Origin of the sequence: Shimia thalassica, assembly GCF_001458215.1 — a bacterium.
GTDB lineage: Bacteria > Pseudomonadota > Alphaproteobacteria > Rhodobacterales > Rhodobacteraceae > Shimia > Shimia thalassica.
Genome location: NZ_CYTW01000007.1, coordinates 1 through 57,671, shown reverse-complemented (window position 1 = coordinate 57,671; position 57,671 = coordinate 1). Strand labels below are relative to the sequence as shown.

The 57,671-nt window shown below is 55.0% G+C and carries 51 protein-coding genes (1 of these 51 running past the window's edge); 15 read left to right on the top strand and 36 right to left on the bottom strand.

Translation table 11 applies throughout. The features are described 5' to 3' along the window. Positions 1 to 129 carry the 5' portion of a YgaP family membrane protein gene (locus PH7735_RS19250; RefSeq protein WP_058313066.1) on the bottom strand. It extends 84 nt beyond the left edge of the window, so 129 of the gene's 213 nt are visible here — the first part of the coding sequence; its start codon is at positions 127 to 129; its stop codon lies beyond the left edge, outside the window. A gap of 265 nt (positions 130 to 394) precedes the next feature. Between PH7735_RS19250 and mutL the strand changes: the two genes are divergently transcribed. The 3 genes from mutL (at position 395) to PH7735_RS19235 (ending at position 3,949) form a co-directional block, all read left to right on the top strand. Beyond that, entirely contained in the window at positions 395 to 2,275 is a 1,881-nt protein-coding gene (mutL, locus tag PH7735_RS19245) for a DNA mismatch repair endonuclease MutL (protein WP_058313065.1), read from the top strand. Positions 2,276 to 2,337: 62 nt separating this feature from the next. Continuing rightward, positions 2,338 to 3,489, top strand: a complete 1,152-nt coding sequence (locus PH7735_RS19240) for a DNA recombination protein RmuC (protein WP_058313197.1) — start codon at positions 2,338 to 2,340, stop codon at positions 3,487 to 3,489. Between the two features lie 133 nt (positions 3,490 to 3,622). After that, entirely contained in the window at positions 3,623 to 3,949 is a 327-nt protein-coding gene (locus PH7735_RS19235; RefSeq protein ID WP_058313064.1) for a DUF3775 domain-containing protein, read from the top strand. A 57-nt stretch (positions 3,950 to 4,006) separates the two neighbouring features. Here the strand turns inward: PH7735_RS19235 and PH7735_RS19230 are convergent, their stop codons facing one another. The 10 genes from PH7735_RS19230 to PH7735_RS19185 form a co-directional block, all read right to left on the bottom strand. Continuing rightward, entirely contained in the window at positions 4,007 to 5,917 is a 1,911-nt protein-coding gene (locus tag PH7735_RS19230) for a DUF3604 domain-containing protein (protein WP_058313063.1), read from the bottom strand. A gap of 138 nt (positions 5,918 to 6,055) precedes the next feature. Continuing rightward, positions 6,056 to 7,198: a saccharopine dehydrogenase family protein gene (locus PH7735_RS19225; RefSeq protein ID WP_058313062.1), complete on the bottom strand. Its 1,143-nt coding sequence runs from the start codon at positions 7,196 to 7,198 to the stop codon at positions 6,056 to 6,058. A gap of 10 nt (positions 7,199 to 7,208) precedes the next feature. Continuing rightward, positions 7,209 to 8,264: a saccharopine dehydrogenase gene (locus PH7735_RS19220; protein ID WP_058313061.1), complete on the bottom strand. Its 1,056-nt coding sequence runs from the start codon at positions 8,262 to 8,264 to the stop codon at positions 7,209 to 7,211. A 102-nt stretch (positions 8,265 to 8,366) separates the two neighbouring features. After that, positions 8,367 to 9,665, bottom strand: a complete 1,299-nt coding sequence (locus PH7735_RS19215; RefSeq protein WP_058313060.1) for a M16 family metallopeptidase — start codon at positions 9,663 to 9,665, stop codon at positions 8,367 to 8,369. Then, complete coding sequence (locus PH7735_RS19210) at positions 9,662 to 11,002, bottom strand: M16 family metallopeptidase (protein ID WP_058313059.1); 1,341 nt, start codon at positions 11,000 to 11,002, stop codon at positions 9,662 to 9,664. Before PH7735_RS19210 ends, PH7735_RS19215 begins: the two co-directional genes overlap by 4 nt. 93 nt (positions 11,003 to 11,095) lie before the next feature. Further along, positions 11,096 to 11,608, bottom strand: a complete 513-nt coding sequence (locus PH7735_RS19205; protein WP_058313058.1) for a DUF3035 domain-containing protein — start codon at positions 11,606 to 11,608, stop codon at positions 11,096 to 11,098. Between the two features lie 52 nt (positions 11,609 to 11,660). Beyond that, positions 11,661 to 12,131 (bottom strand): signal peptidase II, encoded by a 471-nt coding sequence (lspA, locus tag PH7735_RS19200; protein WP_058313057.1) that lies wholly within the window; start codon positions 12,129 to 12,131, stop codon positions 11,661 to 11,663. A gap of 124 nt (positions 12,132 to 12,255) precedes the next feature. Next, positions 12,256 to 13,845 (bottom strand): bifunctional phosphoribosylaminoimidazolecarboxamide formyltransferase/IMP cyclohydrolase, encoded by a 1,590-nt coding sequence (gene purH / locus PH7735_RS19195; protein WP_058313056.1) that lies wholly within the window; start codon positions 13,843 to 13,845, stop codon positions 12,256 to 12,258. A 21-nt stretch (positions 13,846 to 13,866) separates the two neighbouring features. After that, positions 13,867 to 15,615: a heparinase II/III family protein gene (locus PH7735_RS19190; RefSeq protein ID WP_058313055.1), complete on the bottom strand. Its 1,749-nt coding sequence runs from the start codon at positions 15,613 to 15,615 to the stop codon at positions 13,867 to 13,869. Between the two features lie 121 nt (positions 15,616 to 15,736). Then, positions 15,737 to 17,011: an RsmB/NOP family class I SAM-dependent RNA methyltransferase gene (locus PH7735_RS19185; protein ID WP_058313054.1), complete on the bottom strand. Its 1,275-nt coding sequence runs from the start codon at positions 17,009 to 17,011 to the stop codon at positions 15,737 to 15,739. 76 nt (positions 17,012 to 17,087) lie between these two features. On the opposite strand from PH7735_RS19185, the gene PH7735_RS19180 reads away from it, so the two are divergent. Beyond that, positions 17,088 to 17,276, top strand: a complete 189-nt coding sequence (locus PH7735_RS19180; RefSeq protein ID WP_058313053.1) for a DUF1674 domain-containing protein — start codon at positions 17,088 to 17,090, stop codon at positions 17,274 to 17,276. 64 nt (positions 17,277 to 17,340) lie between these two features. Here the strand turns inward: PH7735_RS19180 and PH7735_RS19175 are convergent, their stop codons facing one another. The 4 genes from PH7735_RS19175 to dapB all read right to left on the bottom strand — a co-directional run bounded on the left by PH7735_RS19175 (position 17,341) and on the right by dapB (position 22,434). After that, positions 17,341 to 19,407, bottom strand: a complete 2,067-nt coding sequence (locus PH7735_RS19175) for an ABC transporter permease (protein ID WP_058313052.1) — start codon at positions 19,405 to 19,407, stop codon at positions 17,341 to 17,343. Next, complete coding sequence (locus PH7735_RS19170) at positions 19,404 to 20,456, bottom strand: quaternary amine ABC transporter ATP-binding protein (protein ID WP_058313051.1); 1,053 nt, start codon at positions 20,454 to 20,456, stop codon at positions 19,404 to 19,406. The genes PH7735_RS19175 and PH7735_RS19170 overlap by 4 nt, the downstream gene beginning before the upstream one ends. Before the next feature lie 3 nt (positions 20,457 to 20,459). Continuing rightward, positions 20,460 to 21,425 carry an ABC transporter substrate-binding protein gene (locus PH7735_RS19165; protein ID WP_199535010.1) on the bottom strand — a complete coding sequence of 322 codons (966 nt, stop codon included), beginning with the start codon at positions 21,423 to 21,425 and terminating at the stop codon, positions 20,460 to 20,462. A 199-nt stretch (positions 21,426 to 21,624) separates the two neighbouring features. Continuing rightward, on the bottom strand, positions 21,625 to 22,434 hold the full coding sequence (gene dapB / locus PH7735_RS19160) for a 4-hydroxy-tetrahydrodipicolinate reductase (protein WP_058313050.1): 810 nt from the start codon (positions 22,432 to 22,434) through the stop codon (positions 21,625 to 21,627). Positions 22,435 to 22,566: 132 nt separating this feature from the next. On the opposite strand from dapB, the gene rbfA reads away from it, so the two are divergent. The 3 genes from rbfA to PH7735_RS19145 all read left to right on the top strand — a co-directional run bounded on the left by rbfA (position 22,567) and on the right by PH7735_RS19145 (position 25,672). Next, positions 22,567 to 22,968, top strand: coding sequence for a 30S ribosome-binding factor RbfA (gene rbfA / locus PH7735_RS19155; RefSeq protein ID WP_058313049.1), 402 nt, complete (start codon positions 22,567 to 22,569; stop codon positions 22,966 to 22,968). After that, the gene (locus tag PH7735_RS19150; protein WP_058313048.1) at positions 22,965 to 23,711 is read left to right on the top strand and encodes a phosphodiester glycosidase family protein; all 747 of its coding nucleotides are present in this window, start codon (positions 22,965 to 22,967) and stop codon (positions 23,709 to 23,711) included. Before rbfA ends, PH7735_RS19150 begins: the two co-directional genes overlap by 4 nt. 101 nt (positions 23,712 to 23,812) lie before the next feature. Then, positions 23,813 to 25,672, top strand: a complete 1,860-nt coding sequence (locus PH7735_RS19145) for a calcium-binding protein (protein WP_058313047.1) — start codon at positions 23,813 to 23,815, stop codon at positions 25,670 to 25,672. Between the two features lie 52 nt (positions 25,673 to 25,724). Here PH7735_RS19145 and PH7735_RS19140 read toward each other — a convergent pair whose 3' ends face one another. Further along, the gene (locus PH7735_RS19140) at positions 25,725 to 26,873 is read right to left on the bottom strand and encodes an alpha-hydroxy acid oxidase (protein ID WP_058313046.1); all 1,149 of its coding nucleotides are present in this window, start codon (positions 26,871 to 26,873) and stop codon (positions 25,725 to 25,727) included. Between the two features lie 185 nt (positions 26,874 to 27,058). Continuing rightward, the gene (gene pnp, locus PH7735_RS19135) at positions 27,059 to 29,209 is read right to left on the bottom strand and encodes a polyribonucleotide nucleotidyltransferase (RefSeq protein ID WP_058313045.1); all 2,151 of its coding nucleotides are present in this window, start codon (positions 29,207 to 29,209) and stop codon (positions 27,059 to 27,061) included. A gap of 282 nt (positions 29,210 to 29,491) precedes the next feature. On the opposite strand from pnp, the gene PH7735_RS19130 reads away from it, so the two are divergent. From PH7735_RS19130 to PH7735_RS19120, 3 genes are read left to right on the top strand one after another with little or no spacing between them, the layout of a single operon-like run. Continuing rightward, entirely contained in the window at positions 29,492 to 30,178 is a 687-nt protein-coding gene (locus tag PH7735_RS19130) for an SGNH/GDSL hydrolase family protein (protein WP_058313195.1), read from the top strand. 29 nt (positions 30,179 to 30,207) lie between these two features. Next, complete coding sequence (locus PH7735_RS19125; RefSeq protein WP_058313044.1) at positions 30,208 to 31,203, top strand: glycosyltransferase family 2 protein; 996 nt, start codon at positions 30,208 to 30,210, stop codon at positions 31,201 to 31,203. Beyond that, positions 31,191 to 32,519 (top strand): NDP-hexose 2,3-dehydratase family protein, encoded by a 1,329-nt coding sequence (locus PH7735_RS19120; protein ID WP_058313043.1) that lies wholly within the window; start codon positions 31,191 to 31,193, stop codon positions 32,517 to 32,519. The genes PH7735_RS19125 and PH7735_RS19120 overlap by 13 nt, the downstream gene beginning before the upstream one ends. 78 nt (positions 32,520 to 32,597) lie before the next feature. Here the strand turns inward: PH7735_RS19120 and PH7735_RS19115 are convergent, their stop codons facing one another. The 5 genes from PH7735_RS19115 to truB form a co-directional block, all read right to left on the bottom strand. Continuing rightward, a complete protein-coding gene (locus PH7735_RS19115) occupies positions 32,598 to 32,915 on the bottom strand; it encodes a hypothetical protein (protein ID WP_145865381.1) in 318 nt (105 codons plus the stop codon). Positions 32,916 to 33,083: 168 nt separating this feature from the next. Beyond that, positions 33,084 to 33,353 (bottom strand): 30S ribosomal protein S15, encoded by a 270-nt coding sequence (gene rpsO, locus PH7735_RS19110; RefSeq protein WP_058313041.1) that lies wholly within the window; start codon positions 33,351 to 33,353, stop codon positions 33,084 to 33,086. 145 nt (positions 33,354 to 33,498) lie between these two features. Further along, positions 33,499 to 34,533, bottom strand: coding sequence for a calcium-binding protein (locus PH7735_RS19105; RefSeq protein WP_158503273.1), 1,035 nt, complete (start codon positions 34,531 to 34,533; stop codon positions 33,499 to 33,501). Between the two features lie 95 nt (positions 34,534 to 34,628). Then, entirely contained in the window at positions 34,629 to 35,150 is a 522-nt protein-coding gene (locus PH7735_RS19100; RefSeq protein WP_058313039.1) for a DUF1643 domain-containing protein, read from the bottom strand. A gap of 42 nt (positions 35,151 to 35,192) precedes the next feature. After that, positions 35,193 to 36,104, bottom strand: coding sequence for a tRNA pseudouridine(55) synthase TruB (gene truB, locus PH7735_RS19095; RefSeq protein ID WP_058313194.1), 912 nt, complete (start codon positions 36,102 to 36,104; stop codon positions 35,193 to 35,195). Positions 36,105 to 36,551: 447 nt separating this feature from the next. Between truB and PH7735_RS19090 the strand changes: the two genes are divergently transcribed. From PH7735_RS19090 to PH7735_RS19080, 3 genes are read left to right on the top strand one after another with little or no spacing between them, the layout of a single operon-like run. Next, entirely contained in the window at positions 36,552 to 37,979 is a 1,428-nt protein-coding gene (locus PH7735_RS19090) for a circularly permuted type 2 ATP-grasp protein (RefSeq protein ID WP_058313038.1), read from the top strand. Positions 37,980 to 37,983: 4 nt separating this feature from the next. Beyond that, entirely contained in the window at positions 37,984 to 38,928 is a 945-nt protein-coding gene (locus PH7735_RS19085) for an alpha-E domain-containing protein (RefSeq protein ID WP_306341235.1), read from the top strand. A gap of 4 nt (positions 38,929 to 38,932) precedes the next feature. Next, positions 38,933 to 39,739, top strand: coding sequence for a transglutaminase family protein (locus PH7735_RS19080; RefSeq protein ID WP_058313037.1), 807 nt, complete (start codon positions 38,933 to 38,935; stop codon positions 39,737 to 39,739). A gap of 57 nt (positions 39,740 to 39,796) precedes the next feature. Here the strand turns inward: PH7735_RS19080 and PH7735_RS19075 are convergent, their stop codons facing one another. From PH7735_RS19075 to PH7735_RS19010, 14 genes are all read right to left on the bottom strand, one after another. Further along, the gene (locus PH7735_RS19075) at positions 39,797 to 40,810 is read right to left on the bottom strand and encodes a HupE/UreJ family protein (protein WP_058313036.1); all 1,014 of its coding nucleotides are present in this window, start codon (positions 40,808 to 40,810) and stop codon (positions 39,797 to 39,799) included. Next, positions 40,807 to 41,640 carry a peptidylprolyl isomerase gene (locus PH7735_RS19070; RefSeq protein ID WP_058313035.1) on the bottom strand — a complete coding sequence of 278 codons (834 nt, stop codon included), beginning with the start codon at positions 41,638 to 41,640 and terminating at the stop codon, positions 40,807 to 40,809. The genes PH7735_RS19075 and PH7735_RS19070 overlap by 4 nt, the downstream gene beginning before the upstream one ends. Before the next feature lie 225 nt (positions 41,641 to 41,865). Beyond that, a complete protein-coding gene (locus tag PH7735_RS19065; RefSeq protein ID WP_233488360.1) occupies positions 41,866 to 43,521 on the bottom strand; it encodes a mechanosensitive ion channel family protein in 1,656 nt (551 codons plus the stop codon). 39 nt (positions 43,522 to 43,560) lie between these two features. Then, on the bottom strand, positions 43,561 to 44,043 hold the full coding sequence (locus PH7735_RS19060; protein ID WP_058313034.1) for a hypothetical protein: 483 nt from the start codon (positions 44,041 to 44,043) through the stop codon (positions 43,561 to 43,563). A 54-nt stretch (positions 44,044 to 44,097) separates the two neighbouring features. Beyond that, the gene (locus PH7735_RS19055; RefSeq protein WP_058313033.1) at positions 44,098 to 46,806 is read right to left on the bottom strand and encodes an AsmA family protein; all 2,709 of its coding nucleotides are present in this window, start codon (positions 46,804 to 46,806) and stop codon (positions 44,098 to 44,100) included. 1 nt (position 46,807) lies between these two features. After that, positions 46,808 to 48,205: an efflux transporter outer membrane subunit gene (locus PH7735_RS19050; protein WP_058313032.1), complete on the bottom strand. Its 1,398-nt coding sequence runs from the start codon at positions 48,203 to 48,205 to the stop codon at positions 46,808 to 46,810. Beyond that, a complete protein-coding gene (locus tag PH7735_RS19045; protein WP_058313031.1) occupies positions 48,206 to 49,408 on the bottom strand; it encodes a mechanosensitive ion channel family protein in 1,203 nt (400 codons plus the stop codon). A gap of 101 nt (positions 49,409 to 49,509) precedes the next feature. Beyond that, positions 49,510 to 49,995 carry a hypothetical protein gene (locus PH7735_RS19040; protein ID WP_058313030.1) on the bottom strand — a complete coding sequence of 162 codons (486 nt, stop codon included), beginning with the start codon at positions 49,993 to 49,995 and terminating at the stop codon, positions 49,510 to 49,512. A 22-nt stretch (positions 49,996 to 50,017) separates the two neighbouring features. Next, positions 50,018 to 50,842, bottom strand: coding sequence for a hypothetical protein (locus tag PH7735_RS19035; RefSeq protein ID WP_058313029.1), 825 nt, complete (start codon positions 50,840 to 50,842; stop codon positions 50,018 to 50,020). Between the two features lie 116 nt (positions 50,843 to 50,958). Further along, positions 50,959 to 51,342, bottom strand: coding sequence for a hypothetical protein (locus PH7735_RS19030; RefSeq protein ID WP_058313028.1), 384 nt, complete (start codon positions 51,340 to 51,342; stop codon positions 50,959 to 50,961). Positions 51,343 to 51,420: 78 nt separating this feature from the next. Then, positions 51,421 to 52,671, bottom strand: a complete 1,251-nt coding sequence (locus PH7735_RS19025; protein ID WP_158503271.1) for a carbohydrate porin — start codon at positions 52,669 to 52,671, stop codon at positions 51,421 to 51,423. Between the two features lie 327 nt (positions 52,672 to 52,998). After that, positions 52,999 to 54,048, bottom strand: coding sequence for an amidohydrolase family protein (locus PH7735_RS19020; RefSeq protein ID WP_058313026.1), 1,050 nt, complete (start codon positions 54,046 to 54,048; stop codon positions 52,999 to 53,001). Beyond that, positions 54,018 to 54,389, bottom strand: coding sequence for an amidohydrolase family protein (locus tag PH7735_RS19015; protein ID WP_145865379.1), 372 nt, complete (start codon positions 54,387 to 54,389; stop codon positions 54,018 to 54,020). Before PH7735_RS19015 ends, PH7735_RS19020 begins: the two co-directional genes overlap by 31 nt. Positions 54,390 to 54,458: 69 nt before the next feature. Further along, positions 54,459 to 55,871, bottom strand: coding sequence for an amidohydrolase family protein (locus PH7735_RS19010; protein ID WP_058313024.1), 1,413 nt, complete (start codon positions 55,869 to 55,871; stop codon positions 54,459 to 54,461). A 240-nt stretch (positions 55,872 to 56,111) separates the two neighbouring features. Between PH7735_RS19010 and PH7735_RS19005 the strand changes: the two genes are divergently transcribed. Both PH7735_RS19005 and PH7735_RS19000 read left to right on the top strand, forming a co-directional pair. After that, positions 56,112 to 57,119 (top strand): AraC family transcriptional regulator, encoded by a 1,008-nt coding sequence (locus PH7735_RS19005; protein WP_158503269.1) that lies wholly within the window; start codon positions 56,112 to 56,114, stop codon positions 57,117 to 57,119. Continuing rightward, positions 57,116 to 57,493: a DoxX family protein gene (locus PH7735_RS19000; protein ID WP_058313022.1), complete on the top strand. Its 378-nt coding sequence runs from the start codon at positions 57,116 to 57,118 to the stop codon at positions 57,491 to 57,493. The genes PH7735_RS19005 and PH7735_RS19000 overlap by 4 nt, the downstream gene beginning before the upstream one ends. Positions 57,494 to 57,671 lie beyond the last annotated feature (178 nt).

Genomic DNA, 57,671 nt, shown 5'->3' with positions numbered 1-57,671 from the left:
AACAATTGCACCGTACTTCATCACGGCATTATCCCAAACCGCCGCTTGGGTTACAAATGGAAGAAGAAACAACGCAATTCCAAGGATCAGACGCACAAGGCGATCAAGATTTCCCACATTCGCAGTCATGGCAGGTCTCCGTCTCTTTTAAACAGGGTCAAAATAAGTTGTCGAATTATATTCAAAACAATGAATAAATAGAACCCGCTTCGCATGGGCCATGTTGCCACAGGTTCACCCAAGGGGCGCAATCGCCGCAAAAACACCTACTTTGGGCGTGTCATGGCCCCATGACGCAACGTGCACCCACCGTGGAAACAGCAACGTTTGGTCTTAACTTTTACGCCCAAATGGCGGTGGCAGAATCGGAGCCCTTTGTGCTAGGTTTTGCGGCATGCTGCGACCCGACCCCAACATAGGCGAAAGCCAACCCATCATCCGTCAACTGGATGACGCCGCCATCAACCGTATTGCGGCGGGTGAAGTTGTCGAGCGTCCTGCCTCGGCTGTTAAAGAACTTGTCGAGAATGCGCTGGATGCGGGTGCACGCAGAATTGAGGTCGCGATTGCCAACGGAGGCAAAACCCTCATCCGTGTCACAGACGACGGATGCGGCATCGCGGGCACAGATCTGCCTTTGGCCCTGTCACGCCATGCCACGTCAAAAATTGACGGGTCCGACCTCTTGGACATTCACACCTTTGGTTTCCGCGGAGAAGCCCTGCCCTCCCTCGGCGCGGTTGGACGCCTGAACATCACGTCGCGCGTTGCAGGACAGGATGCAGCGTCGATTTCGGTCGAAGGCGGCAAGATGAGCCCGGTGAAACCGGCCGCCCTGTCTGGGGGCACCATCGTCGAGTTGCGCGATCTGTTTTATGCAACGCCTGCACGGCTCAAGTTCATGCGCTCGGATCGCGCCGAATCCCAAGCCATTGGTGATGTGATCAAACGTCTTGCGATGGCGGAACCTTTTGTCGGCTTCACCCTGCGCGATGTTTCAAATGGTGGCGAAGGCCGCGTTTCTTTTCGCGCGGATGCCGAGACCGGTGACCTTTTTGACGCGCTGCACGGGCGTTTGGCACGGATCATCGGCACCGAATTTGCCGAGAATGCGTTGCGCATCGATACAAGCCGGGAGGGCCTGCACCTCACGGGGTATGCGGCACTTCCCACGTATTCTCGCGGGTCTTCCGTGGCGCAGTACCTGTTCGTGAATGGGCGGCCCGTCAAAGACAAGCTTCTGGTGGGCGCGCTGCGGGCGGCCTATTTCGACTTTCTAAGCAGAGACCGCCACCCCGCCGCCGCCTTGTTTATCGAATGTGATCCACATCTGGTGGATGTGAACGTCCACCCCGCCAAATCAGAAGTGCGGTTTCGCGATCCGGGCATGGCACGTGGTCTGATCGTAAGCGGCCTGAGGCATGCTCTGGCAGAGGCCGGACATCGGGCCTCAAGCACTGTGGCCGGTGCAACCTTGGGCGCGTTTCGCCCCGAATCTCCGGGTGGAACTGCACGGGTCTATCAAATGGATCGCCCGTCATTCGGGGCACGCGCTGCTGCATATGCCGCTCAGGCACCGATGCCGGAACAGGGGTTTTCCGAATTGTCGGATGCCTTCAGTGCGCGGGTCGAACCAACACCGTTCGAAGAGTATCCTTCGGCGGATTCGGCACAGACGGATCAGCCCGCCACCGCCTTGCCTCTTGGCGCCGCAAGGGCGCAGGTGCACGAAAACTATATTGTGGCACAGACAGAAGACGGCATGGTGATCGTCGACCAGCACGCCGCCCACGAGCGGCTGGTCTATGAAAAACTAAAGCGGCAGATGGCGGACAACGGCGTGCCTGCGCAGGCCCTGCTGATTCCGGAGATTGTTGAGCTTTCGGAAAATGACGCCGCCAAAATCCTGTCTGTATCTGACGAATTGTCCCGTTTTGGCCTCACACTTGAAGCCTTTGGTGGGGCCGCAGTGGCGGTTCGCGAAACACCCGCTATTCTGGGAGAAGTCAACGCCCGCAAGATGGTTCTGGATATACTCGACGAGCTGGATGATCAGGGCGAGAGCCTGCTTGTTCAGGCAAGGATTGAAGCAATCTTGAGCCGCGTCGCCTGTCACGGGTCGATCCGTTCGGGGCGCCGTATGCAGGCCGATGAAATGAATGCGTTGCTGCGCGAAATGGAAGCCACCCCCCATTCGGGCCAATGCAACCATGGCCGGCCGACATACGTTGAACTAAAGCTTTCTGATATCGAAAAACTGTTCGGACGAACCTGAGTGTTCCAACCGGACATTATTGAGTTTCACAGCAGGGACCCCCAGCTTTCGGGGGCATGAATATGGTCACGATCGGTGAATATACGTTAGGTCCAGTCGAACTTGGAGCGGGCGCAATCGCGCTGTTTGTCATAATACTGCTCATGATGACAGTACGGGCCGCTGGCCGTTCCGCGCAAATGGCAGAGCCTCTGGCCCATCAGATCGGCGCATTGGGGCAGCGGGTCGAATCGCTGTCCGCAGGCCAGCAACAGCTTGCCGGTGGTCTTACCAACGTGGCCGAAACCCAAGCTGCGGCGCAGGCAAACCTGTTGCAACATATGGAAAAACGTTTGGCCCAGGTCGGTCAACAAATGAACGAAAACCTGCAGGGATCATCACGCCGAACGGCGCATTCACTGGGCGAGCTGCAAGAGCGGCTCAAGACCATCGACAAAGCGCAGGAAAACATCACCAAACTGTCCGGAGACGTCCTGTCTCTTCAAGACATTCTATCGAACAAACAAACCCGCGGCGCGTTCGGTGAAATCCAGCTCAATGATATTGTGGGCAAGGCGCTTCCGAAAGACAGCTATGCGCTTCAACATACGCTCTCAAACGGGAAGCGTGCGGATTGTTTGATCCACCTGCCAAACCCGCCCGGCCCGATTGTAATAGACTCAAAATTCCCGCTTGAGGCCTATGAAGCCCTGCGCAATGCCCAAACCCAGCAACAGTTGAATGATGCGGCACGTATGTTGCGCACCAGTGTGCGCACCCACATCAAGGCAATTTCAGCCAAGTATATCCTTGAGGGCGAGACCGCTGACGGCGCCTTGATGTTTCTGCCCTCAGAGGCCGTTTATGCCGAACTGCACGCCAACTTCCCTGAACTGGTCCGCGAAGGTTTTGCGGCACGGGTCTGGATCGTATCACCCACCACATGCATGGCCACGCTCAACACCATGCGGGCCATCCTCAAGGATGCACGCATGAGAGAGCAAGCCGGTGCAATCCGGCGCGAGCTTGGGTTGCTCTATGCGGATATGGAACGCTTGGGCACACGTGTTGAAAACCTTGACCGCCATTTTGGGCAAGCTGCAAAAGACATCTCGGAAATCAAAATCAGCTCTGAAAAAGCGGGCCGTAGGGCAAGACGCCTTGATAACTTTGACTTCGAGGAACTGGCTCCGGAAACCGACAACACCGTGCCTCTCGTTCGGCCCAAAACCTAGGTCTCGGGCAAAACAGCACAGACTGAGTCGCGTCATCAAGGCACGTTCTGTTTCAAATTAGCTTGAGAGAGATCAAGGACGGTGCGCATAATATCCTGCGTAATGCTTATGTAACGGCGAACGGAGGATCAGCATGCTTGAGATTACCCCATGGAAAGTGGCGCAGGTTGTGCTGATGGCACGAGAGTTGAACCGGGCCGAAGGCGAACTTCGCGCATTCATTGAACGCTTGAACGAAGATGAACAGGCAAGTCTGGTCGCCATTATGTGGATTGGCCGCGAGAGTTTTGCTGCGGAAGAGCTTCAGGAAGCGATCAACACCGCCAAGATTGAAGCGACTGCACCAACAGCAGACTATCTGCTGGGGTCGCCACACATGTCCGACCATTTGGAAAACGGCATGGAAGAGCTCGGGATTTCACTCAGCGGTGAAGAAGACGAGCTGGTGCGCGGCGGCTAAGCCAACAACCTGTTTCACAGGGCTACGATGTCAATCGCAGCCCTGCGTGGTTCCGGTTTATCCGGGCGTGTACCAGATAGGCGACGTATATGCGCGCTCGGTCGTGGTCATGGGCACTTCATCCGACATCTCGACCTGGAAACGATAGGCTTCGTACGCGGTCCAGCGTGGAGTCGGGATTTCGATCACCCGCGCATAGTAGACCGCCTTGAGCGCGGGATCGAATTCCGGATCGGTCCAGACCCCGATCAATTCCGGCGCCCCGATTGTGTTGGTCCATGTTGCGTTTGCAACATCAACGGTGTTGCCGACCGAGGGCACTTTCCCGTCCGCGCCTTTTGCGCGATCCCCACTCCAGGCCACGTCATATACTTTTTCCGAGGTTGTTCCGTCTTCGTTCAACCAGCCTTTGATGATCTGGATCCGGTCAAGGTTTCCGCTGTAGGGATCTTTCAACGCTGCAAACAGAAAGGTCGGTGCCTTGCCGTCAGGCGCGGATTTCAGATCGCCCCCCATGGGCACGCCTTTGGCATATCCGATGTCGGCAGGCAGGCGTGACAGGGCATCGGCCTCCGAGAAATCCCATCCCCCGAAAAGGCGTACCATCATGCGCGATCCCGTAGTCGCATAGACTTCGCGACGCTCAAAGGCATCAAAAATCGCTTCGCGGGTGTTTTCCGTGGCCCAGACACCAGCATAGCCACCGGATGCTTGTTGCCAGCCGTAAATCGAAAACTCTGGATCAGGTGCTTCGATCACAAGGTGTTGCCACCGGTTTGGCTCGGGTTCAACACCGGAATGCTTGCCAAAGAAGTTGTCCTCACCGACCGCAGCCATGCCTGTATGGGCATCGGTTGAGCCAATCTGACCAACCTTGAACGGGTTCACGCCCAGCTCTTTTTCAAGACGCAGACCGATTTTAAAGGCTTCGCGAGAATACTCGAACTCAAGCATATCCTGCGTTTTGGCTTCGGTCCCGTTAAGGTTGGACGCGTCCCACGTGTCAAAATCTGCAAATTCATCGTCCGGACTCAGGAAAGGGTGTGCTTCGCTGTCGCCTTTGATTTGCGTTGTTTCAATGACCGGTTCGAATTCCGCCCGAAGTGCTGCAAGCTCTGCGGTCAGAGGGGTTCCATCGAAATTTTTGTCCGAGAACAACCGGCCGTTAGACAGGTTTCCGTTATGTGGAATGGCCAGAACATCGCCCCCTGTGCGCTTCTCGAAATCCGCCAGATGACGCCACAGGTCTTCGGGATTTTTGCTGTCAAATTGTGAAAACGGCACCACCTGATTTGCATAAGACGCGTTGTCTCGGAAAATGACGTTACGGTGGATGTTGTCGCCCCCTTCCGAGGTCCATTCATATCCGATCAGGGCAGTAAACCGGCCCGGATCATTAAACCGTTCGGCCAGTTCGGTATAATCATGCCACGCTGATTTGATGGCTTTGGGGCTGTCGATCGGGGCTACATCCCCTGACAAAGACGCAACAATTTCCATCGCTGTATTAAAGACAACCGTTTCATCACCACTGGTCAGCGCATCGTACCACCTTCGCCCGATATCTGTGGAAAGAATGCTCGGATCACCGCTCAGCAGTTGGGGCATAAGTCCGTACATTTCGGAATGATCTGCCACGACAAGAAAATCCAAGGGTCGGTCCAGTTTGGCTCGAAGACCATGCGTGGTCGTCACCTCTTCGCCACGTGCGAAACGAAACGCCTGTTCCTGCGTCATCCGCGTCATGGTTCCGGCATCTACCGAAACCATAGTGTGAAGGTGCGTGTCCCCCCAGAGCACCTGTGTCGGAAAACTGCGTCCGGCATAGGGTGAGAAATGGTCGGATTGAAATACGGTGCCAACGTCTTCTTTGCTGGGTAGCACATCTTGTACATTCTGCGATGAACCTGCCGTTGCAGACACCGCCAGCAGGACCAGTGCGGACATTGAGTACTTTGTAATGATCATCGTGTGTCTCCGGTCAGTTGAAAGCCGACACAACCCTAACCCGATTTTCCAAGATCACAAAATCCTGTGCAAAAATGCGCCGCACAACAAAAAAAGGCCGCGCAATCTACACGGCCTTCTTTTTTAGCGGTTCAAAAATCACGCGGTGTGATCAACCACCTCAAGGTGCTGCGCAAGGGTCCCGATTTCATCCAGCCAACGGGTGAACAATTTGGGATCACTTGGCGCGGCATGTACGCCGGCCGCAATTTCCTTATTCATGACGGCTTCTACGGCCAAAGAGACTGGCACGGAAACCAAGCGCGCCATCGCCGTGCCGCGATCATCGCCCCAAGCATCCATGACATAGGTTTTATGCCAGACCTCGGACCCGTCTTTTTCCGCTTTCAGACCAACACACAAAACAACGCGATCCGGCTCACCTTCGTCATAGGCGTTTTCGTCCCAGAACTGGTCAGACATCTCTTTCAGACGCGCATCCCCTTCGGGGCCTGCCAAAGTTTCGATTTCTTTGAAGACGCCGTCCCATGCTTCGGCCCAACCGTTCAAACGCAACGTGCCGCGCACAAACTCTTTCACCGTCCAATTCTCATCGAAGTGATAGTCTTGCATAAAGGGCAATGAATCGCGATTTGGGTAAACTTCAAAGCTTTCAGGTTTGGCCAACGGCGCCTGATAGCTGGAAATCGCATCCCAAGGACGCGCAACATCCAGAGGTGCATGGTCCCGGATCGAACGAGAAGGCGATCTTAATGCCTTGAGAACCCCAAGCGGCGACCAGCTGAACTTGTAACGGAAGGGGTTGGGGATCTTGGGAATGCCGCCGCAATACGAAATAAACGACAACGTGTTGCCCGCATCATATGCATCAGACGCTTTGTAATCTGCGACCAAACGATGGGCCATAAGATGGTCGATGCCCGGATCAAGACCAACCTCATTGACCAAAGCAACGCCTGCGGCGCGTGCTTTGTCGTCAAGCGCGCGCATCTCTGGGGCGATATAAGACGATGAAACAAAGTTCGCGCCTTTTTCGATGCATAGTTCAGCAACAGGAACATGCCAATCACCGGGCAGCATCGAAACAACCACATCCCCTGCAGCGACCTCGGCGCGCAGAGCGTCAATCTCGAATGCCTTGATCTTGTCGGTGATGTCACCGACGGCCTCTTCAGCCTTTTCAATTGTCCGGTTCCAGACAACAACATCCTGGCCAGCCTCAATCAGGCGGCGCAAACCGGGAATGGCCGAAAGGCCAGTGCCACACCAATGGATCGTCATGTTCGCCTCCTTAAAGGTCTTTGCTATGTTCGTTAAAGTCGGCTTCTGCGCGCGTCCAAACGCCGTCTGCCAGATCGCCCAGCTTCATCAGCGTGGGCAAAAGCTGCTCTGCATAATCCTGAGACGACTCGACCGGCAACATTGAAGGCAGGTTATCAATCGCCATCACATCCAGCACGGGTGCGTCATGAACGCGAAGGGCTGGAGCCTCCCATGTGGTCGCTTCGTTGTAGACAGGAACAGGGTTATAATCACTGTCCGGATCACACGCGACATCACCAATCGCTGTCAGATTTCTTTCGGCAGCTTTCGCCTCGGCCGGAACAAAAACGGGCGTTCCGGGACGGGCTAGAATACAGTTCATGAAGATATCATGTTGCAGAATTTCGGGGAACGGTCCGCCACTGCTGGTCTCAGCGATATCCCACTTGGTCACCATGACACCCAGTGTTTCGAGAAGATCCGCCGCACCAGTTCCAACACGTCCCAAGGCGCCAATGACGATGGCTTCGGGTAAATCATCGGTCAGGGTGTCCAGATCCGTGCCCAGATCATCCAGCAAATCGTCCTTGCTGCCATAGACGCCAACCGGGCCACAAATACCGCCCTTCTTCTGGGCGATCCACGTCTTCAGGGTCACCGCTGCGCCTGCGTATCCGGCCCAATAGCCAAACGCCGCGACGCGACGCCCGGTTTCATCAACCAGATACTCGAGGTCATAAAGCGTTCCGCTACCTGCCTTGAACCGTTTGAGCAGTGCCACACCCGAATGCTGCCCTTTGAACGCATGTCCAAACATGATGTGTCGATGAGGCAGGGCGCTGCCATCTTCCGGCAGTTCCTTTAGTCCAAAAATGATCGCGTCGAGCGGTGCTTGCGGCCAGCTGTTTTCTTGCGCAATTTCACATCCGGCTTCACGATAGCCGTCGATTGGTATCGCGCGCACCGAGCTTTCTTCGACGGTCACACGAATGCCGTTGTCAATCAGCGCCTTTGCACCTTCCGGCGTTATCCCGACACGCTCTTCGTTTTGCCGTTGTTCGGCCCGAACCCAAAGATGAGTCATTCCAATTCCCCTCGTTAACGGGGAAAGGTAAATCAGCCCCTTGGCCGAAACACAAGACCGGCGCGCACCACTTTGCAGGCCGCAATGAATGGCGCTGAAAGGTTAAACGCCTTCGGGTTTTCCAACGATCACGAACTGCAATGCGTCAGGCTTCAAAAGCTCGCTCGCGACGCGGTTGATCTCATCCAGAGTAACGGCATTCACCTTGTCATTGCGGGTCTTGATATAATCGATCGGAAGCCCCTGAACCTGCATCCCGACCATAATCTCGGCAATCGCACCATTGCCATCAAACCGCAGGGGGTACGCCCCTGTCAAAAGCGCTTTGGCCTTGTTCAACTCGTCCAGGGTAACACCGTCATTGGCCATGCGTGCCCATTCGTCCTGAATGACCTGCACCGCTTCGCCAATGCGATCATTCGCTGACGCCACACTGCCCATGTACAAGGCCGCGAGGTCTTTGGGCACGAGATAGGAATACACGCCATAGGTCAGCCCGCGTTTTTCGCGCACCTCTTCCATCAGGCGGCTTTCAAAGCCGCCGCCGCCCAAAATCGTGTTCAGAAGATAGGCTGCAAAAAAGTCGTCATCATCGCGTTCGATCCCAAGCTGGCCAAACACGGCGACGGATTGGGGCGTGTCAAACTCGACCACCTCAACCGCGCCCGTCAAATTCGGCGTTGTTTTTGGCGGCAAAGGAGCGCCCTTTTCCGGCAATGCACCCAGCAAGTTATCAAGCATCGGGCCCAATTCTTCGGCTGTGACGTCGCCGACAACCGAAACAACCATACGGTCCTTTGCAAGGGCCGCTTGATGTGCTGCAACGATATCGTCCCGCGTCAGGGAGGATACGCTTTCGAGCGTGCCATTCAGGCCAGACCCGTAAGGGTGATCTCCAAACGCAATAGCCTTGAATGTCTTGCCGGCAATTTTGTTCGGATCGGTCTCTTCAGAACGCACAACGGACAAAACCTGTCCGCGTACCCTTTCGAGAGAGGCTTCGTCAAAACGGGGCTCGATGATGGACAGGCGCAGCAATTCCATTGCTTCATCCCGGTTTTCGGAAAGAAACACAGACGAAATCGCGACCGTGTCATCCGACACATCATATCCGTATCGCGCCGCAAGGCTTTCAGAGGCCTTGGCAAACCCTTGCGAGTCCAGATCGCCCGCGCCCTCTTCGAGCAGCCCCACCATCAGATTGGTTGCGCCGCGCTTGCCTTCTGCGTCAAGGGACGCGCCCCCCTGAAAACGCAACTCCAATGCGACCATCGGTATCGACGGCTCTTCGAGCAGCCAAACGTTGATCCCGCCTGGCGACTTAAATTCCTTGATGTCCACATCTGCCCGCGCTGGCAGAGACACAAAAACCATCAAGACGGCAAACAGAAATCTCTTCATTGGTTCATCTCCGTTTGTTTGGCGCCTTGCAGCCAGCCCGTGACCGACTTTTTGTCGTCAAAGACCATGCGGGCGGCCTCCATGATATCCTCTGATGTCACGGCCTGAAGAACGTCGGGCCATGCCTGTACGTCTTCGACACGCAACCCCGATGTCAACGCGCGCCCGTACCGATTGGCCAAAGAGCCGACATTGTCACGGGCATAAATCTGCGAGGCGCGCAGCTGCATCTTGATCCGTTCAAGATGCTCTTCGTCGACACCAGTTTCAAAAAACGCGGCAATGACAGCATCCATTGCATCTTCGGCTTCCTGAAGGCTTGTGCCGTGAGCCGGAACAACGGTTAGGTCAAAGGTCGTCTTATCCAGAGATGTCCCACTGTAATGCGCGCCCGTATAGACAGCGATCTTGTCCTCGAATTGCAGCTGTTCAGCCAAGACAGATGTCGTGCCGCCCCCCAGAACCTCGGCCAGCATCGTCAAAGCGGCCGCACCTTCTTGCGCGCCGGGGTCACGTTCCGGCGCAAGGTAGGATCGCGTCACATAGGGTTGTGAGACGCGTTTGTCATGAAACACCATGCGACGCGCAGAGGTCTGCGGCGGTTCTATCGTGCGCTCGCGCGGTTTCAAATCGGGGTTTGCAGGCAAAACGCCATAGTATTTCTCGGCCAGCTCCAGCACTTCGTCAGGCTGCACATCGCCTGCGACCACCAGGATTGCGTTGTTCGGGGCGTAAAAGGTTTTGTAGTAGGCCAGCGCATCTTCGAGCGACAGCGTTTCCATCTCATGACGCCACCCGATGATGGGCACACCGTACCTGTGGTTGAGATATTGCGCCGCGTTCAACTGTTCCCGAAACAGGGCGCCGGGGCTGTTTTCCGTGCGCTGGTTGCGCTCTTCGATGATCACGTCGCGCTCGGTCAGAATTTCTTCCTCTCCGAGGCGAAGGTTGACCATGCGATCACTCTCCATCCGCATCATCAGTTCAAGCCGGTCCGCCGCGACACGCTGAAAGTATGCCGTATAGTCATAACTCGTGAAGGCGTTGTCACGCCCGCCATTGGCGGCCACCGTTGCGGAAAACTCACCCGGCTCAAGTGTATCAGTGCCTTTGAACAAAAGATGCTCAAGGAAATGCGCCACGCCCGAAACGCCCGGTGTCTCGTCGGCAGACCCCGAGCGATACCAGACCATATGCATCACAACGGGTGCGCGGTGGTCTTCAACCACCACGACATCCATTCCGTTGTCCAATTGAAAGGTGCTCACCATTTCTTTGGCCTTGGCGGGCAGCGCTGCAATCGCAACCAGTGCAGCAGCCATAAGTACGCGCGGCATGAGGATCTCTCCCTGAAAATCTTTCACAAGTGATAGTTACGCCCGAATGAGGGCGCTTCAAGGGCGGATACCCTCAAGTCACAAAAACGTTTATCAGTAATTTGGAGGAGAAGCCGGTGTTGGAGCACCTGCCTGACGCCAGCGTCCCTGTTCGGAATACTGCCCCAGATGGTGTTTTTCGTAGACTTCGTTGTAGCGGTCCTGCTTGCCAATCTTGATATTCGTGAACCGTCCACGCTTGCGGCGGAATTCCGCGTCTTCTGCGGCAACAGTCTGACGAATATCAGCAGAGCGACCGGTACGACCGGTATAGTTTACCAATGCCGCATCGCTGCTTGAGATGGCAGTGCCGTGCACGGCGCTTCGAGATCCGCCCAACGCCGCAACCGCGTCGCCGATGGGATCAAGGTCTGTGCGGTTCACACCACCGGGTGTCGGTGCAGGCAACGCCGCCAGATCTTTTGGCTGTTCCAATGGTTTAGCAGGGATAATACGAAACTCGTCAGGGCCATCGCCCGGCTTGCTCAAATGGCGCAATCCATCGTTCCCGCTGCACGCAGCGAGTGTCAGGGCCATACCAAAAAGGAACATACGCTTTAGGCGCATTGCTCTACTCCTGCTTCCTCGGGACTGCTTTTACAGTATTGTTGCGGCGCCGTCACGAGGCCTTTTCACTTCCGCCAAAAATCGCGAGACCAATAGCCCCTGCGAAGATCCAGACATCAGCCAGATTGAAGGCAAAGGGGTTGTTGATACCGCAACAGGACATGTTCAAAAAGTCTGCGACAGCTCCGTACAACAAGCGGTCGATGACATTTCCAATCGCACCACCAATCAATACTCCGGCCGAGATCAGCCCGATCCGGCCCGGCGGATCACGACGCACCCAAAACAGCACAAACAGACAAATCACGGCCGCAATGGTGATCAGAATCCACCGCGCCGCATCCGAGTCATGTGCAAACAGGCCAAAATTTACGCCTTCGTTCCACGCCATGCGGAACCGTAAAAAGGGTGGAAAAACATCAATCTGGCCGCGTTCGGCCAAATTCAGGCCATGCACAACGAGGTATTTGCTGGCCTGATCGGTCAGAAATGCCCAGAAAGCTGCCCAGAAAACCAGACGCATAGAGCGCCTCCTTCGACTCGGTTTAAAGTATCGCGCCCCTCCCTTCGGGAAAGGCGCACTAGCTTGTTCCAGCCCACTTGGGTTCAGACCTCAGTGGACCGGAAAACATATTGCCCCGCGCGCCTTAGTGGCGGAAGTGGCGCATTCCTGTAAAGACCATCGCCAGACCGGCTTCATCTGCTGCGGCGATCACTTCATTGTCACGCATCGACCCGCCGGGTTGAATGACGCATTTGCCGCCAGCAGCGGCCGCTTCCAGCAACCCGTCTGCAAACGGGAAGAAGGCGTCGGATGCCACGGCACTGCCTTTTGCAGGGCTTTCATCCATTCCCAGAACATCTGCCATACGCGCTGCTTTTGAGGCCGCAACGTTTGCACTGTCCAGACGGCTCATCTGTCCGGCGCCGACACCAACGGTGGCCCCATCCTTGACATAGACAATGGCGTTCGACTTGACGTGCTTGGCAACTTTCCAAGCAAACAGCAGGTCTGCCATTTCCGCGTCGGACGGCGCTTTCTTGGTGACAACCTTAAGATCTTCCATGCCGACATATCCGACATCTTTGTCTTGTACCAACAGACCACCAGCAACCTGTTTATAGGCCATGATCGGCTTGCGTGGATCAGGAAGCGCATCGGTCAAAAGCAAACGCAGGTTTTTCTTGCCCGCGAAAATCTCTTTCGCCTCATCGGATGCACCGGGCGCGATCACGACTTCGGTGAAAATCTCGACGATCTTTGAGGCAGTTTCCGCATCAAGTGGCTGGTTCAACGCAACGATGCCGCCAAACGCAGAGGTGCGATCGCAATCAAAGGCCTTTTGATAGGCTTCAACCAAAGACCCGCCAACCGCAACACCACAAGGGTTTGCGTGTTTGATAATCGCGCATGCAGGACCATTGGCCGGATCAAACTCGGCCACCAGTTCAAAAGCCGCATCAGTATCATTGATGTTGTTATAGCTCAGCTCTTTACCTTGCAGTTGGGTCGCGGTTGCAACGCCAGGGCGGTTCGACCCATCGGTATAGAAGGCAGCTTTCTGATGGCTGTTTTCGCCATAGCGCAGGGTTTGTTTCAACTCACCTGCAACGGCACGACGCTTGGGTGCTTCAAGGCTCAATGCATCCGCCATCCAGTTTGAAACAGCCGCATCATAGGCACCGGTGCGCGCATATGCTTTCTGTGCCAGAAACTGACGGAAAGCATAAGAAGTCTGGCCGTCATTGTCGCCCAGTTCCTGCAGCAGCGCATCATAGTCCTCGACATCCACAACCACATTGACGAAGCCGTGGTTCTTGGCTGCGGCACGGATCATGGCAGGGCCACCGATATCGATGTTCTCGATACAGGTTTCGTAATCTGCGCCAGCGGCAACAGTTGCTTCAAAAGGGTAAAGGTTCACAACCAGAAGATCGATCCCGCCAATCCCGTGTTCGTCCATGGCCGCGACGTGCGCATCGTTGTCGCGAAGCGCCAAAAGACCGCCGTGCACCTTTGGGTGTAGCGTTTTCACACGACCATCCATCATTTCCGGAAAGCCCGTGATTTCGGACACATCTTTTACGGCCAATCCGGCCTCGCGCATGGCCTTGGCGCTACCGCCGGTCGAAAGCAGTTCAACACCACGCTCGGCAAGTGCGGTGGCCAGCTCGATCAGGCCGGTTTTATCGGAAACGGAAAGCAAGGCGCGGCGGACGGGGTGCAGGTCGGTCATAACGTATGGGGTCCCATAGGGTCAGTTTGTCATATCAGGCTCATCGCGGTTCAGATCTCGGATGGCAACCGCAGAATCCTGCGCTTTGGCCAAAGACCACCGGATGCGCGTCGCATACTCTATTGCGACGCCGGATAGAACGACCTGTTTTGTCGCGCGGGGCTTTAATCGCGTTTTTTCGAGATAAACACTGGGTACTACCGTCATTTCGGCCGGTGAATCATGTCGGAAGACCCAAATCTCTCCGCTTTTGAGCGCGATGGACACGGCAGTGCCACCCATATCCAACGCGACATCTGCATCCGGATGGATGTGAAACCGCACGTCGAAGGGGATTCCCTGAAGGCTGTTGCCATCCATGCGTTTATCGAACTGCCGTTTCGCGGTGTCTTCCAGAGTGACCAGTAAATCTTCGCCGACAAGGCCGCGACCATCAAAAGTCAGTTCAAGCGTGCGCGCGTGCGTGATCCCGTAATCGACAACAAACCCGTCATGCCCTGCCTGAAGTCGCAGCCCATCCGGGGCTTGCCCCATTTCAATCGGGACCTCTTTGGGCGCGTTGACAAGCGGCTCTTCGATTTCACCGAACCTCTCGCGGGAATTTCCCAAACGGGCACTCGACCGCCCATCCAGCGAAAGCGTCGAGTGCGACGGCGTTGCGCGACCTGCACGCCGCCATTCCAATCCGAACGTTTCCCCCGATCCGCAGTTGACGATCAAAGGACGTCGCCCGCTGGTCAGCTCGAACGCCAATGTCGAGGCATGCGCATTAAACGACGCCGCACCTGTTGCGGGCGGGCTCGCATCCACAACAATGCTGGTTCGTCCAGCCGCAAGCCGCGCATATCCCATGGCAAGCCCGTCTGCCTGAAAGGTTTTGACATGGCTTTCGGCCAGCGCGTGATCAAGACGCCCCTCGATCCCCCGTCCGCCGCCGTGAAAGCGTGCCAATCCACCGTCCGAATGGCGCAACGTGCGCAGGGTTGGCGCAATGCGTTCGATTGCAGCAACATGTTCAGGCGACACCGTGCGTTCGGCCTCGGTCAAGGCGGACGCAGCCCACGTCAAAAGAGTGAACACCTCAAGCAACTCTTCGGGATTGCGTGTGGGGATCCCCCCTTGCATATCGACCTGAGTCTTGCATTCTTTTTCAAGCGCTTTGCAGGCCAGCTCGACGTGCTGCGCCATACCTTCAAGGGCCAGCCCCGCATAGATCAACCCTGTCAGCGCTTCGAACCGCGGCAACCCCGGAAGCGCTTTGTGCCATCTGCGCGAGAGAAAAATCGTTTGCTGGCCAAGCGAGCGATAGAAATCTTCAGAAGCGCGGCTGTCACGCCCCCTGAGCAGCAACAACGCATGGTTAATCCACCGGATCAAACGACGCCCTGTAAGGTCAGGTGTCCAACCGGCACCTTGCCCCCGTCCATAAGAATCAATCCATTGCCACACCCAGCGCTGCGCCTTTTCGCGCGAAGGCATGTCGCCCACAGCTGCAAGATCATCAAGCCAGGCAAAACCATGAAGCTCGAACTCAAAGGCCGCATTGCCCTGTCCCACATCCCAGATCGAGGCCTGAGGTTCGGAAATCAGTGTTCCGGCAAACAGGAAATTGCCCGCAACAAGCTGTCGACCTCTTGCAAAGCTGCCAATTGTTCGGGGTTCAGGCGTGGACGTAAAAGCCGTTGCTGGGCGCGCCATAGCGCTCCACCGCGCATGAAGGCGGTGCATCAGGCGCGTATGCCGCGCGGATAATCCGTCGGAAAAGCTCATCAAACCTCTGCCTCTACGCTCTTGCGGCGTTTGTCACATCGTAACGTGTCAAACTGGCAAAGTCACCGGAGAATCCCCGTCACCTCATGTCAAACCGCTTCATTTGCGAAGAGCCGCTGATTCAATGTGAGTTTTTACGCAAGCTCGCCATGTAAAAGCCGTCCATGCCGCCAAGATCGGACCAATAGTCGGGTCGCAAGCGCAGTCCGCCTTCTTCTGTCATCCATTCCTCAGCAAGACCAAGACGCAAAATTGCTTCGCGATCCACAGACAGGTCCGAATGGCGCTCAAGGGCCTCTTCAACCTGACATTCACCTTCGTCCGGCAACAGGCTGCAGGTGCAAAACACCAAGCGCCCGCCGGGCTTCAGCAAAGACACCGCGTGATCGATCATCTGCGCCTGAAGCGAAATCAGCTCGCCAAAATCGCTTCCGTCTTTGGCGTGTGGCAAATCCGGATGGCGGCGAATTGTGCCGGTCGCCGAACACGGCGCATCCAACAGGATGGCATCCCACTGCCCCGACATCTCAAGCACATCCGAAACTCGCGTTTTCGCCTTGAGACCGGTCCGATCCAGATTTTCCTTTAGGCGCTTCATGCGACCTTCGGAATCATCCACAGCGGTCACAGCCGCTCCGGAAGCCGCAATTTGCATTGTTTTTCCGCCCGGTGCAGCACACAGGTCCAGAATTTTCTCGCCCTTTTGGGGCGCCAGAATTTGCACAGGCATCGCTGCGGCCGCATCCTGTACCCACCAATCTCCTGTATCATATCCGGGAAGAGTGGAAACCTGCTGGCCTGCGTTTACACGCACAGATCCAGTGGGCAACAACGTCCCTCCAACGAGTTTCGCCAAAGCCTCGGGATCGCTTTTTGCAGTCAGGTCCAAAGGCGCGCCTGCGAAATGGGCGCGTTCCATCGCACCAACCCCATCAGACCCATATGCCATTGCCAGGGGATCACGCAGCCAACGCGGAAGCCGAGGCGCGCGCAGCGCTTCCCATGCTTCTGGTCCTTTTGCGGCCACCTTGCGCAACACCGCATTCACCAACCCCTTCATGGGCTGCGTGCGTTTGTTCTTGGACACAATCGTCACCGACGCATTCACGACACCGTGCGCAGCGCCACCCTGACACAGCTCAACCGTCGCCAGGCGCAACACATTGTGCACCGACAAGGGGGGCTGTTTCTGCAAGTGCCGTTGAAGAATGCGATCGGCGCGCTCGAGGCCACGCAGTGTTTCCAACGCCAACCGTTGTGCACGCGCCCGATCATCTGGCCCAAGCCGGTCCAACACACCGCCTCCGATCAATTCGGACATCAGACGTCCTTCCCCCAATACCTGATCTAGCAAATAGACGGCACTGCGGCGGGCCTGAACTCCGGTTTCGGACATTGGGTCGCTCCTTCGATGACTTGTCCAGCAGGGACAGGCGCGTATATCAAGGGCTAGACGCGAAAGGAACCCCGGTATGACCGACACCCCAAAAGAAGAAATTCAAGACCTTCCCCCGGCCGCCCAGCGCGCCCTTGCCGAGGCCGAAGAGCGTCGCAAAAAGGACAAAGGGGTCAAACTGCCAACCGAACTTGGCGGGCGTGATGGTCCTGAACCTGTTCGTTTTGGCGATTGGGAAAAGAAAGGCATCGCGATCGACTTCTGATCGCAATGCCTTTTTGTTTTCGAATGCCCGATGTGCATCACAGAGCATCGGGCGTGCCAACTGTTTAAAGACCCAAGGCCTTGCGGCGCTCCTCGGCAAACCCCTGAACCAGCCGATCCGCAACAAGCGCAAGAATGGCCATGGCAGCGCCTGCGGTTAGGCCAAGACCGACATCAGCCTTACCCAATGCCAGGTAGATCGACTGTCCCAGCCCCGTCGTACCGATCAGGGCCGCAATCACCAACATGGCAAAGGCGTAAAGGATGGTTTGGTTCAGCCCCAACAGAATCGTTGGCGCGGCATAGGGGCCGCGAATCTCGAACATTTCCTGCCATTTCCCGGCACCGGACGCCCGCGCGGCCTCTATGATTTCTTCCGGCGCACTCACAAGCCCGTGTCGTGTATACCGGATCATGGGCACCACAGCGTACATGCAGATTGCAAGAAACGCTGAGAATTCACCAATCTGAAAGAACATGAGCACGGGAATAAGAAACACAAACAGCGGGATCGTCTGAAGCAGATCACACATTGGTCTCAGGATTGCCCATGCGGTCCGGCTCACGGCGGCCCACAAGCCAAGTGCGCCACCAACAACGGCACAGGCAAAAACTGCTGCACCTGACAGATAAAGCGACAGCAAGGCGCGCTCCCACAATCCGGTCAGTAAGATGAACACCAAAAGCACAACAGCAAATCGTGCCAGCTTTTGACCGCCAGCAACCCACCCAAGTGCTCCGGCGCCAGCCAATACAAATGGCCACGCCAACTGTGCAATCCCGACTTCGACCATGCCAACAAAGATCAGCGTTGTGAGGCCAGCGGTCGGTTTGCCTCGCCACGTCAAAAGCCCTGCGATTGCAACAGCAACACCATAGAGCATCAACGTATGCGTTAATGTCCACTTAAAGCCCCAGGTAAAGGGCAGGACAGCATCCGACAACCCGATGCGCAATGGCAGCAGACCATAAAACATCGCGTTGTTCTTCAACGCATCAAGCGTCGCGCCATTGCTGGCGGTAAAGGCGCCCACGCCACTGTCGACCGCGTCGGCCACACCATCAAACGCACGGACGTCAGAGCTGTTCCATCCCGTCAGCGAAAAGGCAATCGCGCTTGCGACCGCGATGGCCAGAATGCTCCAGACAACTTTGGGGGAATGTTTCTCGCGAGGTTCGGCGAGTTTGCCGGACATCCGGTCGATGATGATCGCAAAAATCACCACAACAAGCCCCGCCAAGAAGCTTTGACCAAATTGCGCCTTGCGCATGGTCAACAAAACTTCCCAGCCAATATCGTCAAACCCGCCAATTACGGCGGCAATGATCACCATCGACAAGGCCGCCATAAGGCATTGGTTCACGCCCACCATGATTTGCGTTGTCGCGCTCGGGATCTCGACAAGGAACAATTGCTGCCGACGTGTGGCACCTGACATGACTGCGGCTTCGCGTACTTCGTCATCAACCCGCTCAAGCCCTAAAAGCACATTTCGCGCCATCGGGGGGGCAGCATAGATTGCAGAGGCAATCAAACCAACGACAGGGCCGAAACCGAACAACACCAGCAAGGGCGTCAAATAGGCAAACGTCGGCACCGTCTGCATCACGTCCAGCACGACATTGACCGCATTTTTGACTCGCGGTTTTTCATAGGCAAGAACACCAATCGCCAATCCGCTTAACAGCGCCAGCGGAACCGAAACCGCCACCAGCGCCAATGTGTTCATTCCTTCAGCCCAGTATCCACTCAGCAGAACAAACCCAAGCCCCAGAGCGCCAAGCAACGCCATGCGCAGACCGCCGAGGTACCAGCCCAGCGCCGTGACCATGCCAATCACAAGCGGCCATGGCGTTTCACCAAGAACAAAGCTGGCCCAACTCATCGGGAAATTGAGCAGATAGGAAAAGAAACGGGCAATCGGTTTAAAGACATCCAGAACCCAGCCCACGCCAAGGCCCACCCATTCCGTGATGGGCAGAACCAGGGCATCCGGCCAACTAACGAGCCAATCGACAGATGGGCCCAAAAGTCGGCAAATCGCACCGATAACAATGACGAACAGGGCGGCTTTTGTGCCCGCGGTCAGGGCCATGGCCCCTTTTCGGGTGGCCCGTTCTATCACGCTCATACTTCGTCTACCTGCAAAGCAGCGGCTAAGTCAGCAGGGTTCACAGCCCCGACCAGCTTGCCCGCGGCATCATGAACAGGGACCGGTTCATAAAGGGACATACATTTCGCCAAAGCCATGTCCAGCGTCATACCTACGCGCAATCCGGGATCATCGGGCATGTTTTCAGGAATCGCCTCAAGCATGACAGACTCGACACATGCGTGACGCCCCTTGGGTACGTCTTTGGAGAACTCTGCCACATAGTCATTCACTGGACGCAGCACGATCTCTTCGGGCGTTCCGATCTGGACGATTTCTCCGTCTTTCATAATCGCAATACGATCCGCCAGCTTTAGAGCCTCGGCAATATCGTGCGTGATGAAGACAATGGATTTTTTCAATGTCGCCTGAATATGCAGGAACTCGTCCTGCAACTGACGACGGATCAGGGGATCAAGCGCTGAAAAAGGTTCGTCCAGAAACCAGATATCGGGGTTTACGGCCAAAGATCGCGCAATGCCTACGCGTTGGCGCTGTCCGCCGGACAGTTGGCGGGGATAGGCGTCTTCGCGCCCCTCAAGACCCACCATTTCCAGAACTTCAGCCGCGCGGGCCACCCGAACCTTTTTGCTGGCGCCCTGCATTTTCAACGGAAAGGCGACGTTGTCGGTGACTGTCATATGCGGGAACAGCCCAAAGTGCTGGAACACCATGCCCAGCTTGTTGCGTCGCAGATCGATCAGGCGCTTTTCGTCAGCTTGAAGAATATCTTCGCCGTCAATGTGCACCGCACCGGCGGTTGGCTCGAGCAAACGCGATATACAGCGGATCAAAGTCGACTTTCCGGACCCTGACAGGCCCATAATGACGAACAGTTCTCCCTTGCGCACTTCGAAATTGGCATCACGCACTGCAGGGATAAGACCCCGCCCAACAAGCGTTTCTGCAATCGCGGTTTGATCTACGGCGTCAAGCGCTTCGCGCAGTGCCGTTTGCGTATTCTCGCCGAAGACCTGCCAGAGGCCTTCGACGGAGATCGCCGGAGCGGTGCTGTTTTCAGAAGTCATGGCTTACTTGGTCGCCGCGTCCACAACGGGCTTCCATTTGCCTTCGTTCGCAGCCATCCAAGCGGCGACAACTTCTTCCACGCCTTTGCCGTCAACGTCGACTGCGCCCATCATGGGCTGCTGGTCTTCAACAGCAAGCGTGTAGTTCACGAGAATTTCGTGTGCAGCTGGCCATTTGTCTTTCATGCCAGGCCATCCTGCCTTGAAAATGCGGCTGGCGGCAAAGTCGCAATCGTTGATCGCATTGGGGTTTGGTCCCCAAGCAGGATCGCTAAAGCAGGCATCTTCACCGGCGGGCAGATCTACAAATTTGACGTCATAGGCCGACATCGCCCAGTGCGGCTGCCAGAAGGTGATCAGCAATGGAGATTTCTTTTCGGTCGATGCGCGCAGTTCCGCGATCAAAGCACCTTCGGAACCGGCGGGCACTGCCTTGAATGGCAGTTCCAGACCCGTCATGCGATCCGCGCCCGGTGTGCCCCAATCCGCAGGATAGTCAACCAAACGGCCCATTGGCAGCGTTTCCGCAGTCGCAAAGTTCATGGCACAGTCTTTGAGCGCTTCCCAAGCAGGCAAGCCGGGACAAAGATCAGCCACGTGCGCGGGATATGCGATGCCTTCGCGTGCATTCAGACCAAGATCGGAAAGCTCTTCCAGCTTGCCTGCGTCTTTCAGACCCGCATATTGATCTGATACGTTAGAAGACCAGATTTCCAGCGTCGCGTGAATGTCGCCGTCCGCGATAGCCTGAAACTGGTTCAGCATACCTGCGGTGACAAACTCGACCTCATAGCCGGCTTCGCGCAGCATGCCCGCCGCAACATGCGTGGTTACGTGCTGACCGGTCCATTCGTTGATCGCCAGTTTGATGGGCTCGTCTTTTGCACCCATGTCGGCAGCGGCTGCAAATCCTGTCGACATCGCTGCGACTGCAAGTGCGGATACACCTGTTTTGATCAGTGTCTTCATGTTGTTTCTCCCGAGTTGAGCCATTTCTTAAATGGCCATTTAGTTTTTTAATTGGCGCAATAAGAACATAAGAATCTCATTTCGCCAACATAAAATGTCGTTTTCCAAGCATAACGACTTTGCCTCCGACATTCCAAAAGGAACGCCGGTTAGAGTAACATATTGACAGTCTTACTTAATAAGGATGTGACGCCAGTCTCTAGAGACCCAGCACATCCAGCATATCATATTCGCCCGGCTTCTGGTCTTGCCCCCAAAGTGCGGCTTTGAGTGCGCCGCGGGCAAAAACAGACCGGTCTGTCGCGACATGGCGCAAAGTGATGCGCTCGCCCGGTGCGGCAAACAAAACATCATGCTCACCGACGATATCCCCGCCCCGAATAGCGACAAATCCGATGTCCCCTTTCTTGCGGGCGCCGGTAATGCCATCGCGTCCACGATCGGCGACATCCGCCAAATCCACACCGCGCCCCTCGGCGGCGGCTTCGCCCAACATCAGGGCCGTCCCTGATGGCGCATCAACCTTGTGATGGTGGTGGGCTTCGATAACTTCGATATCGAAGTCTTCATCAAGGGCTTCGGCAACTTTTTTCGTCAACTGGGTCAGCAGATTAACACCCAAAGACATGTTACCCGCCCGCACAATGACGGCATGTCGCCCGCACGGCCCCAACTTGGCAATATCGTCGTCGGTCATGCCCGTCGTACCAATGACATGTACGGCGCGTGCTTGCGCAGCGAGTTTGGCAAATTGCAAAGTTGCGGCAGGCGCAGTGAAATCGATCACGGCCTGTGCTTTGGCAAAGGCTTCGAGAGGTTCATCTGTCACTTTGACGCCAAGAGGCTGCCCGCCCATCGCTTCGCCCACGTCCATGCCCACCCAAGGATGACCCGTGCGTTCAACGGCGCCGACCAAACGTGCCTTTTCGCTATCCACCACGGTCTTTATCAGCATCTGACCCATCCGGCCCGAAGCTCCGGTAATGACGATTCCTGGAAGATCTTCCATGGTGTTTATCCTTGTTTTTATCACGTCGTGTCACATCGGCAGTGCCCGGAAGGGCAATTCCATGCGCTTCTTGCCCGTTTACCCAATACAGCAGCGCTTGGCAAAGCCTTGCGAAAGGCATAAGTGAAGAACATGGCAAAGAACAAATTCCACGATGGCCCCGGCCCGTCGCAACGCCAGTTGCGTGTAGGTGAACTTATCCGCCGCACTTTGTCCGAAGTGCTGGCGCGTGGCGACGTGCATGACCCCGACCTGAACCGCATGTCCATTACTGTGGGCGAAGTGCGCACCTCTCCCGATCTCAAGATCGCGACGGCCTATGTCCTGCCTTTGGGCGGCAAAGGGCAAGAGGATGTGCTCAAACTTCTGGCGCGCAACAAAGGCGAGCTTCGCCGCGCTGTCGGCAAAAAAACCGGCTTGAAATACGCGCCGGACTTGCGGTTCCAGCTTGATCAGACATTTGACCAGATGGACGATACCCGCCGGATGCTGAACCAAGACCACGTCCGTCAGGATATTGACACCGACGAATGAAGCGCCTGGCCGCTTTCTGTGCGTTGCTTACGGCAATGGCGGCGACGGCGGCCTTCGCGGTGGAATGTCATGATGTGTCCCATGACGGCAATCGTTATGCGGTGTGCGAGGCAACCGCGCAGGAAGACCTGCGTCTTTTCCTGCGGGATCCAGAAAACCGTATTCTGGGCCATTTCTCTTCCGTGAACAAAAGTTTGCCCGCGAGCGAGGACCTGATCTTTGGCATGAACGCCGGCATGTACCACGCCGACCGAAGCCCTGTAGGCCTTTACATCGAAGAAGACTCTCAAGAAGGCAGGTTGCTCACAAACGCGAGCGCCGGGAACTTTGGCCTTCTGCCCAACGGGGTGTTCTGCATCGGTGAAACCCGCGTTGATGTAATCGAAACATTGCGTTTCAAAGACGCGGAGCCTGTGTGCCGTTTTGCTACGCAATCCGGGCCGATGCTTGTGATTGAAGGGACGCTGCATCCCCGTTTCCTCGTCGACAGCACCTCGCGCTTCATACGCAACGGAGTCGGAACAAGCGCGGATGGTCAGCGTGTTGTCTTTGCGATTTCAAACAATGCCGTGACATTCCACGAATTTGGGCGCCTGTTCAAAGATCATTTGGGCCTACCAAACGCGCTTTATTTTGATGGCAAAGTCTCGCGGCTTTATGCTCCGGAACTTGATCGCAACGACGCTGGTTTCTGGCTGGGACCGATTGTCGGGATCGTGCGCGGCGACGCACAGCAAAAGTAAATTTGCCAGACAACCTCTAGATTTGCTATTATTTTAAGCGAAATGAGAACTTTGCCATTAGCAAAGCTCGGCTTGGGTAAATTTGGAAGTAAGGAATTCAGATGAGTTTTTCCATTGAACCGCTCTATGGCACAGATGACTTTGGACGTGTTTATGCAGATCAAGGTCACTTTCGATCATACCGTGTAGACGATAATGCAGTGGTGGTCGGTGCCGACGGCGGCACGCTGTATATTCGCGCGTTTGATGATGACGGTCCGGTTTTTGACACCCAGCAATTTGCAGATCACGGCAGCGTCGGGTTCGGTGAAGTCATCGTTTATCACATTCATGACAACCGCGACGGGTCCATGAATGTTTACTATCAGGTACGTGACGCTGATCCGCTTCCTGCCCAGCTGACGAACTGGGTTGTGACCCTCGACACGGAAACAGGGCTTGAAACCGGTCCGGCGACAGAGCTGACGACCGGCATCTTTGGCGACAACACCATGTCGATGCTGGACAACGCATGGTCCTTGCCAAATGGCAACATTGCAGCCGCGATCAACGGCACTTTTGTCGTTGCCGATCCGGACGGAAACATTGTGGGGCAAACACAAAGCGCCCTGACCTCTGCCCCCCACGGTGTCAATTGGCTCAATGATCTCGCCGTTACGGGTGATCAATTGGCGGTTGCCTATGCCTCGCACCGGGCGGGCGCGGCCAACGAAGTCTTCCTGCGTTTCTTCAATATGGATGGCAGCGCAAATGGGGACGTCATTACCGTAAGCGAAGCACCGTCGAACAGTTTCGGTGTCTTTGCCACAGCCCAGATCGAAACCCTGACAAATGGCAATCTTGTCGTGACTTGGACCGATGCGGGCACCCAGCCCGAAGACCCGAACGACGGGTCGGTCTGGTTCCGCATCTACAGCCCGACCGGAACCGAGATCGTCGGACCAACGCTGATCAACTCGATCACAACGGGCAGTCAAACCCGCCCCATACCCGTGGCCACCGAAACGGGTTTTATCGTCAGCTATGTTGACTTCGAAATCACCTCCCCCTTCAGAAATCATGGCGTCATTCATGAATACGATCTGAACGGGAACTTTGTCGGATCCGAAGTCGGTGGCACGACCCCCGGTGGCATGTCTGCCGTGCGCGTCGACAACAATACCGCCATGTTCATCGGAAGCAGTGTTTTCGAGGTCAATCTGGATGGCGACGATACATCGCTTGATCCCGTTCTTCCCGACCCAATCCGGTTTCTCACCGGAGCGGAAACCGCAGACTTGCTTGAAGGTGGCAACAACAATGACCGGCTGACGGGTCTAGGCGGGGATGACACGCTGATCGGAAACGATGGCGGCGACACCCTGATTGGCGGGGATGGCAATGACGACCTTCGGGGCGGTGCCACAGAAGACGACATTCGCGATGTCCTTTACGGAGGCGCAGGAGACGACCGGATCGACGGTGGCTATGGCAATGATGAACTGCGCGGGGATGCCGGGAACGACACTCTCTCGGGGGGCTTTGGCGCGGACACGGTCATCGGCGGCAGTGGACATGACACCCTAACCGGCAGTGCCTTTGCGGATCAGGTCTTTGGCGGGGACGGGGACGACTTCATCAACGGCGGGTTCGGCCATGATCTTTTGAATGGCGGGGCCGGCGCGGATCGGTTTTACCACATCGGGATTGCCGATCATGGGTCGGACTGGGTGCAGGACTATGATGCCGCATCTGGCGACCTTCTGGTGTTTGGTAATGGCACCGCCACTTCCAGCCAGTTTCAGGTCAACACCACCCACACCGCAACCGCAGCAGGTGAGAGGTCAGGCGACGACGACGTTGAAGAAGCGTTCATTATCTATCGTCCCACAGGCCAAATCATGTGGGCTTTGGTCGACGGCGCCGGCCAAAGCGAGATCAACCTGCAAATCGCCGGACAGGTTTATGATCTCTTGGCGTAAAACAATGCCCAAGCCCCGAGCAGACTGCTTCGGGGCTTGGGTTTCGCGTAATTTAGCGTAGGCGCAGGTTGTCGCGGTTCAACTGATCCAGGCTCGTGACCCCCATCAATTTCATATCGCGTTCGATTTCAGTGCGCAGGTTGCCCAGCGCACGATCAACACCGGCCTGCCCCGCCGCAGCCAGAGCATACAGATAAAGCCGTCCACCCGAACACGCCTTGGCACCCGCAGACAATGCTTTGAGTACATGTGTTCCGCGCTGGATGCCGCCTTCACAGATCACGTCAATCTGATCTCCGACCGCGTCACAAATTTCGGCAAGCTGGTCAAACGGCGCGCGTGAACCGTCAAGCTGTCGGCCACCGTGGTTCGAAACCATGATCCCTGTACATCCGATATCAACAGCGCGCTTGGCATCTTCGACGCTCATGATCCCCTTGAGGGCAAACTGACCGTTCCATTGCGCACAGAGTTTTTCAGCATCGTTCCAGTTCATCGACTGATCCAGCATGGTCGAGAAGTACTCGCCCACTGAAACCGCAAGGTTTGTGCCAGCAGACACGTGGCCCGACAGGTGCGGCATGTCGAACTTTTCTTTGGTAAAGAAGTTCCACGCCCATGCAGGATGTGTCGCAAAGCTAAGCGCGGATGCGGGGGTGAGTTTGGGCGGGGATGTAAACCCGGTGCGCAAATCACGTTCGCGGTTGCCCCCCGTAATCGTATCCACCGTCAAAGCCATCACGTTAAAGTTTGCGGCCCGCGCCCGTTCCAGCAATGCATCGTTCAATCCACGATCTTTGTGAAAATAGAACTGAAACATCTTCGGCCCCGGAGCCAGCTTTTCAATCTCTTCCACAGTCACCGTCGCCAGTGACGACACGCCAAACATGGTGCCGTGTTTGGTCGCGGCCTTGGCAACCGCACGCTCGCCTTCGTGGTGAAACAGGCGTTGCAACGCTGTTGGCGCGCAATAAATCGGCATGTCGAGCTTTTGCCCCATCACCTCGACGCTCATGTCGACGTTTTCAACACCGGCCAGCACGTTGGGCACCAGATCCACATCGTCGAACGAAGACGTGTTGCGGCGATAAGTGATTTCATCATCCGCAGCACCATCGATGTAATGGAAGATCGGACCGGGCAGCCTCTTTTTGGCAAGGCGGCGGAAATCTTGATAGTTGTGGCAGTCTGTCAATCGCATCGAAATCTCCGCTATCCGTTATTTTGGTAATATCATATTACCAATTTCAGGATTTCCTATAGAGTCCCCCCAAACAGGTCAAGCTCTTTCGCACTTTCGGCAGGCGTTCCGGAAAACGGACTGACCAAAGAAAAACCCCGACGCGAAGGCCGGGGTTTCTCAGATTTCAAACTTTGTGAAAAAGATCAGCCGTCAGACTTGTCTTTTTTCTCGCGTGGTTCCTGTGCGATCTCTTCGCCAGTTTCCTGATCGACGATTTTCATCGACAGGCGAACCTTGCCGCGGTCATCAAAGCCCAACAGCTTGACCTTGACGTCCTGACCTTCTTTCAGAACATCCGAAGGGTGGTTCAAGCGACGGTTTTCGATTTGCGACACGTGCACGAGGCCGTCACGCTTGCCGAAGAAGTTCACGAACGCACCAAAGTCGACGATCTTCACGACTTTACCATTGTAGACTTCACCAACTTCAGGCTCTGCCACGATCGCGTGGATCATATCATAGGCCTTTTGGATGGCTTCACCCACGGACGATGCAATCTTGATGATGCCGTCGTCGTTGATGTCAACTTTAGCACCCGAAGTTTCCACGATTTCGCGGATAACCTTGCCGCCCGAGCCGATCACTTCACGGATCTTGTCGGTTGGAATTTGCATGGTCTCGATGCGTGGTGCGTGAGCCGAGAAGTCCGCAGCGCCGGAAAGCGCTTTGTTCATCTCACCCAGAATGTGCATGCGGCCGTCTTTGGCTTGGGCCAAAGCTTTTTCCATGATTTCCGGTGTGATACCCGCAACCTTGATGTCCATCTGCAGCGACGTGATGCCGTTTTCGGTACCAGCCACTTTGAAGTCCATGTCGCCGAGGTGATCTTCGTCACCCAGGATGTCGGTCAGGATCGCGTAAGACCCATCTTCTTCCAGGATAAGGCCCATGGCCACACCTGCAACTGCCGATTTCAATGGAACGCCTGCGTCCATCATGGACAGCGAACCACCACAAACCGAAGCCATCGACGACGAGCCGTTGGATTCTGTAATTTCCGACACCAGACGCAGAGTGTAAGGGAAATCTGTCGCAGCAGGCAAAACAGCCTGAAGCGCACGCCAAGCCAGTTTACCGTGGCCGATTTCACGACGGCCCGGGCCACCAACGCGACCAACTTCACCAACCGAATAGGGAGGGAAGTTATAGTGCAGCATAAAGTTCGATTTGTATGTGCCGTGCAGCGCGTCGATCATTTGCTCGTCGTCGCCGGTGCCCAGTGTGGTCACAACCAGACCCTGAGTTTCACCACGGGTGAACAGAGCCGAACCGTGGGTCCGTGGCAAAAGGCCAGTTTGGCAAACAATGTCGCGCACTTCGTCAGTGGCACGGCCATCGATACGCTTACCTGTTTTAACAACGTCACCGCGCAGTATGCTGGCTTCGAGCTTCTTGAGAGCCGAACCAAGGTTCGCATCTTCGAGCTGCTCTTCGGTCAGGGCATCTTTGATCGCTGTGCGCGCTTCGGAAACCGCTGTTGTACGCTCTTGCTTGTCAGTCAGAGCAAACGCTGCACGCATTTGTGCCTCGCCAGCCGCTTTCACAGCGTCATACAGTTCAGTGTATTCTGGTGGCTGGAAGTCGAAAGGCTCTTTCGCAGCGTCTTCGGCCAGATCGATGATCAGGTCGATAACCGGCTGGATCGAGTCGTGTGCAAATTTCACCGCACCCAGCATCTCTGCTTCGGTCAGTTCGTAAGCTTCAGATTCAACCATCATCACGGCGTCTTTTGTACCAGCCACAACAAGATCGAGACGCTGCTCGGGGCTGTTACGCAGATCGTGCATGTCGTCGACTGTCGGGTTCAGAACGTATGCGCCATCTTCAAAGCCTACACGTGCTGCAGCAATCGGACCCATGAATGGGGCGCCCGAAATGGTCAGAGCAGCCGAGGCAGCGATCATCGCAACCATGTCGGGATCGTTAACCAGATCGTGTGACAGAACAGTACACATCACCAGAACTTCGTGCTTGAAGCCGGGAACGAACAGCGGGCGGATCGGACGGTCGATCAGGCGCGCGGTCAGTGTTTCTTTCTCGGTGGGGCGAGCCTCACGTTTGAAAAAGCCGCCGGGTACTTTACCCGCAGCATAGTATTTCTCTTGGTAGTGCACAGTCAGAGGGAAAAAGTCCTGACCGGGCTTTGGTGCCTTTGCAAAAGTCACGTTGGCCATGACCGAAGTTTCGCCCAAAGTGGCGATAACCGAGCCATCGGCCTGACGGGCAACCTTGCCCGTTTCCAGTGTCAGCGTCTCTTCGCCCCACTGCATGCTTTTCGTCGTTACATCAAACATCATGTTTTCCTAGTTGGGAGCACTCCCGGCCCTCCGGGTCTCCCGTTTCATATGGCGACCCCATTGCCGCCGACCCCTTTTCATCTTCTTTCACAGTGCCGAGGTCTGGACACTACGTCTCAGATGAACGGCCCATAGCGGAAAATGGACCATTTGGAAACTTAAAAGTGCTGAACAGTCTGTCGGCCTTCAAACGAGATACAAATGCCTTGGGCCCCTCTTGCCAAGGCGACCACAAAGAGGAAGATGGAGCAAAGACAGATTCAATCGAGCATCACAGCCATGAAGTCATTTACATTTGTTATTGCACTCGTCGCGGGACTGGCCACTTCGGCCTTTGCGGAAAGTAACGCGCGCATTCTGGCGATCGGCGACAGCTTGATGGCTTGGCATGGGATGACTGGGCGCTCCATCGCCCATACGGTTGGACGCGAGCTTGACGAGCCTGTGATGAACAACTCGATTGGGGGCGCCAAAATCATCTACAAGCTGCCGTTATCCGGTGCGATGGGAATGAAAATCGGCAACCAGCTCACCAAGGGCGATTGGGATTGGGTCATCATGAATGGCGGGGGGAATGACCTCTGGCTGGGCTGCGGGTGCAATTCTTGCGAAAAGAAAATGCGCAAGATGATCTCACCTGACGGCCGACGCGGTGAAATCCCCCGTCTGGTTGATACGGCGCGTAAATCCGGTGCCAAGGTGGTTTATGTTGGCTATCTGCGCAGCCCCGGTGTGGGATCGGTTATTGACGCTTGCCGCGACGAGGGCGACGCCCTTGAAGACCGAATTTCAAAACTTGCCGAGATTTTGCCAAATGTATACTTCGTTTCTCTTGCAGATCTGGTTCCCCACGGGGACCGCTCCTACCACGGAATTGATATGATCCATCCCTCACTCAAGGCGAGCGACGCAATCGGTCAAAGGGTTGTGAAAGTGATCAGGGAAAACGATCCCGCACGCCAATAACGGCGCTCAAGCATTGGTTAGGGGTATTCATGGCTCGAGTTACTGTCGTTGTCGCCACATACAATCGCGCGACTGTTCTGTCTCGTACTCTTAGAACACTGATCGCCCAATCCCTGCAGGACTGGCAAGCCGTTGTCGTTGGCGACGCCTGTTCGGACAATACGCATGACGTGATTGCGGCACTTGATGACAAGCGCATCCAGTTCGTCAATCTGCCCGAACGGTTTGGGGAACAAGCCGGCCCAAACTCGGTGGGTATGGCGCTGGCCTCAACACCCTATGTCGCCTTCCTGAACCATGATGACTATTGGCTGCCGAACCATCTCGAACTGGCGCTCTCGTCGCTTGAACAGTGCGAGGCCGACATGTACTGGGCGCAGGCTGCGTTCTTTACCAATCGAGGGCAATGGAAAGACCGGGTTCTGTTCTGCGAAGTGTCAAAACCCGACCGAAGTTTTCACGATCTTCTGGCGCACAAGTTTTTCGTGGCGGAACCTCTCAGCTCTTGGGTCTCGACAAAAGAGGCCTTGAACCGGCTTGGGCCAATGCAGCTTGCCAGCGAAACCGTTCTGGCCCCGATCGTCGATTACTGTATGCGGGCGGCTCGGCTCGGTCTGACTGTTGTAAACGGGCAAGAGACCACCGTTCTCAAAGATCTCGTTCTCTATCCATCCCCCGCCTATGAAAATCCGGCTGACTATGCCGAGGAATGGGTGCGGTCGTTTGAAGACGGCAATACAACTGCAGTGCTTGACCAGATGGAAGAGGATTTATGGCTGGCGCGCGCCCTGAACCTCGAACGCGACACCATTCATCCCAGCGAAGTGCGAGAAAATGTATCCAGAGCGGACGTCTTTCGCGAAACAGGGATAAATTTGGCAGAGATGCAAACCGTCGCCCAAAACACGCCGTTTCTTTTGCTCGAACGTACATTGGTGCATCGCACGCAAGAAACGATCCGCACCCAGCCCAGCATTTCGGACATGACCAGTTATGCACGAGACATCGTCACATGGACACCATGATGGACATATCCGAAGTTAATTCGTGGGTCGACGCAACACGGCTTTCAAGCCAGTTGCGACTAAGGCAGGTGCCTTTCGAAGAATGCCGTCAGTGGTACTTTTCAGAAGGCCGTTTTTGCCACGAGACAGGGGCGTTTTTCTCAATCACGGGCGTTCATTTTCCGCAAGCGGCGACCGGAACGGCGCCCACCCCTTCCATCATGATCGACCAGCCAGAAGTCGGCTGGCTTGCCTTTTTCATCCGCTCAAGCAAAACGGACATACAATGGTTGGTTCAAGCCAAAACCGAACCGGGCAATATTCAGGATACCCATTTGGCCCCAACGATCCAAGCCACGCGCAGCAACTATCAAAGGGTTCACGGCGGAAGGCCGACGTTGTTTCTCGAGACACTGAAAAACGCACCCGGCTTTGTTTCGGATGCCCCGCATTCCGAACAGGGAACGCGCTTTGTCTGGAAGTTTAATCGAAACAGCGTTGCGGCGTTTCCAGACACGTTCGACCCCGATCTGTCCCAACATCCGCAATGGCAGTGGGTTTCGTCCGCCACGTTGAGAGAGGCCCTTGGCCAAGACTATTTTACAAACACAGACGCGCGGTCCGTGGTGTCTACGGCGCCATGGGCTCTGCTTGCTTCCAATGCGCCACTCTTCAAGGCACCTGCCCTCGCAAAATCCTATGCGACAAAACACAATCGCAAGCTGCAGATTCTGGACCAACTGCTTCATCCGAAGCCCCGGAAGACAAAGCTGTTCTGGGAAAGGGCCACGCTGGATGCATACCGCGACCGCGATGGGTTCACCCTCAAAGATGCGACCGGAAAAGATGTGGTCGCCTGCTATGAAACCAATGTGAACCACCGCGAAGTGCCCAATTGGTGTCAGCCTTTTCTTCTTGCTCCGCAACAAACGGATCATGCACTTTTGATGCGGGTCCAAGAGTCATCCGCCGAGGTCTTTGTAAGGGTGCTCGATGAACCGGGATTCGGCACACGAAGAGAGTTCGGACCTTCGGTACACTCTTCGTTTGACCTGCCCGATCTCATGCAAAACTGGCTGAGCGAAGGCAACTGCTCGGATCTGGTGTACATACAACAAAGTGATGAAGGTGGGCGCTTTATGCAGGCGAATGCGAGCTATCGCGTTGCATTGGTGAAAAACACGCCTGACCGCGTGCAATATCCCTTTGGGCGATGGGTTTCCCTTGCCACCCTTGAGCAACTTGTGGCGCAACCCGGCAAAACAACGAACGAGCTCAGAACTTTGGTATCACTTGTCCTAAGCGCGGCTTTCGACAGGGCGTGCCAGACCCTTTAGAAACGGGCGCGGACGCAAAAACCGCCCAAACACCAAGGATTGGGCGGCTCGATTTATCCGATCACAAAGAGGCGGATATTATCCGCGCGAAGGGCCATTGGGTTCATACTTTTTCAGAACTTTTTCGATTTGGCCGTCAGTCAACTTGGCGTTTCCCTTTTTGAGGCACGAAGACACCTTGGACATATCAGGACGCTCGGGCGGGCCATTGCCTTGGGCCGCGGGTTTAGGGAAGCAGCTTTTGACCTGATCTTCGCTTAAGCCGAGATCCTTGGCCATTTTACCAAATTCAGGTGCTGGGGGTTTGCCACCACCACCGCCCATATTTGCCTGGGCAACCGTTGCGCACAAAACTGCAGCCACAGCGATTGTCGAAACAACTTTAACCTTTTTCACCATTTCTCTCCGATTGGAATGTAGGCCCTTGTTAAACGGGAGGCTCTGGAATTTCCGTTGCGCGATTGGGCGCTAAAACAGTCTTTTTTCGGCCGCAGGGGTCTCGAACGAAAAAGCCGCCTCCCGAAACGGGAAGCGGCCAGATTCATACCAAAATGTTTGGTATAATTAGCGGCGCAGGCCGAGGCGTTTGATCAGGTCCTGATAACGCGCTTCTTCTTTGCCCTTCAGGTAGTCCAGCAACTTACGGCGCTGAGCAACCATTTTCAGAAGGCCACGGCGACCGTGGTTGTCCTTCTTGTGGGTTTTGAAGTGTTCGGTCAGAGTCGCGATGCGCGACGACAAGATAGCAACCTGTACTTCGGGCGAACCTGTGTCGCCTTCTTTGGTTGCGAATTCAGTCATGACGCGGGCTTTTTCTTCAGCAGTAATCGACATCGGGGTCTCCTATGATTGAAGGTGTTGGGCACAAGCCGGGATGTCGTCCAGCAGGGTCCGTAGAGATGTCTGATCCAAGAGATTCCCGAACCAGATGCGTGCACATATGTCAGATTTCCCTAAAATGAAAGGGGCAATCTCGTGCTCAGGATTGCAAGGCCTGCAACACGGCCTCCCCTTGCTGAGGAATATAGGTGATATCATCGGACGAAATACCATTCACGCTATTGATCAGCGCGACCTGCTCACCTTCGAGGAACAGACCACTTTGGTGCGGGGTTTGCGGATCCGTTCTGATTTCCAATTCCGGATTTTCTGTATCCTCGCCATCCATCATGAAAATCAACTGATCTTCTGATGCGTTAAAATCCATGATCGTGATGCTGTTATCGCTACCCGACTGCCAATCAGAGAGATAAAAACTGTCCTGCCCGTCACCCCCGGTCAGGATATCCGAGTGCCCTGCGAACAGGGCGTCGTCCCCATCCCCGCCATTCAGGTAGTCGGTGCTTTGATTCATACCGTGCAGCAGGTCGTTTCCGTCACCCCCAAACAGGGTATCCTCGTTTCCGCCAGCTTTAAGGAAGTCATCTCCATATCCGCCGTGCAAGGCGTCATCCCCCATGCCTCCGAACAACGTGTCATCACCGAATCCGCCATGAAGCGAGTCCGCCCCCTGTTGGCCACTCATGACGTCATCGCCAAAATGACCAAACATGGTGTCGTCGCCTTCCCCACCGCTCATTTCGTCTTCGCCTTCTTCTCCGTGCATGAGATCATCGCCGTCATCCCCGAACAGGACGTCGTCGCCATCATTTCCATAAAGATGATCCTCTCCCGCGCCCCCCGCCAGGGTATCATCCCCTGCATAGCCGTTGATCTGGTCATCACCTGAATCGCCGTCGATCACTTCATGCTGTGTGTTGCCCGAGAGAATCTGATCCGACACACCTTGGATTGGTGCGTCTTCGGCCGCGGCATCAATCGAAAGGTCTGCGTTGATGTCTTCGCCAACGAGGTCGACAAGGTTCTGGGCCGCGTCTGCGTCCGAAACAGGTTCATCGGCTTCCGGCAGTTCGGCCTCTTCGTCTTCACCTGTTGCAAAGTCATCGTCATCAAAGGTCACGACCGCAGCCGCACCAGCCATCATTAAGCCAACAAGGCTTGCTAGCATCAACATCACACCACTCCACACCATGCCCCAACGGGATTAGGCCACGTCAGTGTGAGTCGGTAAAGTTGTTTCCCAACAGATGGTTAACACCACATTGCATGCTACGCAGTTGCCGACAAATCCCATGGCTGCGGCTGTTCGGCATAAGCAATGTAAAGAGGATGCCGGGGATGGCCGTGTTTGGTGAGACCCAGACAATGGATGGGCTGGCGCGTGTTTGCCAAAACCAATCGCATGGCATGCCCTCTGTTCAAATGGTCCCCGTGGGCGCCCCATGCCGCAATAATCTGGTCGGCCCAATGACATGCATCAGAAATCGCCTGATCGTTTTCTGGGCCTTCGGGTGCCGCATGCTTGCGCAGTTTCGCAGGATCGGTCTCTCGGAGTGCAAAGATATTCACCGCCCGAAACCCGCCAAAGCCCAGCGCCCGCGCGCGACGCTCGCAGCGTTCAATCGTCGGGTCGTTTTGAACTTCTGTCGCCTTTGACGGGTTCAGCATGATAAAAACCACCCGAGGCGCCGCAGCATCCCAAATGCGCGTCAACGCGTAACGATACGTCCCACACTCGGAATAATCGGCATAAGACGCGGCATCGTCTTTCTGGTGTTCTCGTCTAATCATGCTGGCCTCATTGTCTGTACTGACCCGTGAAGCACCGGCGTCTCACTCTGGGAAAACAAACACCCGGTTCGGATGCAGTTCACCTGCTTTGAAAACCCCGACCGCAACCGGTTTGCCGTCGACCGACGCCCATGCGTCTTCTCCATAGTCAACGTCATACGCGACCACCATTCCGGGATTTCCGTTCCGCAAACGAACCGCCCCTTCGGCGGTGCATTTTACTTCTGGCAGATCGCGAAGAGCAACTTCGAGGGGCTGCAGATAGGCATCAAGCTCTCCTGTTTTGGCCATTGCGTCGATCTTTTCCAAAGTCAGACCTTCTGCGGCCACAAAAGGACCGGACCAGACACGGCGCAATTCGCGCACATGGCCAAAACATCCAAGGGCCTGCCCAAGATCCCGCGCAATCGAGCGCACATAGCCGCCTTTGCCACAGGTCATCTCAAGCACAACGTGATCTTCGTCCTCGCGTTCAAGCATGACCAAGGACTCGACCCAAAGAGGCCGCGCGGCAATTTCGACGTCTTCACCGTCGCGCGCCAGTTTATAGGCTCGCTGACCGTCGATTTTGACCGCGCTGAATTTCGGGGGCACCTGCATGACGTCGCCAACAAACTGGCCCAGCGCTTCTTTGATGGCCTCGTCGGTCGGGCGCATGTCGGAAGACGCGATCACTTCACCTTCGGCATCGTCCGTATTGGTGGCCTGTCCCAGTCGCACGGTGAACTCGTAGCACTTGAGCGCGTCAGTAATATACGGAACGGTTTTGGTCGCCTCGCCCAGTGCCACGGCCAACACACCGGTTGCGTCGGGATCCAGCGTGCCCGCATGACCTGCTTTCTTGGCATCCATTGCCCAGCGCACTTTGTTCACGACAGATGTCGAGGTAATTCCAGCCGGTTTATCAACAACCAGCCAACCCGAAATATCGCGACCTTTGCGTTTGCGTCCCATTCGTCCATCCATGCAAGTTTGAAGTTGGCGAAGTATCCGGTTCCCTCGCCTTCGTCAAACATACAATCAAGGGATCGGTTTGCTGCGCTCACCACTCAGTATTCCAGAGGTAATTCGGTGCGTTGATTTCCACCTGCTCGCCCGCATCACCAAAGGTAACTCGGGCACTTCGTTCAGAAATACTGGCACAAAATATTCCTTCCCAAAACCAGCGACTAGGCTAGCATAATCTGTGCTGGCCGCAAAATTCGGATTCTTCGGTCACCTCTGTTTCGTTTTGCAGAATGCGTCACGTACAGTCGGCAACGGCTGACTTTTCACCAAAAGGGATTAATCATTGGGATACATGCACATTTTTAAGGCGGCTCCCCGCGTGAATACCCCCTGTAGCACCGCCGGTTGCCGCCAACAACTTGCGGGCACCGTGCCATCAGCAAAACTCAAATCATGAAGAACCCAAATTATTTCGATGAGATGCTGGTCGATGAAAACCACGTGAGAGACCCCTACAAGGTCTACTACGACTGGTTCAGCAACGATGACATCAAACGTTTGAGACGCAAATCGGAAGACGCCGAAGCGTTCTTTCGCAGAATTGGCATCACCTTTAATGTGTATGGTCAGGATGAGGCCGACGAGCGCCTGATCCCGTTCGATATTGTGCCCAGAATTATTTCTGCGCAGGAGTGGGCGCGCCTTGAACGCGGCATTGAACAGCGCGTCAGAGCCATCAACGCCTTCCTGCATGACATATACCACCGTCAGGAAATTCTGCGCGCCGGCCGCATTCCCAAAGAACTGATTTCCGGTAACGAGGCCTTCTTGCCCGAGATGATCGGCGTCAACCCACCCGGTGGGGTCTACACCCATATCGTAGGTGTCGATCTGGTGCGGACAGGCCCAGACGAATTCTTCGTTTTGGAAGACAATTGCCGGACGCCGTCCGGTGTGTCGTACATGTTGGAAAACCGGGAAACGATGCTTCAGATGTTCCCCGAGCTTTTCACAAAGCTGAAGGTGCGTCCTGTTTCGGCCTATCCGCAACTGTTGCGTCGCTCGTTGTCCGACACGGCACCAACGACCAGCTTGAACAACAAACCTGTTGTAGCGGTCCTCACCCCGGGCATTCACAACTCGGCCTACTTTGAGCATGCCTTCCTTGCCGACCAGATGGGTGCGGAACTGGTCGAGAGCCACGACTTGCGGATTGAAAACGGACGTGTCGCCATGCGCACGACACAAGGGTATCAATCGATCGATGTCCTTTATCGGCGTGTCGATGATGAATATCTTGATCCTCTCACCTTCAATCCTGACAGCCTTTTGGGTGTTCCGGGCATTATGGATGTCTATCGCGCGGGAAATATCACGCTGGCCAATGCCCCCGGCACCGGGATTGCAGATGACAAGGCGCTCTATTCCTACATGCCCGACATTGTAGAGTTTTACACGGGCGAACAGGCGATCCTGAAAAACGTACCAACATGGCGCTGTTCCGAAGCAGATTCCTTGTCATACGTTCTCGAAAACCTCAAAGAACTTGTTGTGAAAGAGGTCCACGGCTCTGGCGGGTACGGAATGCTTGTCGGTCCTGCGGCAAGCAAACGGGAACTGGCAGCGTTCGAAACAAAGCTTCGCGCCAATCCTGCGAACTATATCGCCCAGCCAACTCTGGCTCTTTCGACGGTGCCGATCCTGTCCAAGGCCGGCCTTGCTCCGCGTCATGTTGATTTGCGACCCTTTGTTCTGGTCTCGCCAAACAGGATCGACATCACACCCGGCGGCTTGACGCGTGTTGCGCTCAAGAAAGGCTCGCTCGTTGTGAACTCTTCTCAGGGCGGCGGCACAAAAGACACTTGGGTATTGGGGGACTAAGGCCATGATGCTTGGGAAAACCGCAGGTGGCTTGTACTGGATGTTCCGCAATCTGGAACGGGCCGAAAACACGGCGCGCTTGCTGGAAGCGGGCTGGCGTATGGCGCTGACACGCGCGAACAGTGGATCAAATGAGTGGCAATCCATTGTCACAACTGCTGGCATGAGGCCCACTTACGAACAAAAGTACGACGATTATACGGCCCATCAGGTCATCAACTTTTTGCTGAGGGATAAGGACAACCCCTCAAGCGTTATGGCAACGATTGATCTGGCCCGTTCGAATGCACGCATGGTGCGCACTGCATTGTCCAGCGAAGTCTGGGAAGCCACCAATGAATGCTGGATGGCGCTCAAGGCAGAGCTGGCCCGCCCGGTCAACGAAAGCACGCTGCATGACGTTCTGGCCACGATACGGTATCGCACTTCGGTCGTGCGCGGCGCGTTGCACGGCACCATGTTGCGCAATGATATCTTTTCGTTTTCACGCCTTGGCACGTTCGTCGAACGGGCGGACAATACGGCCCGTATTCTGGACGTAAAATACTATGTCCTGCTGCCGTCAGCGGCCTTTGTCGGCACAAGCATCGACAACGCGCAGTGGGAAGTCATCCTGCGATCCGTGTCCGCCGAACGGTCGTACCGATGGCTGCACGCAGGTGAAACCACACCTCTGGGTATTGCGGACTTCATGATTTTCGACGAGCGGCAACCACGCTCTCTGGCGTTTTGTTACCGCAAAATTGGTCAGCAACTACAGCAGCTTGAACTTGAATATAGGTCTGACCATGAAAGCCATGCCTTGGCACAGTCGATATGCAACCGGATGTCTGAAAACACGGTTGATACGATTTTTCAGGATGGGCTGCACGAATTCCTTGGCGACTTCATAAAGGATACAACCCAATTGTCCCGGTTGATCGAAACTGACTTCCGGTTCTACGGTTAAAGCTATGAAACTAACAATCACCCACGTGACCACCTATCGGTATGACACGCCTGTGCATTATGCCCTTCAACAGCTGCGCCTGATCCCGCGTTCCGGCCACGGTCAAACCGTCGTTGAATGGGAATCCTTTATCAACGGCGGCGAAAAGCAAGCCGTGTTCGAAGATCAGTTTGTGAACCAGACCGAGTTGGTCAAGGTCGACCCCGGTGCCACCGAAGTCGAGATCATAAGTAAAGGTATTGTCGAGGTCGAAGACCGCCACGGTGTGGTTGGTGGGCATTCTGGGTTTGCACCATTGTGGTTGTTCAAATGCCCGACACCTTTGACGGCCGCAGGCAACCATATCCGTCAACTCGCCGCGCGCATTCGTCACGAAACAACAGAAATGGACGAAATCACCCGCCTTCATTTTCTGTCGTCGCTTATCCTTGAGGCCGTGACCTATGAAACCGGAGAGACCGACAGCACCACTACAGCCGAGGTCGCGCTCACATCAGGGCATGGCGTGTGTCAGGATCATGCCCACATCATGATCGCCGTGGCCCGAGATCTGGACTATCCCGCACGATACGTGAGTGGCTATCTGTTCATGGACGGTCAGGACCAACAGGATGCCAGCCACGCTTGGTGCGAAGTGTGGACAGAGAGCCTTGGCTGGATCGGCTTTGACGTTTCCAACGGCATTTCACCAGATGGACGGTATGTGCGTGTCGCTACGGGACGTGACTATAAAGACGCCGCACCTATTCAGGGCATACGCCAGGGCGAAGGTCAGGAAAGCTTGCAGGTGACCTTACAGGTCCAGCAATAGCGCCCTTGTTGCGGCTTTAGGTTCGTGAACCAAATCCGGCTTGCGCAGCAGTCCGTATCAAAAGCCGGAAACCCGTTCGACAAGCCAAAACGTTGCAACCCCGCCAATGGCATAGCCCATGAAGATGTTTCCGGGTGTGTGGGCCGTTCTGAATTGTCGTCCAACGGCCGGAAGCGCCGCACGCACCACGGCGTAAAAGGCCAAGACCGCGACAACAAAAGTCAACTGACCAAGCTCGACCCCCACGTTAAACGCAAGCAAGGCCGTTGGAATTTCTCCGTAGGGCAAACCGATATCCGAAAGCGCCCCTGCAAACCCCAATCCGTGCAGCAATCCAAAGCTGAACGAAACCACCCAAGGATACCGTTCGGACAGCCTGTATTGCCCCTGCTCGTGTTTCAGGATTTCAATCGCCAAAAACACAATGGACAGCGCAATGATGGATTCGACAGGCGGGCCGGGCACCTGGATAAGCCCCATTGATGCCAGAGCAAGCGTTATGGAATGTGCAATTGTAAAGGCCGTGATCGCACCGACGAGACGGCGAAAATCCCGTATCAGAACAAGCAGCGCAAACACAAAAAGAAGGTGATCCCAACCTTCAAGAATATGCTCGAACCCCAACCCGAGATAGCTTGCAAAGACCTCTCCACCCGTCAGCGTTTCCGGCACGGTATAGGCGATTTCATTGGGGGTCAGCCGGATTGTCGTTAACGGCAAATCAAGACTTTGCATGCGCAACAAAACGTCTGTGCGTTGAGCTTCCAGTCCGGGAATTGAAATTGTTGCGCCCGCGATGCCGGATGGGCACTCGGCCAACCAGGAAGAGACCCAAGCCGACCCGTCAAATTTCGGCGCGTCCCCTTCTGCAGGTGAACATGTCTCGGGCAAGCGGGCCGTGATTTTCATGGGCGCGCCGGTTACATCCGGTTTGCGCCAAAACACCTGCCATGTTTCCGGAGTGAGCTGGGTCATCTGGAGATACCCCGGCTCTAACGCATGGGCAGAGGCGCTGGTTACTCCTGCCAAGACAAGAAACAGCGTGACGAAAACCTGCCGCAAAAAACTCATTGCAATGACCATTCTGCCAAGACTTCGGCATCCGGTGTTTCGATCTCGTATTGAGATTTCAACACCTCGAGTTGTGCAACCGTAAGGATTTCAGACTGCTCACGACGCCAATCAAGCAAAACAGTTTCTCGTATGCTTTCAAACTCTGGCAAAGCAGCCGGCTTAACCTCTGTCACCAAAACAAGATGAGCGCCGAACCCCGAGGTCACCGGCCCTGTCCATTGCTGCTTTGGCAACTCTTCAATTTGCGCAAAAAAACCGCGCCCAAATGTGTTGTCGACCGCCGTGAGCGAAGACAAAGACATTGAAATTGGAAGAAGTGACACTTTTTCGAGGTTCGCGCGCGCCTCACCTTCTGCGAGGGCGGCCAACACTCGGTCAGGATCATCGCCATGTATCAAAAGCAATTGTTCAAAAGCAATCTCGGGCGGGAGCGAATACGCGTCGGCATTTTCGTTAAAATACGCGATCAGAACGCTGTCTTCGGGAACCATCGATTGCGCAAGAGAAGTGGTCAAAAACTCCATCTTCTTGGCCAAACGCGCCCGCACGACGCTGTCACCTTGATCGAAACCCAGTTTGGTGGCCTCACGAACAAGAACTTCCTCTCTGACCATCGCCTCGAGAATACGCTCCATTTCATCAGGCGTCGGACGTCGTCGCCATGTGTTCTCGAACTGTGAACTCAGCCGTTCGACGTCTTGATTATCGATCACGATCTTACTGTCATCGCCTTCGTTTGGGGCGGGCGGATTGAGAAAGAAAAACCACCCGAAAATCAGCAAGCCGAGAAGAAAGAAGTGGAATAGCGGTTCGCGGAAAATGCGCATCAGATCACTTAGTTTTTTATTCAGTTCCGGGATAGCGTACCAGAATGCAACTGTGCTTCAATAGCGGGTGGGGCGCGCGCATCGTTATTTCAAAATTAGGCCACCATCGTTGGGGGCAGGTCGCCAATTCGTTTAGGAAGCCTGATTTCAAGGAAGAGCTAAGCAGTTCATCTTTCATGAAGCTCTTTTTGGCGCGTCACCCAGAACGATCCGCTTCATCTGCCCCTATTTTTCATCCCCGTTCAGGGTGCCATCCCATTCCGTGTCGGGGACCTTTGGCACTTCTGGATCCGCGGTGTAGAACGGCGTCATAATCTGGGTGTTGTTTTCGTTGAACACCGCGACGATGTTGCGATGCAGATCTGACAGGATTTTCGGAAGCTCTTCACCCCGCGACGTAAAGGCGTTGATTTCGTAGTTGATCGCAAAATCCGCGAGTTTGTTCCAAAGCACGAACGGGGGCGGCGACCTCTTCAATCCCTTGGTGCGTCTTGCGGCCTCGATCAGCATGGCATCGACTTTTGCAGGCGGCTCTTCATATCCGATCCCCACGGTAGTGTGGACAAGAAGGCCCCTGCCATCGATCTTGCGCGTCAGATTGACAACTTCAGAGTTCAGCAACTGGGAATTGGGGATACTGACCAGTTCGTTCTTGGTGGACCTGATCAGGGTCTCCATCAATTTGATTTCGACGACGTCTCCGGTTTTATCGCCAATTTGCACACGGTCTCCGATATTTGTGCTGCGTCTGTAGATTACAAAAAGACCGGCCATCATGTTGCTGACCACAGTGTTGGACCCGAGGGAAAGCATGACGCCCGCAAGGATCGTGAGACCTTGGAACGCGCGCGAGTCAGACCCGGGAATATAGGGGTAGGCAAAAACCAAAGCGACGATCACCACCACCAGCCGCACCAGCATATTTGTAGGTGCGATCCAGTGTTTTTCAAAATCTCCCAGTGCAAAGATACCCTGTTCAAGATTGCTGAAGAATAGGGCGACCGCCTGCAAGACCGTGCGTGTTATGGCGGCGATAATGCCCAGCACGATAAGGTTGGGAATAAACCCAATCACGCCACGCGCAAAATTGGCGAGAGGTTGGCTCACATAGTTAAGCAACAGTTCCGCAACAGGGCGCGTTTCGGCAAAAGACAACAAAACAAAGGACAGGTAGTAGTAAAACAAAGCAAGGTAGCCGACCCACAGCATCACATTCACGAGGTATCCGGCAATCGCTGCAATCGCTTTTCCCCTGATGACAGCCTGAGTTTTCTCTTCGACTGTCGCGAATTGTTTCCGGATTGTGCGAGTTACGAATTCAACCAATTGTTGCCGTTTCCGGAAAAACAGAACGGAAATGCCCGCAAAAAGGAGTGTCCAGATAATGGCGGCAAAGGCGCTTCCAACCCGCGCGGCACCGGAACGGTCATCCCGATATGCCAAAATGGCCTTCTCAATCGCTTCGGCCTGAAGACCGGCAAGAATATCCAAATCGAACTTTTCGTATGCGGCATCCGCTTGGGTTGTGATGGTGATCATGCGGCCATCAATCTGGATCTCGATGCCAAATTCGTTTTCCAGAAGTTTGACATCAACCTCGGTCGCATCTGAGGCTTCGGCTACAGCTTCAAGGCGTTCCTGAACCTTCTCTGCGCGCGCAGTTGCAGGCAGGGCAGAAGACCCGCGTACAACAAACAACTCTTCCCCATCAACAACAACCGGAGCCGCAAACGCGTCTTCATCGTCGGCTGCCAATCCCGCCTCTTCCGGTTCGGTCTCGGGCGCATTCTGTGCCCAGGAGGGGGATATCATGGCAAGGGTGAGACACAGCCAGAGCAGCATATTTCGCAGGCACCGGCCTACCATCATAGATGTATTCATTTTTGTCTCCCCTATTGCTCAAAAAGCCCACGACCCTTTTTAGGTCTGTTCAGCCTGACATGCTCTCACCGCCGCAATGGCTTTGCTGCTGCCCGAAAGGTCGATCTCTTCGGTCGACCCTTTGCTTCCGGTGATTATGACTGACTGGCGTTTGGCGAATTCTGTTACGAACTCCGGATTGTCGAAAAAGGCATATCCACCAAGACTGCCTTCGTGCGTGTCACCGACAACTTCGCCTTGAAACCGTGCATCTCCGAAATCAAGCAACACGCTTCCGGTGTCGCCTTCGATAATGTGAGTCCACTCTGGATTATAGGCGGAAAAATAGGCCCCGTTCGCATCGGGGGCCACACCGACAAGCACAACCGTACCCGTCTGAAAAGCCTTTTGCATATAGCACCCGTTGCCATTGTCGGGATTGACCCTGATGGCCCACTCTCCGGATACGCCATGATCCACATGGGGGGCGGCCAAGCTGCCACCGGCGACAAATACGAGAGCAAGAACAAGTCCCTTTTTCATCTAATTTCTCCATTACTGCGCAACACAAGGGTTCCTTCCGGGCTTCTGGCAGATCTACTCGAGTTGCAGGATATCGGGCTGACAAGGCACACGGTTGGCTGGCATCTGGTCCGCTCCGTCCGCACGTCTGCTGCGAGACCCGCCAACATCCAGCTTGAACTGTGGATCAGACAGTTTTCCCGTCACATCAAACGGCCATGCGCTGCGGGCCAAAGGGTCACCGACGCGCCGCGGTTCTGCCCTGATCTGGATACGATCACCGACCCAGTCGACCTCGCCCTTGGCGACAAGCTGAACGCTTTTGGTCTCGGCAACCACTGAATCAAAACGCACCTGTCCGGACCGCAATTGGACAGGGGCCTTCACACAGACGATGGTGGTTTTTCCTTCGGAAAGCTCGTTAGAAAAGAGCCACGGAAAAACCCCGAGCCCTGCCAACTCAAGAAGGCTGGTGGCGATTGATCCCGTTCCCATATTGAGAGAGGCCGATCCTGCCATTGAGTTGACGAATGTCTTTCCGGACGAGATATTGCCGGTGACGTCAAAGGCGGCATTTAGCGTTCCGTTGGCATCAATTCCCAATCCAACCGCGTCCAGTATCTTTCCAAAGTCCCATCCGCTGGTAGAGCCGGACACGCGCAACCGTTCAGGGTCTTCGACCGCGTCCATCATGGCTGTGACCTTGAAAAAGCCGGGGCCATAAAAAAGCTCGATCGGGCCCGCGTTAATCTGGCCTTCTTTGGCGGTGAACGTGCTGCTCATCGAGGACGAGCCGGCCTCACCCACAAATTCCTTTAGCTCCAGTTCGATCTCGAGATCGGTTTCCGTCAGGATACGCTCTAGATCCAGAACATCGCTTTCCTCTTCCAGAACCAGAGGTTGAATTGGGGGCCTGTCATCTTCGGGTTCTGGTTCGCCGGACTCAGCACCCTTACTCTCAGCCGCCTCGCCCAACTGGACCAGCGCTTTGGTGCCGTCGCGCAAATCCTCCAATCTGATGCGTTCGCTCAGGACCTTGCCCCTGATCACGTTGATCTGTTCACTCAGGTCCACCGAAATATTCGTCTTGAGATCGCTTCCACCAGCGTTGAAAACCAACTCTAGGTCGGCAGTTTCGACCTGTCCTTCCAGCGCCACGCCGAATTCGACTTTGCCCACGTCTATGGGATCAAGTTTCAAAGCTTCGAGAAAACTGGCCGTGTCTGTAATTCCAATTCCGACAGCCGTTTTCAGCCCGTCCAGTTGCGCAACGTTTTCAACCGCGACATCTGCTTTGAGGAACCACAGGTCCGTGCCTTCGGTCGCCGCTGTCAGCTTTGTCAAACTCAGATGCCCTGCTTCATCCGAGATTTCGAATTCGGCACCAACCCTGCCAAATTTGGCGGCCTCTTCTTCACTCAGGGATTTGAGCAACAAAGAGGCGGGGCCGGACAAAGTGCCCGCGAGATCCACTTCTTTGAATTTGAAGATGTCTCCGACGCCCCCCGAAGCCGTGATGTAGGGCGCGTCTTTGGGGCCGGCCTGAAGGTTCACATCTGCAAGCCCTAGGGTTTTTTCTTCGGTCCGGTAGATGCGCCCGATCGAAATCGGGCCGACCTTGTTCAGCCCTTGATCAAAGGCATTTGTGCGTATCACCAGCTTTTTGAATTCGAGGTTTCCGTCTTCGCTCACGACCCGTGCCACGATGCGCGTCAGTTTCAGATCTTTGAGGGAATCCGCATTGGCAGGCGGCTGCCCTTCTGGATGCAGGCGGGCTTCTGCTTTGACGTCAAAGCCGGACTGATCAACCAAATTGTCGACCTTACCTGTCACTGAAATCTGTTGGCCTTTGCTCAGGTCCAGAACCGATTGCAGATCCTGAATGGCCAGCAGTCCGGGCTGGCTCGTGATGTGGGCGCTCAGATCGCCCGCCCCCTCAAAGCTGCGCTCCAGCCCAAGGACGTCGAAGACTTCTCCGATTTCACCTGTATCCATTTCAAGCGTGGCTTCGTATCCGCCGCCTTGTTCGGGCGCGATGACGCTTCCGTCATAGGATACCACGATATCCCCGAAATTGAGAACGTTGGTGAACGGTTCGCCAGCAGGATATTTCCCATCCAGTGTGAACTCTTCCCCGTTCACGGTGCCGCCTCCTGTAACGGAAACGAGATCCCCGCCCTGTAGCTGTTCCAGCAGAATGGACCCCAGTTTGAAATCGAAATCAAAACCGGAAAGTTCATTGCTGAAGACCAGACCAATGTTGGTAAATGTGACCGTCTTGTCGCTCAGGAAGCTATAGATAGAAGGGGAAGCTGATGCAGGGACCGCCTCTTCCACCGGCTGTTCGTCCGTTGAGGAAGAGGGCGCCTCGACCGCTGGCTGTGGTGTACGCTTTACCCAACTTGTTGTTCCGTCGCTTTGGGTAATCGCATTGGCCTGAAGCCCGTCCAGCGTAAGGTTATCAAGATCAATCCGGCCACTAAACAACGCCGCCAGATTGAGTTCCCATTCCAGCAGTTTCAATTCGGCAAGGTTCAGGTCATCGATATTTGTGCTTGGGATATGAACGTCGCTGACATGGACAAAAGTCGTGCGCCCGACAACAACCCTGACATCGCCTTCAACAATCAACGGCTGGCCAATTTGCGTGGTCAAAACGTCAGCAACAATCGATTTTCGCAGGTTGCTAAAAAACGGTGCCGCCAGAACAAGCCAGCAGATGATGACCAAACCGACCACGAGAACCGTGAGCCATTTTGCCACCTTCATTGTGAACCGTGCCATTTTATCCCCTCCCGAAACTTCCACCCAAAGCGACGTTCAAATCCACGAAATCAATCGCCTGATTGCGTACGTCCAACGCATAAGCATTCTCAGTGCTCAGAAAGGAACGCTCTGCATCCAGCACCTGAAGAAACGATACCGACCCGTCGGCAAACCGCTTGCGGGCAATTTCAAGCACCTTGTTCGAGGCCCCCACAGCCTCTTTGGCAGCCCGAGCGGCCTTCTGGTGCTGATCAAGAGCGAACATCGCATTGCGGACCTCCTCGACCGCAAGAACGACTTCTTTCTCCCATTCGGCCTGACGTTCGTTGACCAGACCTTTCGCAGTTTCGATCTTGGCCTTGCGCACAGGCAAATCGAAAAGCGGCACATCGAACCCCAACCGCAAGAAACCCGCGCCGGGCAGAATTTCTGAACCGCTGACATTCAGGTTTACGTTACCAGTCAAAACGAGATTTGGATACAAATCTGCTTCCGCCACCCCCAACAGGCCCACCGCTTCTGCCAATCGCTGTTCCGCGCGTACAATATCCGGCCGGTTCCGCAACAAATCGGCAGGCACTCCGGTGGAAACCACATGCGTCTTGGCAACCGGCTGAGGCGCGCGTGCGTCGAACTTTTCCCGCCCCGGAATTTCGGTGGCACCGACCAAAGCGATAATTCTGTTCATCATCCTGATAAACAGAACCCGCGTTTCAGGAATGTTTGCCCTTGTGGTCAAAACCAGCGAACGGGCCTGTGCGATCTCAAGATCAGTGGCCTTTCCTTCACCTGAAAGCTTGATGGTGGCCTCCAAGGTTTCTTCGCGACTTTCCAGAACCCGCATCTGAATGCGCAAAAGTTCTTGGGTATATCGCAGGTCAATATAGGCGGACACCACTTCGTCCACGAACAGCAACCGCCAGATATCAAGATCCGCATAAGCTGCCTCCAGCCGGGCAAAGGCCGCTTCGCGTTCACGTCTCAGGCGACCAAACAGATCGATTTTCCAAGTTGCTTCGGCGCGTACAAAACCGGTCTGCGTTGTCGGGTCTCCCCCTCCTGAATTGATTTTGCTTTCCGCAACCCGTGCGTTTCCCGAAATCGGAAAACCTGCTCCGTCGAGAATGCCCTGTGACTGTTCAATCCTTGCCGCGATCCGGCGCACATCCAGATTTTGCTGCAACCCCAATTCGACGACTTGATTGATGATGGGATCGTTGAACGCCAGCCACCATTTGGCGTCATTGGTCCGAGCCGGTCCGCTGCCCCTTTTCAAAAAACTATCCGACAGGTCCATTGTCGGTGGAACAAAATCATCGCCCGCCGCGCATCCAACCGTTGAAAAGGCAACAAGTCCCATAACCGTATTGCGCCGGTTCATCCGCAGGTCCCTGTTGCCAGAGGGGTGAGACGACATTCAACTCTCATTGGAAATAAGGTGAACATCGCGCTGTGGAAACGGAATGGAGATGCCTTCTTGGTCAAACGCCTCTTTCGCCGCGCCCGTCAGCCCCCAGTACACATCCCAATAATCTTCTGTTGCGACCCATGGCCGGCAAAACAGGTTGACCGAGCTGTCGCCCAACTCTCCTACAAAAATCTCTGGCACAGGTTCCTTGAGGCATCTCGGATCATTGGCAACCAAACCTTTGAGAACCTCAACGGCCTGACTGGCATTGTCGGAATAGGCGATCCCGAACACCAGATCGACCCGACGTGTTTTGGCAGCGCTGACATTGGTGATCACGTCCCCCCAGATTTTGGAATTCGGCACCACAATGATCTGGTTGTCGAAGGTCCGGATTTGGGTCGACACAATCGACATGGCATCGACGTTCCCACTCGCGCCGGAAATCTCGATGTAATCTCCGGTATCAAACGGTTTCAACACCATGATCATCAAGCCACTGGCGAGATTTCCCAAGGTGTCCTGCAAGGCAAAACCGAGAATAAAGCTCAGGCCGCCAAACACCGCAAACATGGGCGTGACGTTCACACCGGCCAGCCCCAAAGCGACCATGAGACCAACAATGATCGTGATCCAATAGACAACAGTCAGGACAAACTTTTTCAACAGCCGGGACATCGCCGGTAGGCGCTCGAGCCCTTTGGAAACGGTTTTGCGCACGAAGCGGGCAACGAACAACAAAACCACAAAGGCCACAATGAAGACGCCCAACTGAAGCAACAGCCCCAGACCGCCGTCTTTGGAGATCAACCAATTGGTTGCAAGCGAGAACAGTGTTCGCACATCGGTTGCCCGCAAAGTGGCCGTGCTAACCGCATCCAGATAGCTTTGGTGTGTCGCGACATCGTCAGCCGCCCCTCCCTTTGCCAGCCAGCCATTCAAGACAAGTTGATAGTTTTCGGAATAGACCGAATGCGTGTCTGACAGAGTTGTAATCTGTTCACGCACTTTGTGGGCAACGTTTTCATCAAGGCCCTCAAGGCTGGCATTCAGCTCGATATAAGTCTCGATGGATTGGGAAAGATGATCCTGCCAAATGCCTGCAAGGTTTGACAATTCATCCGCCGTGAGTGGAACGATGTAGTTTTTGAGAGCATTGCTGGAAACCGTTTTGTCCGCAGCTTTGGCCTGCAACTCTGGCGAAGCCGCCATTCCAACCGAAGCCAAACTGCCTAAGATGACAACAAATAGAACATACACGAGTGACCGCAGAGGCCTCGTCTGAACGAAAACACGATGAAACACAGCGGCCCTCACTTCAACTTGTCGAGGAAGTCAGAAATGGCTTCGTCTGCTTTTTCCGGAGTTTCATAGAGTTCGGTCAACCACTCGGAAAGGGATGTGGCCGCGTCTTTGTTCAAACCAATATCTTCTAACGCGGCGGCGGCCTGTGAAGGGTCATATCCTTCAATGTTCAGCGCGCCACCTTCGTCAAACTCGGTTTTTATGTCGTCCTGAAGTTTGGCAAGGTTCAACGCGGTCTCTGTTGCGGAGTCCTGAAGGTCCGCAACAACGTCCAAAGTTGACTGTTTGGCATTTGCGAGCGTTTCTTCCAGCTCGGCACCAATTTCTTCTGCCTGTTCTTCCGCGGCTTCTTTTGCCAACTCTGCCGCCTCGGAGAGGCTTTCTTTGGCTTCTTTTAACTTGTCCTGAACTGTAGGTTCTTTTTCGGGCATCAAAACAATGGCCCCAACGACAAGGATACCAACACCGAGTATCCCAATGACAATTTTGTTCATATTATCTCCTCCCCCAATCGCTTCACTTTTGGAACGGATTTTTTACAACCGGACTAAATGTGAACGTAAACTTCCAATCGGATGCAAAAGCATCCGGTCTCACGACGTTGTACTCGATACCCGCGTTTATCTTGACCAGCTGATTGCCGATCGCCGTCGTTTTGGCCACGGTCAGACCAACAGGCACGGTCCACTCCTGCCCTGATGCCGCGTTCCAGTCATAAGTAATGGTCGGCCCCATACCGACCTGCCAGCCATCCTTCAGGCTCGCAAAAAGAAAGTACTGTAAGGATGTAACCGAAACATCCTGTCCGCTTCCGCCAATCTTTTCATTGTGAAACGGGAAAAGCCCCCAGATGCCCCAATCAGTCGGTCTGACCGCCAGAAACGAAGGCCCCAAAAGCCAGTTTTCAGAAGAAATAGAACTGTTGGTGGGAACCGATCCGACAACACCCGCACCAAAGGTCCACCCGTTGCTGCCCCAAGAATAAAGCAGATCATAAGGCACGTCTCCGAATTGGCTGGTCGTGTCAAAACTGTTCGTGCCCGAATTGAACGAAGGCTGCCCAGCCACATAGGGAAGCGCGGGCCGGAAAATCAGGTTGTTGCCGTTTTCAAGAACGAACGGGAACACGGGCTGGAAAGTGGCGGTAAAACTATCTTGGTCATCTGCGCCGGGCAGCGCCCCGTCAAACGTGCGATACTCGAACTTGAAATTCAGCGTCGCATTGGCTGCGCCGGGATTGGACAGCTCTTTGGCCAACTCATCGATGTTTGGCCCGACTTGAGCAGCAGCCATACCGACCCACAAACAAACTAACGGTGCAAAATGAAATGATTTCAGCATGGTTTTATCCCGTAGTAGACGTTGGGCCGAGGTTCCGCTGGGGCGGTCACCTCGGCCACCCTCCGGACAACCGAGGTAGTTTTTGCCCAGAGGTGTTCGATATCTGGCTTGAACTGCTATTTAAGCAAGTCTCCAACGATGCCTACGGCATCCACGACCGTGGACAGGTCATCTGTGACTTCGAGGATTTCATCATCAACCCGAATATACCGGTTGCCCTTGCCGGGTTCGCCCAGCTTCCATTTGGACAGATCGCCGATGTCTTTGTAGTTCAAATCCGAGGGCAGCTTTGCCCCTCGCGTATATCTTTTGATTTGGCCGGGGGGGATGGCTTTAGCTCCCTTTGCCTTTTTGCCCGGCTTGTCTTCGATCTGAAGGCTTACGCCATCTTTTTTCTTACCGCCCTTGTTGGGCTTGTTGTCTTTCGCAGACGCCGCGTCAGCCGCGACAAGCGCAAAACAAGCGACAACAACAATCACTGTAGCTTTCAGGAACTTCATTTGTTTCCTCCCCTAAGATATTCAATTTTTCAGAAACCGTCGGCAAATCGTTAAACAACACTGTGTTTTGCTTTGAGACTAGATGTTCCATCTCAATCGCAGTCCGAACACCCATGCATCATCCAGACCGTTACTGGGATTGTTCAGGTACTGAAGGTCTCCTGTCAATGCGAGGTTGTCCGCAAGGTCCATTCGATAGAACGCCTCTGCGGTCGTTTGAGTGGCCCCGCCACCGGGTGGCTCTGACACTGTAACGCCAAAACCGAAGAGGTCGTCATAAAGCCCGGGGCGCCACATAAAGCCGGCATTCGCAGACTTTTCTGCCAAAAGGCCTCCGCCTTCTGCCCACCCCAGTCGCCCAAACAGCATCATGTTTTCGTCAATTGTGTGGTTCGCAGACAGCAGGATACCCTTGTTCGATGCCACCCCTGCATCCGATTTTGCGTCTGTATGAAAAGCGCCGACATGGACGTTGGTCAGATAGCGTTTTGACGGGGACGGCGTCCAGCCCAGCTCGGCATAGGCGTAAAGCTCTGCACCACCCGGGAACCATTCCACATCACTCAGAGACCCGTTGGCGTCCGAAACAACCCCAAGCGCATAGACCTGATCGGTCAGAAACCCGCCACCGCCAATCCCGAAACCCGGGTCTGGAATGGGCGTCACAGGGCTGAACAACACTGCAAAATTCGAAAACGTAGTGCGCGGGTTCACGTGCCCCAGAATATCGGTGTAATCGCCCGGATCGATGCGCCCTGCCACAAAGCCTCCGCGTCCGTTGCCAAGTGTCTGCTGCCAATACGCCACCGACAGGATTGAACCCGGCGCGCCGAACGTCACAGCTGTCGCGCCGTTATAGGGAATGTTGCCTGCCAGTTCGGCAGGGGAAATATCGGTGCCCAGTTTGTGGCGATGTTCGAGCGCAAAAACAAATTTGCCGGGGTTGTTCCCTCCACGGTTCAAAATCTCCCAAGAGCCCAGCATCCGCAATTGGCCAGAGGCGGCATCGTCCCGACCTGTGCTGCTTTCAGAACTGTGCTGGTACAGCGCCGTATAGTCGAAACTGAGAGAAAGCCCTGTGCGCGCGGCTAAGGCGGCCTTGCGGTCTTCAATCCCGTCCATGGACCGATCCAAAGATGACCAACGGGACGAATTGTCGAACCGCTGGCGATCGTTCTCTTGTTGGGCTCCGACAGATGCCGGACCGCCAATCCCCTGTTGGGCGCTGCTTTCCAGATGCCCCAAGGGGCCGGAACTTTCGGCCGTGGCGGTCCCCGCCATCAGAATTGCAAAACTATACGTTATGATGTGTTTCGCTACCTTCTTCACAGCATTTCTTTCGCTTTGCCAAAACCACATTGGTTTATTTCAGCTCCCCACCGCATCAGATTTCTGTCCATCACGCCAAGGATGTCGTCCGCGTTCCAGCCGTGTTCCTTTTCAAGAACACGGACAGCCGCCTCAGCATCGAACGGGGGGCATTTCGACAAGTTTCTCGATGCAAGTCGATATATCCTCATCACTGGGTTGCCGCGCAAAAGCTGGTGTGGCGAGGGTCATCAATTCGGCCAGCAGGGCATATAGGGACGTGTTCAATTTGTTAACTCTACATCTGTGATGATCGGCAGGGGGGCCTGTCCCCGCCCGCAATCGGGATCAATCCAGCGTGTTCTTGTAGATCTTGCCGTCTTTCATGATCACGCGGATGCTCTTGTGACCTTCTTCGCGCGGCTCGGCGTCAAACCACTTGGGCTGCGCGCCCAAGACGGAAACGTCTTCCAGAGGATTGCCATCAACGATCAGGATATCGGCATAGGCGCCTGCTTCGATCACACCCAGCTTTTCCGGGTAGGGATTGCGTTGTCCCGTAAGCTGGGCCAACTCGCCGGGCGTCGATGTGGCCGACATCAGCATGGCGTGATTTCCAAACCAATCGGCGAACTGGTACTTTTCAAAGTCGCGATGCGCGCGTGCGGCGCCGATTGAGGACAGAACGGTATCCACATTGTGGACGACCTTGGGTTTGTACTTTTTGACCAGTTCAATGAGATCTTTGCTTTGGTCATGCGCAACCGCCAGTTTTGTGCCCGAGGGCGTGCCCGGAGCAAAGTTGGGATGCATAAAAAGGATTGGCGAAAAACCAGCAGTGTTGTGGGACCAGAATATCCCTTCGTCGGCCATACGCTTCACAGTTTCCTCCGAAACCATCTGGCCGTGTTCAATGACCTTTACGCCGGCATCCAAAGCCATTTGGACGGTCTCGTCCGTGTAGGCGTGCGTGAAGGCATAGGTATCATAAAAGGCTGCGACATCCACTGCTGCTTTGATTTCTGCCACGCTGTATCCCACGGACCAAAGCGGATCCAATTCTGAGGAAACGCCACCGCCGACCGTGAGTTTAATCTGAGTTGCGCCATAGCTCAGATTTCTGCGCGCGGCGGATCTGATCTCGTCAACGCCATCTGCAACAACCGCAAGGTTAAGTTCCTCAACCTGTGCGACAGGGCCGCCTTCGGCACGGTCACGGGGACTGCGCCAATCCGTGTGGCCGGACCGCGGGCCGATACAAGCCCCGCTCGGGTAAATGCGGGGACCGACGAGGATATCTTGGTCGATCAGCTTTTTCATGGCATCGCCTTGGCCACAAGCATCTCTGACAGTTGTATAGCCATCCATCAGATAATCGCGCGCGTTTGCGACCGCCATCGCGCAATGCCATCCCAGTTGGCGTATTCTGCGCCCCCAAAACTCGAAAACAATCCGGTCAGGTTCAGGTGAACATGGCTGTCGATCAAACCGGGCATCAGAGTGCGTCCGCCGCCGTCGATCATGGTGGCCTCTGGCGCCTCGATGGACGCGGCCGACACCTCTTTAATCAGGTTGCCTTCGATCAGAACGCTCGCATTTTCGATCCGTGTGTCGCTTATCCCGTCAAAAACATGGACGTTGATGAACAGAGTTTGGGGCGCGGCCTCCTGCGCAACAGATACCGTGGCGGTAAATGCAGCCAGGCTCGCAAAAGCAGCCATTCTTCTCTTAAATCGCATGTCTCTCACTCCCATAAATCAGACATCTTTTACGCAGGGTGCCGAGGTAAGGTTCACCCCGCGCGACACTCAGTTGAGTGTATTCTTGTAGATCACGCCGTCTTTCATGATGAGGACCATTGCCTCAATCTCACCCGGTTTTCGATCTGGAGCGTCGAATAATTCTTGGCTTCCACCGATCAACGTGATGTCCTCCAGCGGGTTACCGTCAATTAACAGGATATCCGCATAAGCCCCTTCTTGGATCACCCCGAGAGGACCCGCAGCATACGGGTTCAGCAGCCCGGTCAGAGCCGCGAGATCTCCACCGATAGATGTCATGGACTTTAGGGTCTGCAGGTTGCCAAACTTGTCGGCCCAGAACCAGATTTCGTGATCACGATTTCGCATCGCGTTTGCAGGTGTCACGGTAACTGTATCGACGCCGAAAGTCGTCTTGTCCAAGAGGTTCGGGAACTTCAAAAGGATGTCTGGAATGCGTGCCATTCCCTCGGCGACCTGTAAAGACTTTGATTTGTTGACAGAAGGCTCCGGCCCGAACGTGCGCTCAATCGCTTCTAGGGAAGACACCGAGAGTTGCGGATTGTAGAAAACTCCGGCCTCTTCCATCATTGCTGCGGTTTCTTCGTCGAGAAACTGGCCATGCATGATTTCACCCAGTCCAAGTCGGAGGCCGCGCTGAATATCACGCGGATTGTTTACATGAGCCGTTGCATAGGTTCCCCAAGCCGCTGACGCTTCGACAACAGCGCGGACTTCATCGTCGGTACCCTGCACTGTGTGAAGCGGATCTTTGGAGGAAAACACACCACCGCTCAGCATCATCTTGTTAAACACGGCCCCATTCGCAAGGTTTTGGCGTGTGGCGCTAAGCGTCGCGTCATAGCCATCTACGATATGGGTCATGCCCAACTCGGCGGCCTTAAAGGTATAACGATCATCGAGGCGCGTTTGTCCGCGCAACCGGAAATCCCCATGCCCGGAGGTCTGGCTGATAACTGCAGTAGAGGCATAGATCCGGGGACCAATTGCATCGCCACGGTCGATTGCACGTTTGATCCCGTCTTGAGTGGCGCCCGGATCCCTCACCGTAGTGAAGCCGTCCATCAAGAGGCTTTGAGCGGCGTAGGCCGCCATTGCCCCAATTTCCTGCCAATCACGCGACTCGATTGTGTCATAGCCGCCGACCATGTGCTGCAAATTCAAATGAACATGGCTTTCTATGAGCCCAGGCATCAGCGTGCGTCCGCCGCCGTTAATCACGGTGGCGTTCGGAGCGTCAATTGCCTCGGTCGAAACCTGTTTGATCAGATTGCCTTCGACCAGAACGCTTGCGTTTTCGACCCGTGCTTCGTTCACGCCGTCAAAGACATGCACATTGGTGAACAATGTTTGTTCTGGCGCGTCTTGGGCAACTGTCTGGCTTGCACTGGCCAAAACCAAAGTAAGCGCGGCAAGCGCATTGTGTCTCATGTGTGTCATTAGCTTTTCTCTCCCTATCGCCATTGAAGCCTTAAGCGGGGGCAAGCCCTACCCATTTTGCCTTCCAATGAATCATGCCCGTCGAGAGAGAGTGTGCCCGAATTGCAAATTCTCACCATGACATTTGGCGCCATCTATCGCCGAATTATGCATTGAAATGTCATCTTTTGTGTGCGTTTCGTGCTAAATCGCATATCTTAGATGGGCCATTGTCACGTCTACACTCAGAGAAACCCTGATATGCCGACTTCAATTCCTATGGTTCGCGGTACAATCTTGCTGCCTGTTCTAAAGCGCCTCAACACGCTTGGGCTGGATGTTCCTTCGCTACTCGCGCAGCACGAATTGAAGGACACGGATCTTTCCGATGCGGATACATATGTCCAGAACGAGACGGTCTATCGTATTTATTCGGAAGCCGCGGAGTTGACCGGCAACCCAACGCTTTGTGCGTCCATCGGGGCGAGTGTGGACCTGCAAAAAATGCTCGTTTTCGGCGATCAGCTAAGCCACGCATCAAACCTTGCAGATCTATTGATCCGCTTCGTTCAAGCCGTTGCAAACGACACCACGCTAATCACACAAGGTCTGGTCGTGGAAAATGCGACCGCCCGGTTTGGGGCAAGGCGGAATTTCTCTACCAAAGTTTCGCCCGCGCACAGCGATGCGTTCATGGTGGGGTTATGGGTTGGGCTACTGCGTAAAATTGTGGACCAGAATTGGGAACCAACAAGAGTTCTGGTGCAAACGGCGGACCCCGCGCTTCTTCCAAAGCCTTTCCACGGCGCGACATTGCTTAAGAACGACGGCACAGGGTTTTCAATTCAGTTTCCAGCCGCGTGGTTGTCGCATCCGATTCACCGTATCCGGGATCCAGAAGCCTCTCGCGCGGAGGCCACGCCTCTAGAGGCCCATTTGGCGCCGGATTTTGTCGAAGCCACCCGCAGTATTCTCAAGCCTCATATCTGGGGCAAAGGTCTGAAAGCCGATGCAGCGGCAGACATCTGCGGCTACACCAAGTCGACGCTTGGACGTCGCCTTGCCGATCATGGCACAACCATTTCCGATGTTCTGACCGATCTGAGATTGGAAATAGCCCAGTTCAAACTTCACAATTCCGGAGCGACCATTCATGAAATTGCACTTGGGCTTGGCTATTCCGACGCAACCGCCTTCTCACGTGCGTTCAAAAAGAAAACCGGCCTTTCACCCAGCCAATTCCGCAGCCAAAAGGAAGTTTCGAAATGACTCTTTCAATTATTACCGGTGTTTTATCGGCCTTCTTTCTTTTTGCCAGTTCAATCAAGATATTCGGGTGGCAGGACACTATATTCCGGGTCCAGCTTGAAATGTTCGAAAGCTATAGGTTGAATCGGACCATCATGAGGCTTGTCGGGATTTTCGAACTATTCGGGGCAGTTTCCATCTGGTTCTCGGATGCGTTCTGGGGACCGCTGGGCGCCCTGGCCCTGATGGCAACATCGGTTGGCGCAATCGGATGTCACCTGATCTTTGACACCTGGAAACAAGGCGTTCCCGCGATGATAACCCTAACACTTTCATCTTCCGTGCTCTGGGCTACCAAGCAGCCACTGCCGACAATTGCTTGGCAGGCAACTTAGGAACGCCTCTCTAGTTTACCGAGATCATCCTGTTTCTTCGTTGCGCTTACCGCGCTTCAACACTTCCCCCCTTGGAAGCGCGGCAAGCCGCCCTTGGGCGGCTAGGAGACGAGTGTATTTGATTTGGTTGCGGGGGTAGGATTTGAACCTACGACCTTCAGGTTATGAGCCTGACGAG

Bases quoted from the DNA above. Each gene is read 5' to 3' on its own strand.
- mutL (WP_058313065.1), top strand. From the start codon at position 395: ATGCTGCGACCCGACCCCAACATAGGCGAAAGCCAACCCATCATCCGT.
- PH7735_RS19240 (WP_058313197.1), top strand. From the start codon at position 2,338: ATGGTCACGATCGGTGAATATACGTTAGGTCCAGTCGAACTTGGAGCG.
- PH7735_RS19235 (WP_058313064.1), top strand. From the start codon at position 3,623: ATGCTTGAGATTACCCCATGGAAAGTGGCGCAGGTTGTGCTGATGGCA.
- PH7735_RS19230 (WP_058313063.1), bottom strand. From the start codon at position 5,917: ATGATCATTACAAAGTACTCAATGTCCGCACTGGTCCTGCTGGCGGTG.
- PH7735_RS19225 (WP_058313062.1), bottom strand. From the start codon at position 7,198: ATGACGATCCATTGGTGTGGCACTGGCCTTTCGGCCATTCCCGGTTTG.
- PH7735_RS19220 (WP_058313061.1), bottom strand. From the start codon at position 8,264: ATGACTCATCTTTGGGTTCGGGCCGAACAACGGCAAAACGAAGAGCGT.
- PH7735_RS19215 (WP_058313060.1), bottom strand. From the start codon at position 9,665: ATGAAGAGATTTCTGTTTGCCGTCTTGATGGTTTTTGTGTCTCTGCCA.
- PH7735_RS19210 (WP_058313059.1), bottom strand. From the start codon at position 11,002: ATGCCGCGCGTACTTATGGCTGCTGCACTGGTTGCGATTGCAGCGCTG.
- PH7735_RS19205 (WP_058313058.1), bottom strand. From the start codon at position 11,608: ATGCGCCTAAAGCGTATGTTCCTTTTTGGTATGGCCCTGACACTCGCT.
- lspA (WP_058313057.1), bottom strand. From the start codon at position 12,131: ATGCGTCTGGTTTTCTGGGCAGCTTTCTGGGCATTTCTGACCGATCAG.
- purH (WP_058313056.1), bottom strand. From the start codon at position 13,845: ATGACCGACCTGCACCCCGTCCGCCGCGCCTTGCTTTCCGTTTCCGAT.
- PH7735_RS19190 (WP_058313055.1), bottom strand. From the start codon at position 15,615: ATGAGCTTTTCCGACGGATTATCCGCGCGGCATACGCGCCTGATGCAC.
- PH7735_RS19185 (WP_058313054.1), bottom strand. From the start codon at position 17,011: ATGTCCGAAACCGGAGTTCAGGCCCGCCGCAGTGCCGTCTATTTGCTA.
- PH7735_RS19180 (WP_058313053.1), top strand. From the start codon at position 17,088: ATGACCGACACCCCAAAAGAAGAAATTCAAGACCTTCCCCCGGCCGCC.
- PH7735_RS19175 (WP_058313052.1), bottom strand. From the start codon at position 19,407: ATGAGCGTGATAGAACGGGCCACCCGAAAAGGGGCCATGGCCCTGACC.
- PH7735_RS19170 (WP_058313051.1), bottom strand. From the start codon at position 20,456: ATGACTTCTGAAAACAGCACCGCTCCGGCGATCTCCGTCGAAGGCCTC.
- PH7735_RS19165 (WP_199535010.1), bottom strand. From the start codon at position 21,425: ATGAAGACACTGATCAAAACAGGTGTATCCGCACTTGCAGTCGCAGCG.
- dapB (WP_058313050.1), bottom strand. From the start codon at position 22,434: ATGGAAGATCTTCCAGGAATCGTCATTACCGGAGCTTCGGGCCGGATG.
- rbfA (WP_058313049.1), top strand. From the start codon at position 22,567: ATGGCAAAGAACAAATTCCACGATGGCCCCGGCCCGTCGCAACGCCAG.
- PH7735_RS19150 (WP_058313048.1), top strand. From the start codon at position 22,965: ATGAAGCGCCTGGCCGCTTTCTGTGCGTTGCTTACGGCAATGGCGGCG.
- PH7735_RS19145 (WP_058313047.1), top strand. From the start codon at position 23,813: ATGAGTTTTTCCATTGAACCGCTCTATGGCACAGATGACTTTGGACGT.
- PH7735_RS19140 (WP_058313046.1), bottom strand. From the start codon at position 26,873: ATGCGATTGACAGACTGCCACAACTATCAAGATTTCCGCCGCCTTGCC.
- pnp (WP_058313045.1), bottom strand. From the start codon at position 29,209: ATGTTTGATGTAACGACGAAAAGCATGCAGTGGGGCGAAGAGACGCTG.
- PH7735_RS19130 (WP_058313195.1), top strand. From the start codon at position 29,492: ATGAAGTCATTTACATTTGTTATTGCACTCGTCGCGGGACTGGCCACT.
- PH7735_RS19125 (WP_058313044.1), top strand. From the start codon at position 30,208: ATGGCTCGAGTTACTGTCGTTGTCGCCACATACAATCGCGCGACTGTT.
- PH7735_RS19120 (WP_058313043.1), top strand. From the start codon at position 31,191: ATGGACACCATGATGGACATATCCGAAGTTAATTCGTGGGTCGACGCA.
- rpsO (WP_058313041.1), bottom strand. From the start codon at position 33,353: ATGTCGATTACTGCTGAAGAAAAAGCCCGCGTCATGACTGAATTCGCA.
- PH7735_RS19105 (WP_158503273.1), bottom strand. From the start codon at position 34,533: ATGTTGATGCTAGCAAGCCTTGTTGGCTTAATGATGGCTGGTGCGGCT.
- PH7735_RS19100 (WP_058313039.1), bottom strand. From the start codon at position 35,150: ATGATTAGACGAGAACACCAGAAAGACGATGCCGCGTCTTATGCCGAT.
- truB (WP_058313194.1), bottom strand. From the start codon at position 36,104: ATGGGACGCAAACGCAAAGGTCGCGATATTTCGGGTTGGCTGGTTGTT.
- PH7735_RS19090 (WP_058313038.1), top strand. From the start codon at position 36,552: ATGAAGAACCCAAATTATTTCGATGAGATGCTGGTCGATGAAAACCAC.
- PH7735_RS19085 (WP_306341235.1), top strand. From the start codon at position 37,984: ATGATGCTTGGGAAAACCGCAGGTGGCTTGTACTGGATGTTCCGCAAT.
- PH7735_RS19080 (WP_058313037.1), top strand. From the start codon at position 38,933: ATGAAACTAACAATCACCCACGTGACCACCTATCGGTATGACACGCCT.
- PH7735_RS19075 (WP_058313036.1), bottom strand. From the start codon at position 40,810: ATGAGTTTTTTGCGGCAGGTTTTCGTCACGCTGTTTCTTGTCTTGGCA.
- PH7735_RS19070 (WP_058313035.1), bottom strand. From the start codon at position 41,640: ATGCGCATTTTCCGCGAACCGCTATTCCACTTCTTTCTTCTCGGCTTG.
- PH7735_RS19065 (WP_233488360.1), bottom strand. From the start codon at position 43,521: ATGAATACATCTATGATGGTAGGCCGGTGCCTGCGAAATATGCTGCTC.
- PH7735_RS19060 (WP_058313034.1), bottom strand. From the start codon at position 44,043: ATGAAAAAGGGACTTGTTCTTGCTCTCGTATTTGTCGCCGGTGGCAGC.
- PH7735_RS19055 (WP_058313033.1), bottom strand. From the start codon at position 46,806: ATGGCACGGTTCACAATGAAGGTGGCAAAATGGCTCACGGTTCTCGTG.
- PH7735_RS19050 (WP_058313032.1), bottom strand. From the start codon at position 48,205: ATGTCGTCTCACCCCTCTGGCAACAGGGACCTGCGGATGAACCGGCGC.
- PH7735_RS19045 (WP_058313031.1), bottom strand. From the start codon at position 49,408: ATGGCGGCTTCGCCAGAGTTGCAGGCCAAAGCTGCGGACAAAACGGTT.
- PH7735_RS19040 (WP_058313030.1), bottom strand. From the start codon at position 49,995: ATGAACAAAATTGTCATTGGGATACTCGGTGTTGGTATCCTTGTCGTT.
- PH7735_RS19035 (WP_058313029.1), bottom strand. From the start codon at position 50,842: ATGCTGAAATCATTTCATTTTGCACCGTTAGTTTGTTTGTGGGTCGGT.
- PH7735_RS19030 (WP_058313028.1), bottom strand. From the start codon at position 51,342: ATGAAGTTCCTGAAAGCTACAGTGATTGTTGTTGTCGCTTGTTTTGCG.
- PH7735_RS19020 (WP_058313026.1), bottom strand. From the start codon at position 54,048: ATGGCGGTCGCAAACGCGCGCGATTATCTGATGGATGGCTATACAACT.
- PH7735_RS19015 (WP_145865379.1), bottom strand. From the start codon at position 54,389: ATGCGATTTAAGAGAAGAATGGCTGCTTTTGCGAGCCTGGCTGCATTT.
- PH7735_RS19010 (WP_058313024.1), bottom strand. From the start codon at position 55,871: ATGACACACATGAGACACAATGCGCTTGCCGCGCTTACTTTGGTTTTG.
- PH7735_RS19005 (WP_158503269.1), top strand. From the start codon at position 56,112: ATGCCGACTTCAATTCCTATGGTTCGCGGTACAATCTTGCTGCCTGTT.
- PH7735_RS19000 (WP_058313022.1), top strand. From the start codon at position 57,116: ATGACTCTTTCAATTATTACCGGTGTTTTATCGGCCTTCTTTCTTTTT.